The organism is Mesorhizobium sp. CA16 (assembly GCF_020165175.1).
Lineage (GTDB): Bacteria > Pseudomonadota > Alphaproteobacteria > Rhizobiales > Rhizobiaceae > Mesorhizobium.
Genome location: NZ_JAIUHP010000011.1, coordinates 1 through 55583, shown reverse-complemented (window position 1 = coordinate 55583; position 55583 = coordinate 1). Strand labels below are relative to the sequence as shown.

Annotated in this window: 56 protein-coding genes and 1 tRNA gene (1 of these 57 running past the window's edge); 21 read left to right on the top strand and 36 right to left on the bottom strand. The window is 63.6% G+C overall.

Annotated elements, in window-relative coordinates:
• The 5 genes from cobA to LB525_RS16760 form a co-directional block, all read left to right on the top strand.
• A protein-coding gene (gene cobA, locus LB525_RS16780) for a uroporphyrinogen-III C-methyltransferase (protein ID WP_140839908.1) crosses the window boundary here: on the top strand, window positions 1-246 show its final stretch. Its footprint begins 552 nt before the window's first position; 246 of the gene's 798 nt are visible here — the last part of the coding sequence; the start codon falls outside the window, past its left edge; the stop codon is at window positions 244-246.
• Complete coding sequence (locus LB525_RS16775; protein WP_224545448.1) at window positions 243-1559, top strand: cobyrinate a,c-diamide synthase; 1317 nt, start codon at window positions 243-245, stop codon at window positions 1557-1559. The genes cobA and LB525_RS16775 overlap by 4 nt, the downstream gene beginning before the upstream one ends.
• Window positions 1556-2323: an adenosylcobinamide-GDP ribazoletransferase gene (locus LB525_RS16770; protein ID WP_224545447.1), complete on the top strand. Its 768-nt coding sequence runs from the start codon at window positions 1556-1558 to the stop codon at window positions 2321-2323. The genes LB525_RS16775 and LB525_RS16770 overlap by 4 nt, the downstream gene beginning before the upstream one ends.
• Window positions 2324-2347: 24 nt before the next feature.
• Window positions 2348-3358 (top strand): nicotinate-nucleotide--dimethylbenzimidazole phosphoribosyltransferase, encoded by a 1011-nt coding sequence (cobT, locus tag LB525_RS16765; RefSeq protein ID WP_140839902.1) that lies wholly within the window; start codon window positions 2348-2350, stop codon window positions 3356-3358.
• A 229-nt stretch (window positions 3359-3587) separates the two neighbouring features.
• Window positions 3588-3920 carry a hypothetical protein gene (locus tag LB525_RS16760; RefSeq protein ID WP_224545446.1) on the top strand — a complete coding sequence of 111 codons (333 nt, stop codon included), beginning with the start codon at window positions 3588-3590 and terminating at the stop codon, window positions 3918-3920.
• Between the two features lie 176 nt (window positions 3921-4096).
• Here LB525_RS16760 and LB525_RS16755 read toward each other — a convergent pair.
• A tRNA-Lys gene (locus LB525_RS16755) sits at window positions 4097-4172 on the bottom strand.
• Between the two features lie 162 nt (window positions 4173-4334).
• A complete protein-coding gene (locus tag LB525_RS16750; protein WP_224545445.1) occupies window positions 4335-5237 on the bottom strand; it encodes a PhzF family phenazine biosynthesis protein in 903 nt (300 codons plus the stop codon).
• A gap of 132 nt (window positions 5238-5369) precedes the next feature.
• Between LB525_RS16750 and LB525_RS16745 the strand changes: the two genes are divergently transcribed.
• Genes LB525_RS16745 through LB525_RS16735 form a run of 3 tightly spaced genes read left to right on the top strand, consistent with a single transcriptional unit; the run spans window position 5370 to window position 8579 of the window.
• On the top strand, window positions 5370-6656 hold the full coding sequence (locus LB525_RS16745; protein WP_224545444.1) for an efflux RND transporter periplasmic adaptor subunit: 1287 nt from the start codon (window positions 5370-5372) through the stop codon (window positions 6654-6656).
• Between the two features lie 4 nt (window positions 6657-6660).
• The gene (locus LB525_RS16740; protein ID WP_224545443.1) at window positions 6661-7365 is read left to right on the top strand and encodes an ABC transporter ATP-binding protein; all 705 of its coding nucleotides are present in this window, start codon (window positions 6661-6663) and stop codon (window positions 7363-7365) included.
• Complete coding sequence (locus LB525_RS16735; protein ID WP_224545442.1) at window positions 7362-8579, top strand: ABC transporter permease; 1218 nt, start codon at window positions 7362-7364, stop codon at window positions 8577-8579. Before LB525_RS16740 ends, LB525_RS16735 begins: the two co-directional genes overlap by 4 nt.
• Before the next feature lie 73 nt (window positions 8580-8652).
• Here LB525_RS16735 and LB525_RS16730 read toward each other — a convergent pair whose 3' ends face one another.
• Together LB525_RS16730 and LB525_RS16725 are read right to left on the bottom strand one after the other, a co-directional pair.
• Window positions 8653-9369 carry a hypothetical protein gene (locus LB525_RS16730; RefSeq protein ID WP_224545534.1) on the bottom strand — a complete coding sequence of 239 codons (717 nt, stop codon included), beginning with the start codon at window positions 9367-9369 and terminating at the stop codon, window positions 8653-8655.
• A 5-nt stretch (window positions 9370-9374) separates the two neighbouring features.
• Complete coding sequence (locus LB525_RS16725; protein ID WP_224545441.1) at window positions 9375-10487, bottom strand: endonuclease/exonuclease/phosphatase family protein; 1113 nt, start codon at window positions 10485-10487, stop codon at window positions 9375-9377.
• A gap of 167 nt (window positions 10488-10654) precedes the next feature.
• On the opposite strand from LB525_RS16725, the gene LB525_RS16720 reads away from it, so the two are divergent.
• Both LB525_RS16720 and LB525_RS16715 read left to right on the top strand, forming a co-directional pair.
• Entirely contained in the window at window positions 10655-11242 is a 588-nt protein-coding gene (locus LB525_RS16720) for a BA14K family protein (RefSeq protein ID WP_224545440.1), read from the top strand.
• Window positions 11243-11412: 170 nt separating this feature from the next.
• Window positions 11413-11697: a PilZ domain-containing protein gene (locus tag LB525_RS16715; RefSeq protein ID WP_095764807.1), complete on the top strand. Its 285-nt coding sequence runs from the start codon at window positions 11413-11415 to the stop codon at window positions 11695-11697.
• Between the two features lie 280 nt (window positions 11698-11977).
• Here the strand turns inward: LB525_RS16715 and ilvC are convergent, their stop codons facing one another.
• The 3 genes from ilvC to LB525_RS16700 form a co-directional block, all read right to left on the bottom strand.
• On the bottom strand, window positions 11978-12997 hold the full coding sequence (ilvC, locus tag LB525_RS16710) for a ketol-acid reductoisomerase (protein WP_224522787.1): 1020 nt from the start codon (window positions 12995-12997) through the stop codon (window positions 11978-11980).
• A gap of 25 nt (window positions 12998-13022) precedes the next feature.
• On the bottom strand, window positions 13023-13673 hold the full coding sequence (locus tag LB525_RS16705) for a TetR/AcrR family transcriptional regulator (RefSeq protein WP_263490336.1): 651 nt from the start codon (window positions 13671-13673) through the stop codon (window positions 13023-13025).
• A gap of 132 nt (window positions 13674-13805) precedes the next feature.
• A complete protein-coding gene (locus LB525_RS16700) occupies window positions 13806-14261 on the bottom strand; it encodes a MarR family winged helix-turn-helix transcriptional regulator (protein ID WP_224545439.1) in 456 nt (151 codons plus the stop codon).
• Between the two features lie 96 nt (window positions 14262-14357).
• On the opposite strand from LB525_RS16700, the gene LB525_RS16695 reads away from it, so the two are divergent.
• Window positions 14358-14663 (top strand): Rieske (2Fe-2S) protein, encoded by a 306-nt coding sequence (locus LB525_RS16695; RefSeq protein ID WP_224545438.1) that lies wholly within the window; start codon window positions 14358-14360, stop codon window positions 14661-14663.
• Between the two features lies 1 nt (window position 14664).
• The gene (locus LB525_RS16690) at window positions 14665-15384 is read left to right on the top strand and encodes a glutathione S-transferase family protein (RefSeq protein WP_224545437.1); all 720 of its coding nucleotides are present in this window, start codon (window positions 14665-14667) and stop codon (window positions 15382-15384) included.
• Here LB525_RS16690 and LB525_RS16685 read toward each other — a convergent pair.
• Both LB525_RS16685 and LB525_RS16680 read right to left on the bottom strand, forming a co-directional pair.
• A complete protein-coding gene (locus LB525_RS16685; RefSeq protein ID WP_224545436.1) occupies window positions 15338-16567 on the bottom strand; it encodes an FAD-dependent oxidoreductase in 1230 nt (409 codons plus the stop codon). The two genes, LB525_RS16690 and LB525_RS16685, sit on opposite strands and share 47 nt — an antisense overlap.
• Before the next feature lie 83 nt (window positions 16568-16650).
• Window positions 16651-17061 carry a winged helix-turn-helix transcriptional regulator gene (locus LB525_RS16680; RefSeq protein ID WP_224545435.1) on the bottom strand — a complete coding sequence of 137 codons (411 nt, stop codon included), beginning with the start codon at window positions 17059-17061 and terminating at the stop codon, window positions 16651-16653.
• A gap of 269 nt (window positions 17062-17330) precedes the next feature.
• On the opposite strand from LB525_RS16680, the gene LB525_RS16675 reads away from it, so the two are divergent.
• Entirely contained in the window at window positions 17331-18224 is an 894-nt protein-coding gene (locus LB525_RS16675) for an SDR family oxidoreductase (RefSeq protein ID WP_224545434.1), read from the top strand.
• A 145-nt stretch (window positions 18225-18369) separates the two neighbouring features.
• Here the strand turns inward: LB525_RS16675 and LB525_RS16670 are convergent, their stop codons facing one another.
• From LB525_RS16670 to LB525_RS16660, 3 genes are all read right to left on the bottom strand, one after another.
• Window positions 18370-20286 (bottom strand): potassium transporter Kup, encoded by a 1917-nt coding sequence (locus tag LB525_RS16670; RefSeq protein WP_224545433.1) that lies wholly within the window; start codon window positions 20284-20286, stop codon window positions 18370-18372.
• A 148-nt stretch (window positions 20287-20434) separates the two neighbouring features.
• Window positions 20435-22348 (bottom strand): potassium transporter Kup, encoded by a 1914-nt coding sequence (locus tag LB525_RS16665; protein ID WP_224522794.1) that lies wholly within the window; start codon window positions 22346-22348, stop codon window positions 20435-20437.
• 86 nt (window positions 22349-22434) lie between these two features.
• On the bottom strand, window positions 22435-23175 hold the full coding sequence (locus LB525_RS16660; RefSeq protein ID WP_224545432.1) for a pyridoxine 5'-phosphate synthase: 741 nt from the start codon (window positions 23173-23175) through the stop codon (window positions 22435-22437).
• Window positions 23176-23284: 109 nt separating this feature from the next.
• Here LB525_RS16660 and LB525_RS16655 point away from each other — a divergent pair, with 109 nt between their 5' ends.
• A complete protein-coding gene (locus tag LB525_RS16655) occupies window positions 23285-23683 on the top strand; it encodes an STAS/SEC14 domain-containing protein (RefSeq protein ID WP_140626916.1) in 399 nt (132 codons plus the stop codon).
• A 230-nt stretch (window positions 23684-23913) separates the two neighbouring features.
• Here the strand turns inward: LB525_RS16655 and LB525_RS16650 are convergent, their stop codons facing one another.
• The 11 genes from LB525_RS16650 to LB525_RS16600 all read right to left on the bottom strand — a co-directional run bounded on the left by LB525_RS16650 (window position 23914) and on the right by LB525_RS16600 (window position 36809).
• On the bottom strand, window positions 23914-25041 hold the full coding sequence (locus LB525_RS16650) for an ATP-dependent RecD-like DNA helicase (RefSeq protein WP_140839868.1): 1128 nt from the start codon (window positions 25039-25041) through the stop codon (window positions 23914-23916).
• A 132-nt stretch (window positions 25042-25173) separates the two neighbouring features.
• Window positions 25174-25524: a nitrile hydratase accessory protein gene (locus LB525_RS16645; RefSeq protein ID WP_224545431.1), complete on the bottom strand. Its 351-nt coding sequence runs from the start codon at window positions 25522-25524 to the stop codon at window positions 25174-25176.
• The gene (gene nthB / locus LB525_RS16640; RefSeq protein ID WP_224545430.1) at window positions 25511-26170 is read right to left on the bottom strand and encodes a nitrile hydratase subunit beta; all 660 of its coding nucleotides are present in this window, start codon (window positions 26168-26170) and stop codon (window positions 25511-25513) included. The genes LB525_RS16645 and nthB overlap by 14 nt, the downstream gene beginning before the upstream one ends.
• Complete coding sequence (gene nthA / locus LB525_RS16635) at window positions 26167-26784, bottom strand: nitrile hydratase subunit alpha (RefSeq protein WP_224545429.1); 618 nt, start codon at window positions 26782-26784, stop codon at window positions 26167-26169. Before nthA ends, nthB begins: the two co-directional genes overlap by 4 nt.
• A 64-nt stretch (window positions 26785-26848) precedes the next feature.
• Window positions 26849-30001 (bottom strand): efflux RND transporter permease subunit, encoded by a 3153-nt coding sequence (locus LB525_RS16630; RefSeq protein WP_224545428.1) that lies wholly within the window; start codon window positions 29999-30001, stop codon window positions 26849-26851.
• A complete protein-coding gene (locus tag LB525_RS16625; protein ID WP_224545427.1) occupies window positions 29998-31302 on the bottom strand; it encodes an efflux RND transporter periplasmic adaptor subunit in 1305 nt (434 codons plus the stop codon). The genes LB525_RS16630 and LB525_RS16625 overlap by 4 nt, the downstream gene beginning before the upstream one ends.
• Before the next feature lie 357 nt (window positions 31303-31659).
• The gene (locus tag LB525_RS16620) at window positions 31660-32256 is read right to left on the bottom strand and encodes a LysE family translocator (protein ID WP_224545426.1); all 597 of its coding nucleotides are present in this window, start codon (window positions 32254-32256) and stop codon (window positions 31660-31662) included.
• Window positions 32257-32409: 153 nt separating this feature from the next.
• Entirely contained in the window at window positions 32410-33291 is an 882-nt protein-coding gene (gene tcmP / locus LB525_RS16615; RefSeq protein WP_224545425.1) for a three-Cys-motif partner protein TcmP, read from the bottom strand.
• 38 nt (window positions 33292-33329) lie between these two features.
• Window positions 33330-34160, bottom strand: coding sequence for a phage Gp37/Gp68 family protein (locus LB525_RS16610; protein ID WP_224545424.1), 831 nt, complete (start codon window positions 34158-34160; stop codon window positions 33330-33332).
• A gap of 149 nt (window positions 34161-34309) precedes the next feature.
• Window positions 34310-34885, bottom strand: a complete 576-nt coding sequence (gene ilvN / locus LB525_RS16605) for an acetolactate synthase small subunit (protein ID WP_027169049.1) — start codon at window positions 34883-34885, stop codon at window positions 34310-34312.
• A 142-nt stretch (window positions 34886-35027) separates the two neighbouring features.
• On the bottom strand, window positions 35028-36809 hold the full coding sequence (locus LB525_RS16600; RefSeq protein WP_140839856.1) for an acetolactate synthase 3 large subunit: 1782 nt from the start codon (window positions 36807-36809) through the stop codon (window positions 35028-35030).
• Window positions 36810-37154: 345 nt separating this feature from the next.
• On the opposite strand from LB525_RS16600, the gene LB525_RS16595 reads away from it, so the two are divergent.
• Both LB525_RS16595 and LB525_RS16590 read left to right on the top strand, forming a co-directional pair.
• Window positions 37155-37310, top strand: coding sequence for a hypothetical protein (locus LB525_RS16595; protein WP_224545423.1), 156 nt, complete (start codon window positions 37155-37157; stop codon window positions 37308-37310).
• Between the two features lie 83 nt (window positions 37311-37393).
• On the top strand, window positions 37394-39202 hold the full coding sequence (locus LB525_RS16590; protein WP_224545422.1) for an NAD(P)/FAD-dependent oxidoreductase: 1809 nt from the start codon (window positions 37394-37396) through the stop codon (window positions 39200-39202).
• Window positions 39203-39254: 52 nt separating this feature from the next.
• Here the strand turns inward: LB525_RS16590 and LB525_RS16585 are convergent, their stop codons facing one another.
• Complete coding sequence (locus LB525_RS16585; RefSeq protein ID WP_224545421.1) at window positions 39255-39845, bottom strand: HD domain-containing protein; 591 nt, start codon at window positions 39843-39845, stop codon at window positions 39255-39257.
• Complete coding sequence (locus LB525_RS16580) at window positions 39842-40993, bottom strand: gamma-butyrobetaine dioxygenase (protein ID WP_224545420.1); 1152 nt, start codon at window positions 40991-40993, stop codon at window positions 39842-39844. Before LB525_RS16580 ends, LB525_RS16585 begins: the two co-directional genes overlap by 4 nt.
• Before the next feature lie 110 nt (window positions 40994-41103).
• On the opposite strand from LB525_RS16580, the gene LB525_RS16575 reads away from it, so the two are divergent.
• On the top strand, window positions 41104-41988 hold the full coding sequence (locus LB525_RS16575) for a LysR family transcriptional regulator (protein ID WP_224545419.1): 885 nt from the start codon (window positions 41104-41106) through the stop codon (window positions 41986-41988).
• On the opposite strand, the gene LB525_RS16570 is transcribed toward LB525_RS16575, so the two are convergent.
• From LB525_RS16570 to LB525_RS16560, 3 genes are read right to left on the bottom strand one after another with little or no spacing between them, the layout of a single operon-like run.
• Window positions 41980-42519, bottom strand: coding sequence for a GNAT family N-acetyltransferase (locus tag LB525_RS16570; protein ID WP_224545418.1), 540 nt, complete (start codon window positions 42517-42519; stop codon window positions 41980-41982). The genes LB525_RS16575 and LB525_RS16570 overlap by 9 nt on opposite strands.
• Before the next feature lie 38 nt (window positions 42520-42557).
• Entirely contained in the window at window positions 42558-42866 is a 309-nt protein-coding gene (locus LB525_RS16565) for a hypothetical protein (RefSeq protein WP_224545417.1), read from the bottom strand.
• Window positions 42867-42871: 5 nt separating this feature from the next.
• On the bottom strand, window positions 42872-43438 hold the full coding sequence (locus LB525_RS16560) for a helix-turn-helix domain-containing protein (protein WP_224545416.1): 567 nt from the start codon (window positions 43436-43438) through the stop codon (window positions 42872-42874).
• Between the two features lie 153 nt (window positions 43439-43591).
• On the opposite strand from LB525_RS16560, the gene LB525_RS16555 reads away from it, so the two are divergent.
• The gene (locus LB525_RS16555; RefSeq protein WP_224545415.1) at window positions 43592-45424 is read left to right on the top strand and encodes an ATP-binding protein; all 1833 of its coding nucleotides are present in this window, start codon (window positions 43592-43594) and stop codon (window positions 45422-45424) included.
• A 166-nt stretch (window positions 45425-45590) separates the two neighbouring features.
• On the opposite strand, the gene LB525_RS16550 is transcribed toward LB525_RS16555, so the two are convergent.
• Window positions 45591-46382 (bottom strand): GGDEF domain-containing protein, encoded by a 792-nt coding sequence (locus LB525_RS16550; RefSeq protein WP_140839836.1) that lies wholly within the window; start codon window positions 46380-46382, stop codon window positions 45591-45593.
• Window positions 46383-46507: 125 nt separating this feature from the next.
• The gene (miaA, locus tag LB525_RS16545; RefSeq protein ID WP_224545533.1) at window positions 46508-47452 is read right to left on the bottom strand and encodes a tRNA (adenosine(37)-N6)-dimethylallyltransferase MiaA; all 945 of its coding nucleotides are present in this window, start codon (window positions 47450-47452) and stop codon (window positions 46508-46510) included.
• Here miaA and serB point away from each other — a divergent pair.
• The gene (gene serB, locus LB525_RS16540; protein ID WP_224545414.1) at window positions 47442-48329 is read left to right on the top strand and encodes a phosphoserine phosphatase SerB; all 888 of its coding nucleotides are present in this window, start codon (window positions 47442-47444) and stop codon (window positions 48327-48329) included. The genes miaA and serB overlap by 11 nt on opposite strands.
• Window positions 48326-48898, top strand: coding sequence for a GNAT family N-acetyltransferase (locus tag LB525_RS16535; protein WP_224545413.1), 573 nt, complete (start codon window positions 48326-48328; stop codon window positions 48896-48898). Before serB ends, LB525_RS16535 begins: the two co-directional genes overlap by 4 nt.
• Before the next feature lie 46 nt (window positions 48899-48944).
• On the opposite strand, the gene LB525_RS16530 is transcribed toward LB525_RS16535, so the two are convergent.
• From LB525_RS16530 to LB525_RS16505, 6 genes are all read right to left on the bottom strand, one after another.
• Entirely contained in the window at window positions 48945-50462 is a 1518-nt protein-coding gene (locus LB525_RS16530) for a DegQ family serine endoprotease (protein ID WP_224545412.1), read from the bottom strand.
• Window positions 50463-50609: 147 nt separating this feature from the next.
• Window positions 50610-50795: a DUF2065 domain-containing protein gene (locus tag LB525_RS16525; protein WP_095764777.1), complete on the bottom strand. Its 186-nt coding sequence runs from the start codon at window positions 50793-50795 to the stop codon at window positions 50610-50612.
• A 5-nt stretch (window positions 50796-50800) separates the two neighbouring features.
• The gene (gene hflC, locus LB525_RS16520) at window positions 50801-51751 is read right to left on the bottom strand and encodes a protease modulator HflC (RefSeq protein WP_224545411.1); all 951 of its coding nucleotides are present in this window, start codon (window positions 51749-51751) and stop codon (window positions 50801-50803) included.
• Window positions 51751-52866: an FtsH protease activity modulator HflK gene (gene hflK, locus LB525_RS16515; protein WP_224545410.1), complete on the bottom strand. Its 1116-nt coding sequence runs from the start codon at window positions 52864-52866 to the stop codon at window positions 51751-51753. The genes hflC and hflK overlap by 1 nt, the downstream gene beginning before the upstream one ends.
• A 247-nt stretch (window positions 52867-53113) precedes the next feature.
• Window positions 53114-53632, bottom strand: coding sequence for a dihydrofolate reductase (locus LB525_RS16510; protein WP_224545409.1), 519 nt, complete (start codon window positions 53630-53632; stop codon window positions 53114-53116).
• Window positions 53632-54645 carry a DUF4424 domain-containing protein gene (locus tag LB525_RS16505; protein ID WP_224545408.1) on the bottom strand — a complete coding sequence of 338 codons (1014 nt, stop codon included), beginning with the start codon at window positions 54643-54645 and terminating at the stop codon, window positions 53632-53634. Before LB525_RS16505 ends, LB525_RS16510 begins: the two co-directional genes overlap by 1 nt.
• Window positions 54646-54788: 143 nt before the next feature.
• Here LB525_RS16505 and cobF point away from each other — a divergent pair, with 143 nt between their 5' ends.
• Window positions 54789-55553, top strand: a complete 765-nt coding sequence (cobF, locus tag LB525_RS16500; RefSeq protein WP_095764772.1) for a precorrin-6A synthase (deacetylating) — start codon at window positions 54789-54791, stop codon at window positions 55551-55553.
• Window positions 55554-55583 lie beyond the last annotated feature (30 nt).

Here is a 55583-nt window from a genome sequence, read left to right as displayed (position 1 = left end):
CCGGTCGTCGTCTATATGGGCATGGCCAATTTGCCGGTGATCGCGGCAAAGCTGCTCGAGGGCGGCCTCGCGCCATCGACCCCGGCCGCCGTGATCGTGGCGGCAACCACGCCGCAGGAGCGCATCGTCGTCGCCACGCTCGCCAACATCGCTGACGAGGCCGCGGCCGCCGGGCTCGCTTCGCCGGCGCTGATCGTTGTCGGCGGCATCGTCGCCATGCGCGCGGCACTGACGGGCGGCGCATGACGGCGCGCGCAATCATCGTCGGCGCGCCGCGCTCCGGCTCGGGCAAGACCAGCGTCACCATCGGCCTGTTGCGTGCGCTTGCGCGGCGCGGGCTGAAAGTGCGCGGCGCGAAGTCCGGACCAGACTATATCGACCCGGGCTTCCACGCCGCCGCGACCGGCCTGTCAGGCGTCAACCTCGACAGCTGGGCGATGTCGCCTTCTCTGCTCAATGCGCTAGCGGCCGAAGCCGCGGACGACGCCGAATACATTATCCTTGAAAGCGCGATGGGCCTGTTCGACGGCATCCCCGCGCCGCAAGGCCGCTCCGGCTCGGCTGCCGATCTCGCCCGCCTCTACGGCCTGCCTGTACTTCTGGTGCTCGACGTTTCCGGGCAGTCGACCACGGCGGCGGCAGTGGCCAAGGGGTTTGCCACCTACGATCCGGACGTGCGCATGGCCGGTGTCATTCTCAACCGGCTCGGCAGCGAACGCCATCGCCGCCTGTCCGGCGACGCCATCGAGGCGATCGGCCTGCCCGTGGTCGGTGCCATCCTGCGCGATCCGACGCTCAACCTGCCGGAGCGGCATCTCGGCCTCGTCCAGGCCGGCGAATACGAGAACCTGATGGCGCATCTCGACCGGCTGGCCGACATGGTCGAGAAGTCGCTCGACATCGACGCCATCCTGGCGCTGGCCACCCCGCTGGAACCGGCGACCGGCGATTTTGGCGATGCCTTGCGGCCGCCCGGGCAGCGTATCGCGCTGGCGGAAGACGCGGCCTTCACCTTCCTCTATCCACATGTCGCCACGCATTGGCGCAAGGCAGGCGCCGAGATCGTGCCTTTCTCGCCGCTTGCCGACGAGGCGCCCTCGCCCGACTGCGATGTCTGCTGGCTGCCTGGCGGCTATCCCGAACTGCATGCCGGCAAGCTCGCGGCCGCGACCAACTTCGAGGCAGGAATGGCGCGCTTTGCGGCGACCAAGTCGATTCACGGCGAGTGCGGCGGCTTCATGGTGCTGGGCGAAGTGCTGGAAGACGCGGAGGGCGAGAGCCACAAGATGCTTGGCCTGCTTGGCCATTCGACCAGCTTCGCCAAACGCAAGATGAATCTCGGCTATCGCGAGGCGCGGCTGCGCGCCGCCTGTCCGTTGGGGCCGGAGGGCACGCTGATCCGCGGTCACGAATTCCACTACGCGCAGATGACGGGCACCGGCAATGACGAGCCCTTGGCCGATCTCGCCGACGGCCAGGGCAATCCGCTCGGCGCCTCCGGCTACCGGCGCGGCCATGTCAGCGGCACCTTCTTCCATGCCATTGCGAGGGGCGCATGAGCGGCCCTTCCGCGCCCCGGCAAGTGCTTGACGATATCGGCCTCAGCCTCGTCTTCTTCACCAGATTGAGATTGCCGTCGGGTGATTTCGGCGGCCGCAGCCTGGCGGATGCGATCTGGGCGGCGCCCTTCGCCGGCCTCGCGGTGGCGATCATCGGCGCGCTCATCTACGCCATCGCCTATAGTTTGGGTCTTGCCAGCGGCCCGGCCGCGGCGCTCACCCTCGCCGCGACGATGCTCGTCACCGGCTGCCTGCACGAGGACGGGCTTTCCGATATCGCCGACGGCTTTTGGGGCGGCAGGACGCGCGACAGGAAACTGGAAATCATGCGCGACAGCCGCATCGGCGCCTATGGTGCTGCAGCGCTTGGGCTGTCGCTGCTCATCCGCTGGAGCGCGCTTTCCGAACTCGCCGGTCCAGGCCACGTCTTCCTGGCGCTGCTCGCCGCGCATGCCGGCTCGCGTGGCCTGTTCGGCGCCTTCATGCATCTTCTGCCGCCGGCCCGCAGCGACGGCCTGTCTGCCAACGCCGGGACCGTAACAGCCGAGACCGCCATCATCGGCGCCGCGCTCGGCGCGGTGGCGCTGCTGGCGCTCGGCCTTGGCGGCGCGATAGCGGCGCTCATTCTGCTCGGCCTGGTCTTCATGGCGTTCCGCGCGCTTTGCCTAAGCCAGATCGGCGGCCAGACCGGCGACACGATCGGCGCGCTGCAGCAGCTCGGCGAGATCGCCGTGCTGCTCGTCGCTTCCATCCGCCTTTCCTGATTCACTTTCGGAGACCTTGCCCCCATGAGCTTCAAATCCCTCGAAGACCTTCGCGCCGCCTGCCTCGACCTCCCGTCCGGCAGCGATGCGGCCGCCAGCGCCGTCGCGAGGCGCCAGGACACGCTGACCAAACCGCAGGGCAGTCTCGGCCGGCTGGAAGCGATCGCCGCCTGGCTCGGCCGCTGGCAGGCGCGCGACATGCCGAAGCTCGACCATGTGAAGGTTGTCGTCTTCGCCGGCAATCACGGCGTCACCGCGCAGGGCGTGTCGGCCTATCCTTCGGAAGTCACGGTACAGATGGTGGCGAATTTCGCCGGCGGCGGCGCGGCCATCAACCAGCTTGCCCGCGTCGCCGGCGCCAAGCTGGACGTCATTCCGCTCGACCTCGACCATCCGACTGGCGATTTCACGATAGCGCCGGCGATGGACGAAAAGGCGTTCCTCGCCGCCGTCTCGGCCGGCTACGACACGGTAACCAAGGATCTCGACCTCGTCTGCTTCGGCGAGATGGGCATCGGCAACACGACGCCTGCGGCGGCGATCTCGACGGCGCTTTTCGGCGGCGGCGCGGAAAAATGGACCGGCCGCGGCACCGGCGTCGACGATGCCGGGCTGCTGCGCAAGGTCGTCGCCATCGAGGCCGGCCTCAAGCGCCATGCCGATGCGCTCTCCGACCCGCTGAAGATCGCTGCCGCCCTTGGCGGGCGCGAGCTGGCTGCAATCCTCGGCGCCACACTCGCCGCGCGCAAGAACAACGTGCCGGTGCTGCTTGACGGCTTCGTCTGCACCGCAGCCGCAGCACCTCTGGCGAGGCTGCATCCGACCGGGCTGGCCCACACCATCGCCGCCCATGTCTCGGCCGAAGCCGGCCACCGCCGCCTGCTCGAGGCGCTCGGCCTGCCGCCGCTGCTCGATCTCGGCATGCGGCTCGGCGAAGGCTCCGGCGCCTGCCTTGCCGTCAACATCGTGCGTTCGGCACTGGAATGCCACGCGAAGATGGCGAGCTTTGCCGAGGCCGGCGTTTCTGAAAAGTGACGGGATTGGTCCGGCTTACGCAATTTCTGTTTCTGCAAATCGGCTTAATATTATCTAAATTTAGCGGATTTGACGGCTGCACTGATCTGACCACGGATCACTTAAAGATCCTCTTACCAACAATTACAAATGATTTGTGATCATCCTCACAGATAAAACTCTGACGCCATGCCAAATCATACCTCGTTATTACCCCATAATTGAGGTTTCTTCAGAAAAGGAGGAAGGTATGGCTCGTTCAATTAGAGTACTCTACCGGGGAATGAAAGGTACAATTCGTCAGAACTTCAATTGGGACCCGATCAACCTAGACTCGGTGGTGATCATAACAGCAGCGGAATTTATACCTGCCTTCGGTGGCTTTGGTGGCGGACCGAAGACGCTTGGGCGCCCAAATCTTGGCTCCGCTAATGTTTATGTGACCAATGTTGGCCCCCACGGCGTGGCCGGCGGGGAAGCAGGAGGCGTTGAATTCTTTCTTCATGTCGACTGGGACAACCCATTGGACATCGTTGCGACCATCACCGTTCTGGATGACATCGAGGAATTCTTCCAGGCGTAGCAGACATCTTCCGTGGCCTAGTGCGGCATTGGCACTTGCGGCTTGATCCTGCGATCGCCGGTTGGGCATCAATCGTCATGAGAGCTGTCTGACGGGCGATCGTTGCAGGTCTTGAGCTTTAACAGCTCAATCCGCCGCGAAGGCGGGCTAAAAAGGAGAAATACCATCGGAAAAAATGGTGGGTGTGCACAGGATCGAACTGTGGACCCGCTGATTAAGAGTCAGCTGCTCTACCAACTGAGCTACACACCCACACCGCCGGGAAAACCAGCGTCGGCGGCGCATATAGCCGCCGCTTTCGGTCATGTCCAGCCCTGCCGGATCATTTCCCGACAAATCGACACGGCATGATCGCGAAAAGTGGATTCCGGTTTTTCGGAAAAAGATCATGCCTGCCAAAAAAGCCCGCAGGTGTCACACAAATAGCTTGCCTTCAACCACCTTGACCGCGTGGCCGCCAATGCGCGCAGAGGCCAGTTTCCCGCCATCGACATTGAGCTCGAGCCGGATGCGCGACGGCCGGCCCATTTCCAGCCCCTGCTCGATCCAGAGCTGCGAGATGCCGTCGGTCGGGGCGTCGAAATGCATGATGGCGCCGGCAAAGGCGGCCGCGGCCGAACCGGTCGCCGGGTCCTCATAGGAAGGCGTGCCGGGCACGATCATGCGGGCATGGAAGGCGCTGTCGTGATGCACCGTCTCGCGGCAATAGACATAGGGGCTGGCGAAGGCCCATTCGCTCTTGCGCGGCGCCAATTCCGACCACGCCTGGTTGTCGAGCCGGATCTTGGCCGCCTCCTCCAGGCCGGCAACGGGAATCGTCACATAAGGCACGCCGGCCGACCAGAAGGCGACGCGGTGATTCTCGAAGCCGATCTCGTGCGGGGCAAGGCCGAGCGCGGCGCCGATCGCGTCCGGGTCAGCCTTGAGCTCCAGCGGTTCCGGCAGTTTCGCCAGGTCGAACTCAGCGAATGTCGAGCCGTCATGCTTGCTCACCGCGCAACGCACCGGCCCGATATTCTCCTCCAGCACGAAAATGCCGGCGGCCTCGCCGGCGAGTTCGGCCAGCGCGATCGCCGAGCCGACCGTCGGATGCCCCGCGAAAGGCATCTCATAGTCGGGCGTGAAGATGCGTATGCGGTTGCGATGCTTCGGATTGTCGGGAGGCAGCACGAACACTGTCTCAGACAGATTGAATTCACGTGCGATCGCCTGCATGCCGGCAGTGTCGAGCCCGTCGCTGTCCAGCACCACCGCAAGCGGATTTCCAGCCAGCCTTTCGGTGGTAAACACATCGTAAAGCAAGTAATTGCGCGCCATGGAGAAAACCTTTCGCCTCGCCCCGAATTTCTGCCTCAATCCAAACATGAGGGAAATTTAATTTGAAATTCGAACCTTAAGGCCTGATTTGTGGACGGATAGGGACATCCATTTTCAGCATAGGGGTCCGGCGTGGACCAGCTTGTCAATCCGCCAAACGCGGAATCCGGTACTTCCATAGAGGCAGCGCTCGGGCTCGACCGCAAGGGCGTGAGCCGCAAGCGTCGCCGCTTCTGGTTCTACGCGCTGCTGACGATAGCGATCATCACGGCCGGCATTGCCCTCTATCGGTCGTATGCCGCAGCACCTCCCAGGATCGAATACACCGCCGTGCCCGCGGCGGTCGCCGACCTCACTGTCGCGGTATCGGCCACCGGCACGCTGCAGCCGCTGACCCAGGTCGACATCTCCAGCGAGCTTTCCGGCATCGTCCGCTCGGTCGCGGCCAATGAAAACCAGCAGGTCAAGAAGGGCGACGTGCTGGCGACGCTCGACACCGCCAAGCTGGAGGTCCAGATCGAGCGCGCCACCGCCTCCGCCAAGGCGGCGGCGGCCGCCGTCGAGGACGCCAAGGTGACCTTGCAGGAAAACCAGAACGCGGTTGTGCGCGCCAACGCGCTGACCAAGCGCGGCATGGCGACGGACCAGTCGCTCGAAGCGGCGACGGCGACGCGCGACCGCTCGAAGGCGGCGCTCGACAGCGCCGAAGCCAATCTCGCCATCGCTCAGGCAGATCTCAAGGCGCAGCAGACCGATCTCGCCAAGAGCACCATCTATGCGCCGATCGACGGCATCGTGCTGACGCGCTCGGTCGACCCTGGCCAGACCGTCGCGTCCTCGCTGCAGGCGCCGGTGCTCTTCGTCATCGCCGCCGACCTTCGTAACATGGAATTGCAGGCTGCGGTCGACGAGGCCGATATCGGCGAGGTCAAGCCCGGCCAGCACGCCCGCTTCACCGTCGACGCTTTCCCGGACCGACCCTTCGACGCCGAGATCCGCGACATCTCCTACGCCTCGGTCACCACCGACGGCGTTGTCACCTACAATGCCCGCCTCGAAGTCGACAATGGCGAGCTTCTCTTGCGGCCCGGTATGACGGCCACGGTCTCGGTGGTGACTCGGCAGGCCAAAAGCGTGCTTACCGTCCCGTCGACCGCTTTCCGCTATCGCCCGATGCAACAGCAGGCACGCGGCTGGAGCCTTAGCGACCTCTTCACCGGCCGCATGGGCCGCCCCAGCCGGCAGCGCGAGGCGACGAAGGCGCCGACCGACGGCTCGCGAACGCTCTATGTGCTGGAGAACGGCCGGCCACGTCCGGTCAACGTCAGGATCGGCTCGACCGACGGCGAGCTGACCGAGATCACCTCCGGCCTCGATGAAGGCGCGCAAGTCATCACCGGCGCGCAGCAGCGGAGCTGACGAAATGTCGGCTCCCCTGCTCATCACTTTCGACCAGGTCTGGAAAACCTATGGTGAGGGCGAGGCTCGCGTGCACGCGCTGGCCGGCGTCGATCTCGCCATCCGGCGCGGCGAATTCGTCGCCATCATGGGTCCCTCGGGCTCGGGCAAATCGACGGCGATGAACATCATCGGCTGCCTCGATACGCCGACGGCCGGAACCTACTGTTTCATGGGCATCGATGCGGGCCGCCTCGACCGCAACCGCCGCGCGCTTTTGCGTAACCTCTATATCGGCTTCGTCTTCCAGGGCTACAATCTGCTGCCGCGCACCACCGCCGCGGAAAATGTCGAGCTGCCGCTGATCTATCGCGGCGTTGCCGCGCGCGAGCGCCGCGATCTGGCCATGCAGGCGCTGGCCGAGGTCGGGCTGGTCGGGCGCGAGCACCACACGCCGGCCGAGCTTTCCGGCGGCCAGCAGCAGCGTGTGGCGATCGCCCGCGCCATCGTCACCAGACCGACGCTACTGGTCGCCGACGAGCCCACCGGCAATCTCGACACGGCGCGTACACACGAGATCATGGAACTGCTGACAAGGCTCAACGCCGAGCTCGGGCTCTCCATCGTCATGGTCACGCATGAGGCCGATGTGGCGGACTATGCCGGCCGCACCGTCCGTTTCCTCGACGGCCATGTCGCCTCCGACACCTTAGCGGAGCAAGCGGCATGATCTGGGAGACCGTGCGCCTCTCGCTGCGCTCGATCCGCCGCAACGTATTGCGCTCGTTCCTGACGCTGCTTGGCATCGTCATCGGCGTCGCCGCCGTCATCGCCATGCTCACCATCGGTTCCGGCACGACGGAGAAGGTCAAGGCCGATATTTCCAAGCTCGGCAGCAACCTGCTCGTCGTCCGCGCCGGCCGGCCGGCAGGCCCCGGCGGACCGGGAGGGCTCGACCAGGCGGTGCGGCCGCTGGCCGAAAAGGATGTCGCCGCGCTCGTCGCGCATCTGAGCGGCGCCCGCGCGATTTCGCCGGCCTCGCAAAAGCAGGTCCGCGTCATCTTCGGCACCGAAAGCCTGACCTCGGGCGTGACCGGCACCGACAGCGCCTATCTCGACGCCCGCGACTGGAAACTGGTGTCAGGCCGCCCGTTCAGCGATTCCGAAACGCGCGCCGGCGCGGGTGTGTGCCTGATCGGCGAAACCGTGCGCCAGCAATTCTTCGGCGCCGGCGATCCGGAGGGTGAGGTCATCCGCGTCAACCGCACCTCCTGCAAGATCATCGGCCTGCTCGAGCCCAAGGGCTATACCGGCTTCGGCCAGGACCAGGACAATGTCGTGCTGATGCCGCTGCACGCCTATCAACGGCGCATCGCCGGCAACCGCGACATCGACAACATTTATATCGCCGCCGACGACCGCACCCCGACCACCGAGCTGCAGTCGCGCGTCGAGGACATTTTGCGCGACACACGCCGTATCACGCCCGACCGAGATCCCGATTTCGCCATCCGCGACATGACCCAGATCGCGGATGCGATGACCAGCGCCACCACGACCATGACCGGCATGCTCGGCGCCGTCGCCGGCGTCAGCCTGCTGGTCGGCGGCATTGGCATCATGAATATCATGCTGGTCTCGGTCACCGAACGCACGCGCGAGATCGGCATCAGGCTGGCCATCGGCGCGCATGAAAAACACATCCTCATCCAGTTCCTGGTCGAGGCGACGGTGCTGTCGCTCTTTGGCGGCATCATCGGCATCCTGACCGGGCTTTCGCTGGCTGGCCTCGCCTCGATGACGCTGACGATACCCTTCGCGCCAAGTCCCGCCGTCGTCCTGCTCGCCGTCGGCTTCTCTGCGCTGATCGGCATGGTGTTCGGCTTCTTCCCGGCGCTGCGCGGCGCAAGGCTCGACCCGATCGACGCGCTCAGGCACGAATAGTCAGAAAACAACGTTCCGCGCCTGTGCCCCCTGATCTTGCGGTGAGGCAGCGCTGAAAGAGCGGGGGGTGCTGCTAACGATCGCCGCCGAAATGCCATTCGACCAGCGGCTTCATGTGCGGCATCAGGCCGGCGGGCAGATCGCCGGCGTGGCGGATGATGACCGGCCCTTCGATCTCCGGGTCGGTCTCGGCGGCGACGAAGGCGGTGATACGCCGCGCCAACTCGTCGGCGGATTCCGCGACCCGGTAGCGGCGGAAGATGACCGTACCGCTTGCCGTCGATAGCGCGTGATAGCGCTGTCCGCGTTCAGCCGTCGAAAGGTCGAGGCCGGTCTCCTCCCTCACCTCGCGGATCATGTTGAAGTCGACATCGACCAGTCCGTCGCGGAAATCGATCGGCTCGAAGGAGCCGGCGGCGAAATACACGCGGCCGGCATTGACAGTGTGCGGCCCCATGCGGATCGCGACCAGCGCATTGTCGCCGGCGACCAGCACGGCATGCGCGTAGGCATGCTCGGCGCCGGAATTCTCGCGCCGCTTGCGCCACAGCATGAAGGTCGAATAGTTGACCGCATGGCAGCGGCCGACGAGGCGGCCGTCGCGGTAGGCAAGCTCGGCAAGCAGCACCACGGCGCCGTCGAACAATGCCGGATTGGCGGCGATCTCGCGCCGCCAGTTCTCGGCGATGGCTGCAGCATTGCTCAGCGCGAAGGGATGCGGGCCAGGATCGAGGCGGACATCGACCGCATCGACCGGAAGGATGACGTTGCGTGGCAGGTCGAAACTCAACAGCGTCACGCCATGTCCACTGTGATCGCCACCGGGCAATGGTCCGACGCTTTCGGCCTGTCCCAGCCCGCGCGCGGGAAACGTTCGACCTCCTGTCCGAGCGGAAAGATGGTGCGCCAGGGCTGGCCATTGCGGATGATGTCGGGAACGGCGGTGGCGTTCTTCGCGGCCAGCCCCTTCGACAGCAGGATATAGTCGAGCTGGCAAAGGTGCCGCTCCTCCGGGCCGCGCGTATGGTAGAAGCTCCAGCGGTCCATCTCCGGACGCCGCTCGACAACATTCTCGCAAAAGCCCCCTGCGGTGAGCACATCGATCGAGGACAGGGTTTCGTCGACAACCTCGAAACGGTAGCCGTCGATGGCGTCGCCATCGATCTTCACGCGTTGCCGGTAATCGTTCATGTCGCCGCAGATCGCCCAGCGTTTGTCGGCGGCATGGTCCTTGCCGAAACGCTCCTCGACGATGCGGCGCACCGCTTGCGCTTCCGCGATGCGCAGCGGCATCGACGCCTGGCGGCCATCCAGCCCGTTGCGCGGCGGCCCCATCGATTTGAAATGCACCAGATAGAGCGTCAACGGCACGCCGCCGACCCTCAGGTCGATCTCCAGGCAGTCGCGGCGAAAGACACGCTCATTGGCGAGATAGCCGAGCGCGGCGAGCTCCGGCGTGAACAGGCCGAACTGTTCGAAGGTGACATAGGCATGGCTGGTCATGCGCACGAAGTCGATCGGCTGCCCTTGCGCTGTTTCGTTGCGCATCATCACCGCGACATCGATGCCGCGCGTATCGTTGCCGGCGGTGGTGTATTTCTGCCGGTAGCCCTGGCCGATCATCTTGAACAGATAGCCATATTCGAAAGCCTTCAGCGCCTCGATGTTGTCGACCTCCTGCATGCAGATGATGTCGGCGCGGGTGGCTGCTATGGCGAGCGCCGTCAGCTGGCGCGTGTCGTCGGACTGGGCGATGGCACGAGCCTGCTCGAGAAACCGGTATTCGGCCTCGCTCTGGATATCGAACAGCGCCAGCGTGCGGTCTTCATTGAGCTGGTTGCGATAGCCCGAGAAATCGAACCTGCTCATCAGGTTCTCGACGTTGAAGGTGGCAAGCCGAAGCGACATGGCCGTGACCTTTGCCCGCAAGCGGGGACGAAAACAAGAGCCAGGCGCGATACTCGTTATGGTTGATGGAACCTTTCCGTTCATCTTCCGTTCAGACGGAAAGTTCCAACAATGGGCCTCTTCCCGGGGTGTGCTGGGCGTGGGGCCTTTGCTCCTTGGAGAGTGAAATGAAACCGCTTTTCTCTTCCCTTCGATCCGGGCTCCTGGCCCTCGGTTTCGTTGCCGGCGTGACGGCGCCGTCGGTGGCCGGCCCAATCCTGCAACCCGATCTGTCGACCGCAACCAGCACGGCGGCAACCATCATACCCATCCGCGACAGTTGGGCCGGCGGCAACGACCGGCAGGGGATGTATGACTGGCGCTGGCGGCGCGGTGGCGACTGGCGGGGCCGAGATTTCAGATGGCGCGGCGACGACTTCCGCTCTCGTCATTTCTCCCGCAACTGGGATGGAGATGGCGACTGGCGCTGGCGGCATCATCGCCATCACCGGCGTTTCGACAATGGTGACGCCGCCCTTCTGGGGCTTGGGCTAGGCCTGGGCCTGGGTAGCCTCGCCTACAACAACTACTACGATCCATATTATTACGACCCCTACCCGCGCTACGTTCAGCCGCGGCGCATCTACCGGACCGAGCGGCTTTCCAGGGCCCATGTCCAATGGTGCTACGACCGCTACCGGTCCTATCGGGCCTGGGACAACACGTTCCAGCCCAACTACGGCCCGCGCCGGCAGTGCATCTCGCCCTATATCTGAGCCCTTCGGCAGGAAGGATGAGACGGCGCCCTTCGCGGCGCCGTTTTATTTTGCCGAACCTGTGTCCGCCATCGGCCGATAACCCTAAATTCATCGGCGGCGGCTATTCATCCATGCCGTTGTCCCTCAATATGACGATTCGCGCGAACGGGGTGCGAGACGTGCACGCCATGGCCGAAAACGAACACAGAAACCAACACAGGCAACGCGTGCTCAAAGGCGCGGCGATCCTGACCGGCATCAACAATTCCGAGGTCAGATGCACGGTGCGCAACATGCATGCTAACGGCGCAGAGTTGAAAGTGCCGATCGATGCGCGCGTGCCGGACGAATTCCTTCTCTATGTGCCGATCGACGGCATCGGCTACAGGGCGGTGGTGCGTTGGCGCCGCGAGGACCGCATCGGCGTCGAGTTCACCGGCACCGAGCCCAAGCCGCACTGGCACTACGGCTAGATCCCGGACCCGACCAGCTTGCTTGGCAAAGAAAGGCCGGCGGATCGCTCCGCCGGCCTATGGAATGCAACGGTGAAATCGAAGATCAGTTCTTCGGCTTGTCGACCAGCTTGTTCTCGGCGATCACCCGCGCGACCGCAGGGCGAAGCCCGAGGACGCGCAGGCAAAAAGACGTGGATCGCCTTAGTTCTTCGCCTTGTCGACCAGCTTGTTCTTGGCGATCCCCCGCACGACCGCAGGGCGAAGCCCGAGGACGCGCAGGCAAAAAGACGTGGATCGCCTAGTTCTTCGCCTTGTCGACCAGCTTGTTCTTGGCGATCCACGGCATCATCGCGCGGAGCTTAGAGCCCACCTCTTCGATCTGGTGGCTGTCGTTGCCACGGCGGATGCCCTTGAAGCGCGACAGGCCGGCCCGATATTCCTGCATCCATTCTGAGGTGAACTTGCCGGTCTGGATGTCCTTCAGGATGCGCTTCATCTCGGCCTTAGTTTCCGCGGTGATGATGCGCGGACCCGAGACATATTCGCCCCATTCGGCGGTGTTCGAGATCGAGTAGTTCATGTTGGCGATGCCGCCTTCATAGATCAGGTCGACGATCAGCTTCACCTCGTGCAGGCACTCGAAATAGGCCATTTCCGGCGCGTAGCCGGCTTCCACCAGCGTCTCGAAACCAGCGCGGATCAACTCGACCAGACCGCCGCACAGCACCACCTGCTCGCCGAACAGGTCGGTCTCGCATTCCTCGCGGAAATTGGTTTCGATGATGCCCGAGCGGCCGCCGCCGACGCCGCAGGCGTAGGAGAGCGCGAGGTCGAGCGCGTTGCCCGAAGCGTCCTGGTTGACGGCCACCAGGCACGGCACGCCGCCGCCCTTCTGGTATTCGCCGCGCACCGTGTGGCCCGGGCCCTTCGGTGCGATCATAACGACGTCGACCGACGCCTTCGGCTCGATCAGGCCGAAATGCACGTTGAGGCCGTGCGCGAAGGCGATCGCGGCGCCGTCGCGGATGTTCGGCGCGATCTCGTTTTTGTAGATGTCGGCCTGCAATTCGTCGGGCGTCGCCATCATCATCAGGTCGGCCCATTTGGCAGCGTCGGCCACGCTCATCACCTTGAGCCCGTCGGCCTCGACCTTCTTGGCGGTCGCCGAGCCGGCCTTCAGGCCGATGGCGATCTCCTTGACGCCGGAATCCTTGAGGTTGAGCGCGTGCGCCCGGCCCTGGCTGCCATAGCCGATGATGGCGACCTTCTTGCCCTTGATCAGATTGAGATCGGCGTCACGATCGTAATAGACACGCATTGTGGTCTTCCTTCCCGTTTGAAGATCAGAGGGCCTGCGGCCCGGTTTTTGCTCCGAAAAGAGCGAGAAACTGCTGCGTCGCGCGGCGGGCATCGCCGCCGATCGTCGCCCCAGTCAATTCCACCCGATCGCCGAGCAGCAGACGTATCTGCACGTCCCGGCCGACCAGGCCGAAAAAGGTCCGGAACGCCGTCTCGGCGTCCTCGAAATCGAGCAGTCCTGCCTGGCGTCCGGCTTCGAGCACAGGCTTCAGGCGCTTCGCCAAGGCAAAGCGGCCGTTCTGCAGCACGACGGCGCCGAGATCGTCCTTGCCCGAGCCGGCATGGCTGACCGCGACACGGTTGAGCGCGATCGAGGTGTCGCTGGAAATCACCTTGAGCCAGTCTGATGCGAAGCGTTCGAGGCTCGCGGTGAGCGAAGCAAGGTCGAGCCCTTCGCGATCGACCGGCGCCACGCGCACTTTGGACGCCTGCCACTGCACTGTAGCGGTCAGCAGCCCGTCACGGTCTCCGAACCACTTGTATAGCGTCTCCTTGGAGCAGCTTGCCCGCCGCGCCACCGCAGTCATGGTCAGGTTGTCGCCCTCCTCGACCAGCAGACGAAGCGCCGCATCCAGAACGGCCTGCTGGCGCTCGGTGAGCGTCTCGCTGTTGTCGATGTCGGCGCCAGCCTGCAGCACGTTCTTTTCCGGTTCTTCGGTCGCCAGAGGCGTACCGTACGTTACGGTTCGGCTTATTGCGCATTCCGGTTTCCGATGCAAGGGGCTGCTGCGAAAAATGACCCGGCGAACCGGCGAAAGGCTTGTCAGCTAATCGCCTATCGGCGGACTGCGCAGCCGTCCGAGCAGGCGGGCCAATGTCTTCAGGTCCTGGGCTGAAAGCCTGTCGCCCATTTGGTCGGCGATCGAAGCGCCATAGACAGCCCAGATGCGGCGGCGCATGTCCCGACCGCTTGGCGTGATGCGCACGGTCTGGCCCCGGCCGTCATCCGAGACCGGCAGCTTTTCGACCAGGCCGTCCGCCTCCAGCCGGGCCAGCAGCCGGGAGACGCTATACTGCGCCAGCAAAACGCGATCGATCAGCTCGAACGGCCGCAGCCCTCCCTCGCCCGCTTCCGCCAGCTCGTGCAGCACATCATACCAGCCTAGCGGCGGCAGCCCGCTGGCCTTCAGCGCGTCCTCGGTCTTTTCGACCAGTTGGTGCGAGACACGCATGAGGCGCGCCCAGGCGGTGACGGCTTCGGGCGATGGGGATTTCTTCGTCATCGGCGCAGCCTAGCGGTTAGATGCAAATGCATCAAGCTTGACGATCGATGCAAATGCATTTATATAGATGCAAACGCATCGATATGGAGTTCTTCGATGAAACATGAAATCTGCAAGATCGCCGATATCCCGCAAACCGGCAGCCTGGTCGCGCCGTTCTTCGGCCGCGAGATACATGTCTGGCGCAGCGGCGAGCGCATCCGCGCCGCGGCCAATGTCTGCCTGCATTTCGGCGGGCCGCTGGAATGCAAGGACGGCTCACTTGTCTGCCAATGGCATGGCGCGAAATTCGACATGGCAAGCGGCGAGCGCCTGGAAGGCCCGGCGCCGAAGGGCTCCCGCCTGATGTTCCTGTCGACCCGCGTCGAAGACGGCGCGCTGAACTATGTCTGGGGGGAATGAGATGACCGCCAGGCTCACCCTCGTCAGCCATCACCTCTGCCCCTACGTCCAGCGCGCCGCGATCTCGCTTGCCGAGAAAGGCGTGCCGTTCGAACGGGTCGATGTCGACCTTGCCAACAAGCCCGACTGGTTCAAGGCGGTCTCGCCGCTCGGCAAGGTGCCGCTGCTGCGCGTCCGGCATGGCGACGCGCAGGAAGTCATTTTCGAATCCGCCGTCATCCTCGAATTTCTCGAGGAGACGGAGGCCAATCCCTTGCACCCTGCCGATCCGCTGCTGCGGGCCAGGCATCGCGCCTGGATCGAATTCGGCTCGGCGATCCTCAATGCCATCGGCCGTTTCTATTCCGCTGCCGATGAAGCCGCTTTTCTCCATGAAAGCGGAGGCTTGTCCGGGATGTTCGCGCGTGTGGAGGCAGAACTTGCGGCAAGGCAAAGCGGTCCGTGGTTCGCCGGAGATCGTTTCTCGCTGGTCGACGCCGTCTACGGACCGGTCTTCCGCTATTTCGACACGTTCGACCGCATCGGCGACTTCGGCATTCTGGACGGCAAGCCGCTCGTCCAAGCCTGGCGCGAGGCGTTGAGCGAACGGAAATCGGTGAAGGAAGCCGTCAGCCCGGACTATCCGTGGCGGCTGCACGCCTTCCTGCGGGCAAAGGGGTCTTACCTGTCCGAGATCATCCGGCTGCAGGCCATTGCAACTCCGCAAGCCCGATCCGCCTGAACGGGTCGACTACCGTACCAGCGACCATGGCCGCAAGGAGTTGCGGCCCTGGCGGAAGTCTCGCCAGCGCCGCCACCACACGGTCGCGGACAAAGGGCAAGGCCGCGGAGTCCGATTGGTAGAACGGCGTCAGCGACAGCGACAGCGCCTGGAAGACGCGCACATGCCAACGGCGCGCTCTTACATAGGTCGCCAGCGCTTCATCTATGCCGTTCGCGTGCGCCAGCGCATGGCTGAGGGCCGCGGCGTCAAGCAGCGCCATGTTCGCGCCTTGCCCGAGCTGCGGGCTGGTCGAATGCGCGGCATCGCCGATGACGGCAAGCCGCCGGCCGGCCGGCAATGTCATCGTATGGTGGCCATAGCGGGCGAGCGAGAGCTGCTCGAAACTGTCGATCTGGCTAGTGAAAGCCTCGCACTCTGGCCACACAGAGACCACCCTCGCTTTCCAGGCATCGAGTCCCTTCGCCTTTATCTGTTCGGCATCGGCCGGCTTGAGGCTCCAGAAGAAGGCCGCCATCTCTTGCGCGCCGGGCTCCGGCCGGCCGATCGGCAGCACGCCGACCATGACGCTCGCCTTGTCATAGCGCTGCAGCAGCGCCCGCTTGTCAAAGCCGTCCCGCCAGCCGAGCGACGCCCAGAATGCCCCATAGGCGAGCGGCCGCGGCATGGAGGAATCCCCAAGGTATTGCCGCAGTTTCGAGCGCGCGCCGCTGGCATCGACAATGAGGTCGAACGGCCCGAGCCGCCTGCCGTTGCTGCAGACCAGCGTCGCCCGTTCGCCGACTTCCAGCGTTTCGACCTCGACATTGGTTTCGATGGCAATCGCTTCGCGCAAAGCGGCACGGTAGAGCACGCCGAACAGCGCCGCCCGATGCACGGCGAGGCCGAAGCGGCGGCCGCGCCGCGCGTCATAGCGGACTTCGAGCACCGTGCGCCCGCTGCCGGCGTCAGTGCCGTGCAGCCGCTCGATGCGGCTGCCAAGTGAAAGGATCTCGTCGAGCAGGCTGAGATCGGCGAGCACGGTCAGCCCGGTCGGCTGCAGGATGAGGCCGGAACCGACCGGCTTCGGCGCGGCGAAACGCTCGAAAATGGTGACCTTGTGTCCGGCCCGCTTGAGATAGAGCGCCGCGCCCAGTCCGGCCGGGCCGGCACCGGCAATCGCGATCTCGTAAGACTTGCCCATCGTCCCCCAACCCGACCCTGCGGGGACAATCCCGCTTGGAACGCGCCGGATCAATCGGGCGCTTTGACGCTTGTGTCGAGAGATCAGCCCTGGGCGGTGTCGAAGGCGGCGCGCGCATCGCGCACCGCGTCATGATTGAGTTCGGCCCATTGAACGAGCTGTTGCAGAGGCAGGAACATCGAACGTCCAAGATCGGTCAGGCTGTATTCGACGCTCGGCGGCTTGGTCGGGAACACCTCGCGGTGCACGTAGCCGTCCCGCTGCAGATCATGGAGCGTCTGCGTGAGCATGCGCTGCGAGATGTCGGGAACCAGCCGGCGCAGCTCGCCAAAGCGATAGGGCTTCTCGGCCAGTGCCATCACCAGCAGCGAGCTCCATTTGCCGCTGATGCCCTGGATCACGTCGCGGACCGGACAATCGGCGAAACTGGCGCCGTTCGTCATGGCCTTGTAGACCTCGAGCTTGGCTTTCAGATTGAAGATCTTGCTGTCCATCACGACATCCGCTGATCGAAACTAAAGCATGTCTCCCGAAAGCGGGAACCGGTTTCGGAATAAAGACATGCGTAAAATCAAACCTAAAGCGCATGGAGCGAATCTGAAAGATCGCGACGCGCTTTAGGCCGGCCGGGGTGGTTCCCTGGCAGTGCCTACCTCCCGAAAAACTGCCTTCTTTACGGCCTGCGGTCAATTCCTATTTTAGCGCTGGTCTCTTTTTGAGACCACCAATCAGACCCGCCATTGGCATTTTCAAGGGATACCCGATGACCGAAACCCTTCTCGTAACCGGTGCTTCCGGCCATCTTGGCCGCGCCGTCATCAATCATCTGCTTGGCGAACGGAAAGTCGCGCCAGCCAATATCATCGCCACCACACGCAACCCGGAAAATCTCGCCGACCTGGCTGCGCGGGGCGTCGCTGTGAGATCCGCCGACTTCGATGATAAGGCTTCGCTGGAAGCAGCGTTCACGGGCGCCGACCGGGTACTTGTCATCTCGACCGGCGAGCTCGACCTGAAAAGCGACCGGCGCCTGAAGCAGCACCAGGCAGCGGTGGCCGCCGCCAAGGCGGCCAAGGTCTCGCACCTGCTCTATACCTCAATGCCCAATCCGGAGCCCGGCTCGCCGGTGCTGTTTGCCGGCGACCATTACGGCACCGAAGAGGCGATCAAGGCGAGCGGCATCCCCTACACCATCTTCCGCAACGGCTGGTACCAGGAGAACCTGTTCATGTCGCTGCCGCATGCCATTTCGTCGGGCAAGTGGTACAGCTCGGCCGCCGACGGCCGCATCGCTCACGGTGCGCGCGACGACATGGCGGCGGCCATTGCTGCCGGCCTCGCATCCGACTCCAAGGAAAGCCACATCTACACGCTGACCGGCCCGCAGGCCTATACCACGAATGAAATTGCGGCGCTCGTAAGCGAGGTGACCGGCAAGCCGCTGGAGGTCATCCAACTGCCGGACGAGGCGCTGACCGAAGGGGTGAAAGCGGCGGGCGTTCCCGAGGATTTCGCCCGCATCATCGTCTCCTTCGATGCCAACACCCGCGCCGGCCGCATAGGCGAGGTGACCGATGCCGTCGAGAAGCTCTCAGGCCGCAAGCCGCGGACGCTGAAGCAGTTCCTCGAAGCGAACAAGGCCGCATTGCTCGGCTGAAGTCTGGCGCGCCTGGGAGGTCGTCCTCCCGGCGTGCTTCACTTCGATTTCTTGGGCATCCGAGCCGGATCGGGCTTTCACCGGTGGCGACAAGCGCGCCTCTCTAAGATGCGGCGTCCAGCCGCGGCCGGCGCGGCCCAGCCTCTCAGATCGCGACCTGCGTGCCGATCTCGACCACGCGTCCGGTGGGAATTTGGAAATACTCCGTCGCGTCCGACGCCGTCTTCGCCAGGCCGATGAACAGCCGGTCCTGCCAGATCGGCATGCCGGAATTGGGCGAGGCTTTCAGCGAACGGCGCGACAGGAAGAAGGACGTCGTCATGATGTCGAACTTCCAGCCCTGCTTGCGGCAGATGGCCAAGGCACGCGGAATGTTGGGCTGCTCCATGTAGCCGAAGGTCAGCGTCACCCGCATGAACAGCTCGTTGACCGTCTCCAGCTTGACGCGCTCGCTGTCGGGCACCACAGGCTGCGGCGCCGTCACCACCGACAGGATGACGTTCTTTTCGTGCAGCACCTTGTAATGCTTCAGGCTGTGCATCAGCGCCGTCGGCGCGCTCAGCGGATCGCTGGTCAGGAACACGGCGGTGCCCGAGACCAGCTGCGGCTTCTTCTTCAACAGGCTTCCCGCCAGGAAATCGAGCGGGATCTCGTTACGGCGCGTCTTGTCGAACAAATAGCGGCTGCCGCGCACCCAAGTCCACATGCCGAGGATAATGGCGAAGGCGACCGCGAGAGAGGCCCAGCCCCCCTCGAACACCTTGACGATGTTGGAGGCGAAGAAGCCTATGTCGATCAGGGCGAACACCGCCGTCAGGCCGATCGCCGGCCAGATATTCCACTTCCAGATGCGTGTCATGACGATGAACAGCAGCGTCGTCGTCACCAGCATGTTGCCTGTGACGGAAATGCCATAGGCTGAGGCGAGCCTGCTGGATTCGCCGAAGCCAACCACCAATAGCATCACCACCAGCGCCAGGAGCATGTTGACGCGCGGCATATAAACCTGGCCGGACTGCTTCTCCGACGTATGCAGGATTTCGAGTCGCGGCAGCATGTTGAGCTGCACCGCCTGTCTGGTCAGCGAATAGGCTCCGGAGATGACGGCCTGGCTGGCGATCACGGTCGCTGCGGTCGCAAGGACCACCATGGGGATGAGCGCCCAGCCCTCATTCATCTCGAAAAACGGGTGGCCGACCGTGCCCCCCTTGGCAAGCACATAGGCGCCCTGCCCGGCGTAGTTCAAAAGCAGGCAGGGAAACACGATCGCAAGCCAGGCCAGCACGATCGGCTTGCGGCCGAAATGGCCGAGGTCGGCATAGAGCGCCTCGGCGCCGGTGACGGCCAGGAAGACTGCGCCGACCGTGACGAAGGACACGTCGGGCGAATTGATGAAGAAGGCCACGATGTAGTGCGGGCTTATGGCCCATAGGATTTCCGGGTCCGAGATGATGTGCTTCAGCCCGGAAACGCCGATGGCAAGGAACCATATGGCGGTGACCGGCCCGAACACCAGGCCCACACCGCCCGTGCCGAAACGCTGCACCGCAAACACGGCTGCGAGAATGAGCAATGTCAGCGGCACCACATAGGGCTGGAAGGTGGGGGTGACGACGTTCATGCCCTCGACCGCCGACAGCACCGAGATGGCGGGCGTGATGACGGCATCGCCGAAGAACAGCGACGCGCCGACGATGCCGATGCCGAGCACGATCGCCGAGCGTGTCGGAAAAGTACCGCGCGCCAGCGCCATCAGCGACAGCACGCCGCCCTCGCCGCGGTTGTCGGCGCGCAGCACGAACATGATGTATTTCACCGTCACCGTGATGGTGAGCGACCAGATAATCAGCGACAGCACGCCGAGAATGTCGGCGCGGTTGGCCACGTCGCCGCCCGACGAGGCGCGCAGCGCCTCGCGGAAGGCGTAGATCGGGCTCGTGCCGATATCGCCATAGACGACGCCGAGCGCTCCCAGCATCAACACCTTGGTGCTGTGCTGTTCGATCTCTAGATGGCTCGATTGGTCGACGGGTTCTGCCTCAGCACCATTGGCAAGGGCCATGGACCACACTCCGATAAAACGCGCGGTGCTCTACGCTTGCTGCAGTGCAATATCAAGTGCCCCAGCGTGAGGGCTCCCATGCCGCCGACGCACGGCTTCACTGCGTACGGAGCGCGTTGGCATCGTCATCCGATAGAAAACGGCCTCGTCAGATAGCGACCTGCGTGCCGATCTCGACCACGCGTCCGGTGGGAATCTGGAAATACTCCGTTGCATCCGCAGCCGTCCGCGCAAGGCCGATGAACAGGCGATCCTGCCAGACCGGCATGCCGGAATTGGGCGAGGCCTTAAGCGAGCGTCGCGACAGGAAGAAGGACGTCGTCATGATATCGAACTTCCAGCCCTGCTTGCGGCAGATGGCCAAGGCGCGCGGAATGTTCGGCTGCTCCATGTAGCCGAAGGTCAGCGTCACGCGCATGAACAGCTCGTTGACCGTCTCCAACTTGACGCGTTCGCTGTCGGGCACGACTGGCTGCGGCGCCGTCACCACCGACAGGATGACGTTCTTTTCATGCAGCACCTTGTAGTGCTTCAGGCTGTGCATCAGCGCCGTGGGGGCGCTCAGCGGATCGCTGGTCAGGAACACGGCGGTGCCCGAAACGAGCTGCGGCTTCTTCTTCAGGAGATTTGCCGCCAGGAAGTCGAGCGGGATCTCGTTGCGACGCGTCTTGTCGAAGAGGTAGCGGGTTCCGCGGATCCAGGTCCACATGATCAGGCCCATGAGGCAGGCGACGGTGATCGACACCCAGCCCCCTTCGACGATCTTGACGACATTGGCCGAGAAGAAGCCGAGATCGATGACGCCGAACAGCAATGCCAGCGCCAGCGCGGCCGCAACCTGCCATCTCCAGAGCCAGCGCATGACGACGAACAAAAGGATCGTTGTCATCAGCATCTCGCCGGTCACCGAAATGCCATAGGCCGAGGCGAGCGCGCTCGAGCTGCCGAAACCGACGACCAGAAGCATGACGCCGAGTGCCACCAGGAGATTGACCCTCGGCATATAGATCTGGCCGCTCTGCATCTCGGAAGTATGCTGCACCTCGATTCGAGGCAGAAGGTTGAGCTGCACCGCCTGCCTTGTCAGCGAGAAGGCGCCGGAAATGACGGCCTGGCTGGCGATGACGGTGGCCGCGGTCGCCAGGCCCACCATCGGCATCAGCGCCCATTCGGGCAGCATCTGGAAGAACGGGTTGGTGGGCTTGCCGCCATGCGAGAGCACGAAGGCGCCCTGCCCGAAATAATTCAGGAGCAGGCAAGGGAAAACGATTGCGAACCAGGCCATCACGATCGGCTTGCGGCCGAAATGGCCGAGGTCGACATAGAGCGCCTCGGCGCCGGTGACGGCCAGGAACACGGCGCCCACGGTGACGAAGGCGCCCGTCGGCGTGGTGGCGAGATAATAGATCGCGTAATATGGATTGATCGCCAGGAAGACGGACGGGTCGTCGACGATATGATAGACCCCAGCCGCTCCGATGGCCACGAACCATGTCGCCGTCACCGGTCCGAACACCGCCGCCACCTTGCCCGTGCCGAAGCGTTGCACGGCGAAAAGCACGGCCAGGATGACCAGCGTGATCGGGACCACATAGGCATCGAGCGCCGGGGTGACGACTTTCAGGCCCTCAACCGCCGAAAGCACCGAGATCGCCGGCGTGATGATTGAATCGCCGAAGAACAATGCCGCGCCGCAAAGGCCGATAACCAGGATGAAACGCGAGCCCGGGGGATAGGCGCTGCGCGCCAGCGACATCAGCGACAGCGTGCCGCCTTCGCCCTTGTTGTCGGCCCTGAGCACGAAGGCGACATATTTGATCGTGACGATGATGGTGAGCGCCCAGACGATCAGCGACAGCACGCCGAGCACGTCATGGCGGGCGACCGAGCTTGACGAGGCATGCAGCGCCTCGCGGAAGGCGTAGATCGGGCTCGTGCCGATATCGCCGTAGACGACGCCCAGCGCGCCAAGCATGAGAACCTTGGTGCTGTGCTGCCGCTCGGTTTCGGCATGGCCCGAGCGTTCGAGGGATTCCGTCTCGCTGGCGTTGGCTAGCACCATGAACCCCATTTCATCAGATTCGCCACGCTTCGAGGTCGCCGCAACGCGCGGGACACACCGAAACTGCCGGAGTTACGCAAGGCGCCCTACCATCCGCAGGCCTTCAAGAACCGCCCGACAGTGCCGGCCATGCCATACTCCAGCGCATCCGCTGTCAACCCATGTCCGATCGATACTTCGGCTAATGCCGGAATGCGTTTGGCCAGCGGCGGCAGGTTCTTCACGGTCAGATCGTGGCCGGCATTGACACCGAGCCCGGCCGCGAACGCCGCATCAGCGGTTTTTCCCAACCTTTCCAGTTCTTTCGCCGCCTTTGCGAAATCAGAATGGTAACCTCCATATGGCCCGGTATAGAGCTCGATGCGGTCGGCGCCGGTGTCGCGAGCCGCACTGACCGCGTCCGGATCCGCGTCGGAAAACAAAGACACGCGAAACCCGCCCTTCTTCAACCGCTTGACGATCGGAGTGAGGAACGCCGCCTGGGCGACGAAGTTCCAGCCATGGTCAGAAGTCGCCTGCGCAGGGTCGTCCGGCACCAGCGTCACTTGCTCGGGCTGGTTCTTTTCGACAAGCGCCAGAAAATCCTCGGTCGGATAGCCCTCGATGTTGAACTCCGCGCCCGGAAACTCATCATCGATCAGCGCCCTGATCTCCGGCAGGTCGGAATACCTGGTGTGCCGCTCGTCAGGGCGCGGATGCACCGTCAGCCCGTGCGCGCCGGCGGCAAGCGCTATGCGGCCAAGTCCAGTCACGCTCGGCCATGGCAGGTCGCGACGGTTGCGCAGCATGGCGACGGCGTTGAGATTGACCGAAAGCTTGGCGGGCATGAGCTGGGGTCCAGTGGATCGGCGCGCATCTATAGCGCCTTTGACGGGAACAGATAGAGGGTTTCGCGTGTTCCAGGGGATAGATGGAGGCTAAGATAAGGATTTGCCAGTGAATTTCCTCGAAGCCGTGCCGGCGATCCGCCGCATCGAGACCAATCGCGATGCGCTTTTCGCCATCGACGTCGTCGGCGATGTCTCGCCGGCCGACGCGGAAAACCTGTTCGGCCTGCTGGAGGCCGCCTACGCGCTGCATCCCAGGATCGACGTGCTGGTCAGGTTGACCGACGAGGAAAGCGTCGACTGGGCCAATATCAAGCAAGACACGCTCAAGCAGGGCGTGGCCGACGCGATGCAACATGTCGTGCGCTGCGCGGCCATCGGCGAGCCGAGTTGGGCCCCCCTCGTCGCCGGCCTTTTCCCCAAGACGCTGCCTTTCGAATTCAGGCGCTTTGGCGTCGACGACGAGGAAGCCGCCTGGCAATGGCTTGGCGCAAGACCAACGGACTAGGGTTGTTGAGATTCAGGTCAGGCCGAGCCGGAGTCGAAGACGGGCGCGAAGCGACCAAACTGGATGGTTTCCGGGAACCGGCCTACGCCGGCCGTAGCCTTCATAGAGCGGAGACGCTTATGAGAGCTTCGGCCGGCGAAGGCCGGAGCGGAGCGTGCTTGACGTATGTGAGCACCGGAAGCGCAGGAAGCCGCCATTTGCAGGCCGGCCTCACCTGAATCCCAACAACCCTAGCGCACGACCGTCAGCCGCTCGGCGGCGCGGGTGATGGCGGTGTAGAGCCAGCGCTGCCTGGTTTCCTTGAACGCCCAGCTCTCGTCGAACAGCACCACGTCGTTCCACTGCGAGCCCTGCGCCTTGTGCACGGTCAGCGCATAGCCGTAATCGAAGTCGTCGAAGCGCTTCTTCTGCTGCCAGGGGATTTCGGCATCCGGATCCTCGAATGCCGCCTTGAGCAGCTTGATCTTGGCGACGCCGCGGTCGGGGTCGTCCTCTTCCGGCGAGACCAAAAGGTTGATGCCGGGCTTCACCGTCTCGCGCGACGAGGTCATCACCTTCCACAGCGAACCGTTGAGCAGCCCCTTGGCCGGGTCGTTGCGCAGGCAGACCAGCTTGTCGCCGGCTTGCGGGAAGTCGGCGTTGAACCCCTTCAGCTCGCGCAGCCTTTGATTGTAGCGCCGGCGCGTGCGGTTGGTGCCGACCAGCACCTGATCGGCCTTGAGAACCAGCTCCTGGTTGACTGCTTCCCTGCCGATCACCTGCGCCGTGCCGTAGTCGCCATGCATGAATTCGCGGCCCTCGCGCACGTCGAGCGCCAGCCGGATGATCGGATTGTCGCGCGCCTGGCGATGGATCTCGGTCAACAGAACGTCCGGCTCATGCTCGGTGAAGAAGCCGCCGCCCGAGATCGGCGGCAGCTGCGCCGGGTCGCCGAGCACCAGGATCGGCGTGCCGAAACTTTGCAGGTCGCGACCGAGCTGCTCGTCGACCATCGAGCATTCGTCGATGACGACAAGCTTGGCGCGCGAAATCGGGCTTTGCCGGTTGAGCGAGAAGGTCGGCGACATCGAGGTCTTGCCGGTCACCTCGTCCTCAACCGATTCCTCGCCCTTCGGCCTATAGATCAGCGAATGGATGGTGCGGGCGTTGGTCGCCCCCTTCGAGCGCAGCACCTGCGCCGCCTTGCCGGTGAAGGCGGCGAACTGCACCTGGCCGTCGACATGCTCGGCGAAATAGCGCGCCAGCGTCGTCTTGCCGGTGCCGGCATAGCCGAACAGCCGGAAGATCTGCGGCCGGCCCTCCTTGAGCCAACGCCCGACCGCTTTCAAAGCCTCATCCTGCTGGGGAGAAAATTCCATCAGTGCGACAGACCGGATTCGCTGACGAAAGACAAGATTGGCCGCTGTATCGACCGTTGTCGGCTGCGGGCGCAAACGCCTCCGACAACTCAGGCTACCAGCCGCCAATCGGAACGTAAAGAGAACAACGACCTATCGGCCTGCGCCCGGATCGTTCTCCAGCAGGATCGGCTTGCCGTGTGGCGTCGCATGCGCGGCGCGTTCCCAGGCGGCGGCGAGCTCGTCCACCTCGCCCTTGCTGGCGACATCCTTCCTGGACAAAAGCTTCTCCAGCGCCACCAGCCAATGCTCGTAGTAATAGTGCCCGTCGCTTGCGGCGCCCGGCTTCTTCACCTCGGCGGATAAGGCCTCCGCCCATTCGCTCCACGAAAACAGGCCGTTGCCGTGCAGCGCAACGGTCAGTGCGAAGGCTTCGGCCTGCCACGGCTCGGCAAAGACCGGCTCGTCGAAACCAGCCGGCAACGCACCTTCATGCCGGCTCAAGATAGCTCTCCCAGGCGTCGATCGAGACGCTGAGCGTCGGATCGGCGCCCTCGCCCCAGATCTCGCTCCCGTCGAACACCACAGTGTAGACCCATTGCGGGTTTTCACCCCTGCCGTGCGCATTGCTGTCGGGGAAGACGAAGCCGTCGCGCACCGCCTCGATCCTGCCGTTCTTGCCGCGCGCATAGCGCGGCAGGCGCGTATGGCCGGTCGGGTTGAAATTCTTCGTCCGCACGCGATCGCCCGCGCGGAAACGCGCCGGCGTAGCGACCGGCCGGTTGCAAGGCCCGCCCTTAGCGAGCACTGCGGGTACATCCGCCGCCTTCAGCATTCTCTTCGGCGTCGCAGCGTTATCGACTGCCTTGCCGGCGGCAAGGTCGCGCTCGGTGACGAAGCCGTGGCGTTTCAGGAGCGTTTCCAGCGCCTTGATCCAGATCTGGTAGTAGCTCGAGGAGTAATAGTCGGCGGGATGCAGCGATTCCCGCGCATGCCGGCTCTCGTCGATATTCCAGGCGCCCATGCCGCCGGCGGTGAGCGTCACGCCCAGCGCCCGCCGCTCCCACGCCGCGTGGAAATAGGGCTCGTCCTTCTCGGGCGCGACCGGCCCGAAGCCCATCTGCCCGCCGAGATCCTGCGGTCCGTTCATGCCGGTTCCCCTTCCGGCTCTTTAGCAAGCGCGGTGCCGATCATCGCGTCGCGGCTGACCAGTCCCGCGAGCTGCTCTTCGCTCCAGCCCTCGGTCCCCTTGGGACGCATCGGCACCACCAGGTAGCGAAGCTCTGCCGTCGAATCCCAGACGCGGATTTTCTTCTGCGCCGGCAGCGTCAGCCCGAACTCCTCCAGCACGCCGCGCGGATCGATGACCGCCCGCGAGCGGTAAGGCGGCGCCTTGTACCAGACCGGCGGCAGGCCGAGCACCGACCACGGATAGCAGGAGCAGAGCGTGCAAACGACGAGGTTGTGCGTCTCCTCGGTGTTGAACACGGCCTGCATGTGCTCGCCCTGCCGGCCGGTGTAGCCCAGCGACGCGATCGCCGCGGTCGCGTCGCGCTTGAGCCATTCGGCATAGGCTGGATCGTTCCAGGCCTTCGCCACCACCCGCGCGCCGTTGCGCGGGCCGATCTTCGTCTCATAGGTGTCGACGATGACGTCGATGGCCGCAGGGTCGATCAGGCCCTTTTGGGTCAGGATCGTCTCCAGCGCGCGCACGCGCGCCGCGAACGGATCGAGCTCGTTGTCGTGGTCATGATCATGGGACATGGTCACAGACTAGGATCGGCTGCGGCCGGCTGCAAGCGCCACGGCTTGGGCCAGTCGGAGCGATCTACTCGGCTGCCGTCTTCTGCGGCTCGGGTTCGCCGTCGAACAGCGAGGCTTGCTCGCCGCTTTCCACCACATGCAGCGCCGGCCGGCTCTTCTTCGACGAGAAGCTGAGCAGCCAGCCCGAGAAATTCTCGAAATAGACGTAGATCACCGGCGTGACGAACAGCGTCAGCGCCTGCGAGGCGAGCAGGCCGCCGACCACGGCAACGCCGAGCGGCTGGCGCAATTCGGCGCTGGCGCCGGTGCCGAGCGCGATCGGGAACGTGCCCATCAACGCCGCAAGCGTCGTCATCATGATCGGCCGGAAGCGCATCAGGCAGGCTTTGTGGATGGAATCCCTCGCCGACATGCCCTGCCGCCTGAGCTCCAGCGCGACGTCGACCATCATGATGCCGTTCTTCTTGACGATGCCGATCAGCATCAGGATGCCGATCACCGCGATCACCGACATATCCATGCCGGCGAAGCGCAGCGCCACCACGGCGCCCAGCACCGCCGACGGCAGGCCGGTGAGGATGGTGAGCGGGTGGATGAAGCTCTCATAGAGCATGCCGAGCACGATATAGATCGTCAGGATCGCGCCGCCGATCAGCAGCCCCTGGTTGGCCAGCGAATCCTGGAAGGTCTTGGCCGTGCCGGCAAAGCTCGTCGAGATCTCCTTCGGCATGCCGATCTGGTCTTTGAGCTGGTCGATGCGGGTCACCGTGTCGCCGAGCGACACGCCCTGCGGCAGGTTGTAGGAGATCGTCACCGCTGGAAGCTGGCCGAGCTGATTGATCGTCAGCGCGCCGGCCGTGCGGTCGACATGGGCGAAGGCGCCGAGAGGCACCAGGCTGCCGCTCGCCGTCCGCATCTGGATGGCGAGCATCCGCTCGGGCGACCATTCGATCTTGGGATCGAGCTCGGTGATGACCTCATAGCTGTCGGCCGAACCGAAGATCGTCGAAACCTGGTCGGTGCCGAAGCCGCCATAGAGGGCGGAACGCAGCGTGTCGGTGTCGATGCCGAGCTGGGCGGCCTTGTCGCGGTCGATCACCAGCGAGGCCTGCAATGCGTTGTTTTGCAGGTCGCTAGTGACGTCGGTGAATTTCGTATGGTCCGCGGCCATCGCGTCGTTCAGCTTCTGCGCCCAGATGTCGGTCTGGCCGGTGTCGAGCCCCTGCACCACGAGCTGATAGGCGCTGGCCGACGACCGCGAGCCGAGCCGCAGGTTCTGCACGGGCTGCATATAGGTCTCGATGCCCGCCACGCCGGCCAGCTGGCGTCTCAGATCCGAAAGCACCTTCTCGATGTTGGGCCGCTGATCCTTGCCCTTGAGCTGGACGAAGAGCTGGCCTTGGTTGAGCGCGTTGTTGCCGCTGCCCGCCGACCAGGCCACATGGTCGACATAGGGCGACTTCGAAAACACGCTGGCCACCTGCCCTTGCAGCTTCGCCATGGCGTCGAACGAGATGTCCTGGCGCGCGATCGTGGTCACCGATATCTGGCCGATATCCTCCTGCGGAAAGAAGCCCTTCGGGGAGACCTGGATCACCCACACCGACGCCGCGGCGGTCGCGATGAAGACGAGGAACACCAGGAAAGTGTTTCGCAGGCAGAAGCCCAGGATCCGGTCATAGCCGCGCGTGATGAGGTCCGGCTTATGACCGGGGGCGTGCTTTTCGCGATCGGCCTTGGTCACCGACAACAGACGCGAGCAGAGCATTGGCGTCAGCGTCAGCGACACGAACATCGAGGCCAGAATGGCGACGGTCACCACGACGGCGAATTCGTTGAAGATGCGGCCGATGACGCCGCCCATCAGAAGCACCGGAATGAACACCGCCACAAGCGAGATCGAGATCGAGATGATGGTGAAGCCGATTTCGCGCGCTCCCTTCAACGAAGCGTCGAAGGCGGACAGCCCGTCCTCTTCCATATGGCGGAAGATGTTTTCCAGCATGACGATGGCGTCGTCGACGACAAGACCGACGGCCAAAGTCAATCCCATCAGCGAGATATTGTCGATCGAGAAGCCGAACAGGAACATCGCGCCAAGCGTGGCGATCAGCGAGATCGGCACCGCCACCGCCGGGATGATCGTCGCCGTCACCCGGCGCAGGAATACGAAGATCACCAGCACCACAAGCGCGATGGTCAAGAGCAGCGTGAACTGGACGTCGTCGACGGCCTGGCGGATCGATGTCGAGCGGTCGTTGAGCAGCTTGATCTGGGCGGCGCCCGGCATCTGGTCCTGGAAGGACGGCAGCATCGCCTTGACCTTGTCGACGACGTCGACGGTATTGGCGTCGGGCTGGCGCTGCACGGCCATGATGATCGCGCGCGTGCCGTCATACCAGCTCGCCGTCGTCGTGGTCTGCACGGAATCGACGGCGCGCGTCACGTCGCCCAGCCGCACCGGGCGGCCGTTCTTGGTGGCGATGATGAGGTTGGAGAAACCTGCGGCGTCGGTAAGCTGCGTGTTGGCGGTAATCGTCAGCTGCTGCTTGTTGTTCTGCAGCACGCCGAGCGGAGTGTTGCTGTTGGCCGAGGTGATGGCGGCCTGCAGCTGATCGATCGAGATGCCGCGCGCGGCGAGCGCGGTCGGATCGATCTGGATGCGCACGGCGTATTTCTGCTGGCCGAAGATCGAGACCTGGGCCACGCCGTCGATGGTCGACAGCGACGGTGACATGACGTTTTCCGCGAAGGCGTCGAGGTCGGTCAGCGGGACCGTGTCGCTGACCAGCGACATCAGGAGGATCGGCGCGTCGGCCGGATTGACCTTGCGATAGCTTGGCGGCGAGGTCATTTCCGGCGGCAGCGATCTTTGCGTGCGCGCGATCGCCGCCTGGACGTCCGCCGCCGCGGCATCGATGTCGCGGTTGAGCACGAACTGGATGGCGATCGAGGTCTGGCCGAGCGAATTGGTGGTCGAGATCGAATCGATTCCGGCGATCGTCGCGAATTGCTTGATCAGCGGCGTCGCCACCGATGTCGCCATCGTCTCCGGCGACGCGCCGGGAAGGCTGGCCGAAACGTTGACCACCGGGAATTCGGCGCTGGGCAGCGCCGCCACCGGCAGGAACTTGTAGGCAAAAATACCGCCCAGAATGAGGGCGAACGACATCAGAAGGGTGGCGACAGGCTTGCGGATGCAGAATTCGGAGATCATTGGCTCGCCCCGCCGGCCTTGTCGGCCTCCGCGACCTTGGGCGATGCCTGTTCACCGGATCCCGCGGCGGCTTTGCCTTCATGCACCGCCGCGCCGTTTTTCAACCGTGTCTGGCCTTCGACGACGACCTTCTCGCCGCTCTTGAGCCCATCGCTGATGGCGCTGTTTTGGCCTTCCGTCAGCGCCACCTGCACCGGCCGCATCTCGACGGTGTTGTCCGGCTTGACGACATAGACGAACGGCCCCTTCTGGCTGGGCTGCACCGCGACCGTCGGAACCGAGGTCATCTGCGGCATCATGCCGGCCTCGAGCACCACGTTCACATACTGCCCAGGCCACAGCGAAAGATCCGGATTCGGTATGCTCGCCCGCGTAGCGATGGTGCCGGAGGCCGTATCGACGCTGGAATCGACGAAATCGAGTGTGCCCTTGCCGATCGGCGTGGGATCGCCGGTCTTGGTCAGCGTCACGTCGCCTTGCTGTGGATCGGAGAGCGCCTTGTGCAACAGGGCAAGGTTGCTCTCGGGCAGCGTGAAGTTCACCTGCAGCGGATCCATCTGCGTGATGGTGACCAGCGGCGTCGAGCTGCTCGAGTTGCCGTTGCTGGTGGTGACGAGATCGCCGACCGACACGTTGACCGCGCCGAGCCGGCCCGAGATCGGCGCCGTAATCGTTGCATAGCTCAATTGCACGGTGTCGGCATCAATGGTCGCCTTGTCGGCGTCGATGGTGGCGGCCGCGGCCTTCTGGGCCGCCAGCGCCTGATCGTAGGTCTGCTGCGTGCCGGCCTGCTTGGCGACGAGGTCCTTCGCACGCTGCAGATCGGCCTGGGCGCTCACCAGCATCGCCTGGTCCTTGGCGAGCTGCGCCTGATCCTTGGCGAGCTGCGCCTTCAGCGCGCGGTCATCGAGCGAAAGGAGCAGATCGCCGGCCTTGACCATCTGCCCGTCCTTGACCGCGATCGACACGATCTGGCTGGACACACGGGCATTGATATTGACCACCTCCGGTGACGAGACGAAGCCGATGGCATAGCGGCGGATCGGAAAATCGGCTGTCGTCGCGGTGGCGGAGACGATCGAGGCCGAACGCGGACCACCGCCTTTCGCATTGTCGCCTTTCGCATTGTCCGGGGCACCGGCCGCCTTATCGCCGCTCGCCGTCTTGTCCGTGGCGGCCACGCTGGCCTGCTTGCCCGAAATCAGCTGCTGGACCTTGGCCGACGTCGTGGGCGAAAGATAGAGCCCGGCGCCCGCCAGACCGGCGACCGCAACAACTGCAAAGGCGATTTTTCCGCGCATCGACAAATAAGCCTTCTACCCGACACGCCGATCCCGGTGGTCCATTCTAGCTCGCTTCACGACCTCGTGCCGCGATTTTCGTGGAGTAGATAGGACAAGGCTTTGGCCGAAAAGGGCCAAAACGGGGCATTACGAAGATTTAATGTGCACTGCACAATAGCTAAGCAGCCGGCAAACGAACCCAACGAACGCCTCTGCGACCAGTCCGAAAGCTGTCAGATGTGTTGAGATTCAGGTCAGGCCGAGTCGAAAACGATGGTTTTCGAGAACCGGAGCGGAGCGTACTTTTCCTACGTGAGCACCGGAAGCGCAGAAAGCCAGCGTTTGCAGGCCGGCCTCACCTGAATATCGGCACATCTAACGGAGCATCGGCCACAGCGTCGCCGCCAAGAGCACGCCCATGGCGATGTTGAACCATTTCAGCCGCACCGGATCCGACAGGAAGCCGCGCAGCGCCGTGCCGAAGCCGGCCCATACCGAAACGCTGGGCAGGTTGACGATGGTGAAGGCGATCGAGATCAGCGCAACCGAGACGAACGGGTGATCGGCATTGGTGTAGACGGCCATCGCGGTGATCGCCATCACCCATGCCTTGGGATTGACCCACTGGAATGCGGCGGCGTCGATGAAGCGCATCGGCCGGCCCTGCGCCCCTTTTCCGTCGCTTATCGAGCGCGACATGGCGATCTTCCAGGCGAGGTAGAGCAGGTAGGCGGCGCCGGCGATCTTCAGCGCCGTATGCAGCGCCGGCACCGCCGTCAGCACCGCGCCGAGCCCGAAGCCGACGGCCAGCAACAGGACCAGGAAGCCGATGCTGATGCCCAGCATATGCGGAACCGTCCTGGCGATGCCGAAATTGACGCCGGAAGCGAGCAGCATGAGATTGTTCGGCCCCGGCGTGATCGAAGTCACGAAGGCATAGACCAACAGGGCAAGGAATGCGTCGAGCGACATGTTATCCTCCCGGATATGTCAGCCTTACTGTCCTTTTAGCAAATGCGCAAAAGCCAGAAACGGGCAACGGACTGGCACAGTTCCCCTGAAGAACTAGCCAGGGTTGCCGCCAGATCAACTAGGCGACTTGCATTCGCACATAGGATGGCAAACTCAAGTAGTTTGCAGTTTCGCAAGTAGATCGAGCAGACTGGCTTGCGTCGCCTCAAGCGGCTCGTTTGCTTTTGTCGCGTTTCGATAGGCTCGATGCATGATCAGCGGTGCTTCGTCATGATCGCTGGCATGGATCATGTGAAACATCACTTTTCCTGAGGATCCGCGTTCGTAGATAGGCCAGGGATGTGCGTGCTTGTAGCCGAACTCCTCTTTGAAGCGATCACAGAAGAGCAGAGCACGGCTCCATCCGTTCATTCCAACCAGAGATCGCCAGTCCGCGCGGCCCCACCACCTCTCAGGAACGTCAAGGTTCGCGGTAAAGCCGGCCAGGCCACGATCGAGCCATCCACTACCGAGGAAGTAGAATAGTTCAATTTTGTTACCAAGCGACTTGTGACCGGCAAGCGCCGCAAGCGTCGCCCAGTGACATTCAAAGGAATATTGATCGATCAGACAGAACGTTGCCTTTTTCGGCGTAATCCTTCCCGACGCAAGAACGTCAGCGACAGCGATGTTGAAGTCCTTGACCAAAACCTGAGTGTGCCGCTTTGGCTTTGTGACTGGTTGGTTAGCGACAAGCTCATAAAGGTATTTGGCCCTTTCCGGCTCAATTTCGCAGAAGAAGAAGTCTCGAAGGAATCGGGGCTCGGACTCAAGTACCAGCTTCGCTGCCCAGGACCCTTCAATTTCAGGTTGCTTTGGTGCAGCAAAGCCATCGATGTAGGCTCCGTGCTTGGTGATCAGCACAAAGTAGAAAAGGTACTTGGCAATTAACTTGGCTTTGTTCTCAGTCCAGACGGGTGTTTTAAGCGCCGGCAATTTCATCCCTGGCGCTGAAACATCAGGCAGATCCGAGAACAGATTGATCTGCTCCCCCATCCCGACATCGAACGGTGAAGCAGACGCCAAGTCAAGTGCTACGCTGCAATAACAGACTCATATCGAGGCGAGGGAAAATTCCTGACAATGCGGCCATCCAGTAGACCGCCTCCCTTGCCGTGTGGATCGCAAGCCTTGACGGCATCCATCGCTACACCGTCCTCATACACCATTGGGTGGTTTGAATAGGACCCCCACTGTTTGAAGAACGGCGCCACCCCTTTCGATTCGCAGTCGGCGATTATGTCTCTAGCCCATTGAGGATCCATTGGACGCGCACCGTGGCCGCTCTCGCCACCGGCTATGAGCCAGTCTGGCTGAATCGCGCTATCGCACAGCCGCAAAGGCCCTATTGCGGGCTCGTATGAGACGAATCTCACGACGCATTGTACTGCTTGGAGATGCTTCCACCGTTGATCGTATCGGGCCTGGTCTTCCGCAGTGAATCCCAGCCAGACATTGGAATAGCCTCTGCCCCAGTCCGCCGGCAACATCTTCCGTACGTTTTGTGGCCGCTTTGTCAGCAGAAGCCAGTCCAAAGATGGTGTGGCTTTGATAAGCGAGAATAGATCAAAGCGCCATTGCGGCTCCGCCTGATTATCGAATACATCAGCGAGAGACGCGCAAAACACACGCTGGCGACGGCCATTTCGAGCGGAGAACTCTGCCGCCTTCGCCTGCCAGATGGCTGGAGCCTTCCAATATTGATCAGTCGTTCTCTTGCGTGGGTTGTTGCCCCATTTCACGTGCCCTGATCGCTTAGACCATGCCTCGGCGTAGCAGTGATCACAGCCAGGACTGACATTGGTGCAGCCTGTCCATGGATTGAACGTATGGTCTGTCCACTCGATCTTCGAAAATTCAGCCATGCTCAGATTCTCCTAGCATAATTTGGAATCTTAAGCTTGTGCGTAGGTGGAAAAATGAACGCAGCACCGTCGCCAGTGGTCGTGGGGAAGGTCAAGCTGACATGACGTTGGCAGCTGATCGACCCGCCACCGAGCGATGTCTGCCGCGCTCACATTCCCTGCGGACCGCGGTTCATCGCGGCGACGCCGGTGCGGCAGATCTCGACCAGGCCGAGTGGCTTCATGATGGCGATGAACTGGTCGAGCTTGGAGCCCTTGCCGGTGATCTCGAAGATGAAATGCTCGGTGTTGGCGTCGATGACCGAGGCGCGGAAAGCATCCGCGAGCCTCAGCGCCTCGACCCGGGCGTCGCCGGTGCCGGCGACCTTCACCAACGCGAGCTCGCGTTCCAGCGGCCGCTCCTGCCCAAGCTCATGCGAGCGCACGGTCAGGTCGACCACCCGGTGCACCGGCACGATGCGCTCGAGCTGATGCTTGATCTGCTCCATCACATGCGGCGTGCCGCGCGTCACGATGGTGATGCGCGACAGATGCTTCTCATGCTCAGTCTCTGAAACGGTAAGGCTTTCGATGTTGTAGCCCCGACCGGAAAACAGGCCGATGACGCGGGCAAGCACGCCCGGCTCGTTGTCGACCAGCACGGAAAGCGTGTGCGTTTCCGGCTTTTCGGTTTCCTTGGCGATGAAATAGGCGGAGCCGGTCGGTTGAAGGTGCTGTGCGTTCATGACGTGAATCTCGATTTCAGACTTTTGAGCTAATTCTCTGTTTGCGCACGGCTTTCTTGCGACAGCCCCGCCTTGATGGCTGGTGTTATGGATGGAGCATGATGTTGCCCGAAAACCGCTTCTCACTTTTCGGCATCATGCTCTAAACCAATTCCCTGCCCTTGGCGTCGATGGCGTTGGCCACCGCCTCGTCGGTCGCCTCGTCGGGCAGCAGCATCTCGTTATGCGCCTTGCCCGACGGGATCATCGGGAAGCAGTTGGCCAAGGTCGCCACGCGGCAGTCGAACAGCACCGGCTTCTTCACCGTGATCATCTCGCGGATCGCGTCGTCGAGCTCGTCCGGCTTGTCGCAGCGAATGCCGTGGCCGCCATAGGCTTCCGCCAGCTTGACGAAATCCGGCATCGCCTCGGTGTAGGAATGCGACAGCCGGTTGCCGTGCAGCAGTTGCTGCCATTGGCGCACCATGCCCATATACTGGTTGTTGAGGATGAATATCTTGATCGGCGCCTCGTATTGCACCGCCGAGCTCATCTCCTGCATGGTCATCTGCACCGAAGCATCGCCGGCAATGTCGATGACCAGCGCGTCGGGATGCGCGATCTGCACGCCGAGCGCGGCCGGCAGGCCATAGCCCATGGTGCCGAGGCCGCCCGACGTCATCCAGCGATTCGGCTTGTCGAAATGATAGTGCTGCGCCGCCCACATCTGGTGCTGGCCGACCTCGGTGGTGATGTAGGTGTCCTTATCTTTGGTTAGTTCGTAGAGCCGCTGGATCGCGTATTGCGGCATGATGACGTCGTTGTTCATCTTGTAGGCGAGCGAATCCCGCGCCCGCCATTTCGCGATCTGCTCCCACCACGGATAAAGCGCCTTCTTGTCGACCTTGGCGGTCGCTCGCCATAGCCGCACCAGATCCTCCAGCACGCGGCCGACATCGCCGAGGATCCCGACATCGGCATGGACGTTCTTGTTGATCGAGGATGGATCGATGTCGATGTGGATCTTCTTCGAGTTCGGCGAGAACGCACTCAGCCGGCCGGTGATGCGGTCGTCGAAGCGCGCGCCGATGCAGACCATCACGTCGCAATCATGCATGGCCATATTGGCTTCGTAGGTACCGTGCATGCCGAGCATGCCGACCCAGTTCTTGCCGGAGGCCGGATAGGCGCCCAGCCCCATCAGCGTCGAGGTGATCGGGAAACCGGTGAGGTCGACCAGCTCGCGCAGCAGATGGCTGGCTTCGGGGCCAGAATTGATGACGCCGCCGCCCGAATAGATGATCGGTCTCTTCGCGCCCGCCATCAGCTCGACCGCGGCCTTCACCTTCTCCAGATCGCCCTGGACCTTCGGCTGGTAGCTGGTGCGCGGCGCCGTCTGCGGCGGCACGTAGATGCCCTTGGCGAACTGCACGTCCTTCGGAATATCGACCACGACCGGGCCGGGACGCCCCGTCGTCGCGACATGGAAGGCCTCATGGATAGTGGCGGCGAGCTGGTTGACGTCCTTCACCAGCCAGTTGTGCTTGGTGCAGGGCCGCGTGATGCCCACCGTGTCGCATTCCTGGAAGGCGTCGGAGCCGATCAGCGACGTCGGCACCTGGCCGGTCAGGCAGACCAGCGGGATCGAATCCATCAGCGCGTCCTGCAGCGGCGTCACCGCATTGGTGGCGCCGGGGCCGGACGTCACCAAAAGCACGCCGGCCTTGCCGGTCGAGCGGGCATAGCCTTCGGCCGCGTGGCCGGCGCCCTGCTCGTGCCGCACCAGGATGTGCTCGACCTCGTCCTGCTGGAAAATCTCGTCATAGATCGGAAGCACGGCGCCGCCCGGATAGCCGAACACATGCTTGACGCCGTTGTCCTTCAGCGCCTGCACCACCATTTCGGCGCCCGTCATTTCGCGCCGCTCGTTCTGTCCGTTGCTCATCGGTCTGGTCCCGTAATGTTCGCCGCCTGGCGATTTGCTGGTCGTTTAGTCGTGTTCAAGGCAATAAAAAAGGCCCCCGAGGGAGCCTGTGTGATGCGCATGGGAGGTTTTCGCCCGGCGGTTACACCGCCTTGCCCACGCGCCAGCCTACGAGAATGAGTGCCGTTTTCATGGGCGCGGACAATAAGGGCCAAAACGCGGGCTCGTCAATGGGGTCCAGCGCGAATTCACTCGCCTGTGAGAGACGGCGCCTGCGCGCAACCACCCCACAGCTACCTTAGTACAGTTGAGCGTCGCTCTCCGACGCACCACTATACGCTGGCAAAAGACGTGCGAGGAGGACGCATGGCTGGCGAGCACATACGCGAGATCGAGCAGGTCCTGTCCGGCGTGCGATCGTCTCGCGACGATGTCATAGTTCAATCCTGGCTGCGCTGCATCGATACCCATCGACTCGACCCGGCACGGCCGATCGAAGCCCATATCGTCCTAACAGATTGATTTCATTGCAATCGCCCATGAGCATCGCGGTTGGCAGGCTGCTTACTGCTCATGCCGGACTCTAGCAAAGTGGAGGAGAACAAATGCTTGAGAGAACACCCACCACCAAGGCGCAAGCGCTGCTCGACAAGTTCGGCAAGGCGCTGGAAGCCGGCGACATCGACAGCGCCGTCAACTGCTTCCAGGCCGATTGCTACTGGCGCGACCTCGTCACCTTCACTTGGAACCTGAAGACGATGGAGGGCCAGGACCAGATCCGCGACATGCTGCAAGCGACGCTGGCCAGCACTAGGCCGACGGCCTGGGCGGTGGCCAAGGGCGAGGAAGCGAGCGAAGACGGCGGCGTCACCACTGCCTGGATCACCTTCGAGACGAGCGTGGCGCGCGGCTTTGGGCTCGTGCGGTTCAAGGGCGACCTGATCTGGACCCTGCTCACCACCATGGCGGAGCTGAAAGGCCATGAGGAGAAGGCCGGCTTCACGCGTCCTCTCGGCGCCAAGCACGGCCACGGCAAGGGCCGCAAGACGTGGCGTGAGGAGCGCGACGACGAGATCGCCGAGCTCGGCCACACCAAGCAACCCTATGTCGTCATCATCGGTGGCGGCCAGGGCGGTATCGCGCTCGGCGCCCGGCTGAAACAGCTCGGCGTGCCGGCCATCATCGTCGAGAAGAACGAGCGTCCGGGCGACTCCTGGCGCAAGCGCTACAAGTCGCTCTGCCTGCACGACCCGGTCTGGTACGATCACCTGCCCTATATCGACTTCCCGAAGAACTGGCCGGTCTTCGCGCCCAAGGACAAGATCGGCGACTGGCTGGAAATGTACACCAAGGTGATGGAGCTGAACTATTGGTCTTCCACCACCGCCAAATCCGCCAAATACGACGAGAAGGCCAAGGAATGGACGATCGTCGTCGAGCGCGGCGGCAAGGAGATCGTGCTCAAGCCGAAGCAACTGGTGCTGGCGACCGGCATGTCGGGCAAGGCGAACTGGCCGAAATACAAAGGCCAGGACATCTTCAAGGGCGAGCAACAGCACTCCTCGACCCATCCCGGACCGGACAAATACCGCGGCAAGAAGGTGGTGGTCATCGGCTCCAACAACTCGGCCCACGACATCTGCGCGGCGCTGTGGGAAGGCGGCGCCGACGTGACCATGGTGCAGCGCTCGTCGACCCACATCGTCAAGTCGGACACGCTGATGGATATCGGGCTTGGCGCGCTCTACTCCGAGCAGGCGGTGGAGAACGGCATGACGACGGGCAAGGCCGACATGATCTTCGCTTCGTTGCCCTACCGCATCCTGCACGAGTTCCAGATCCCGCTTTACCGGCAGATGAAGGAACGCGACGCGAAATTCTACGACGACCTGGAAAGGGCCGGCTTCATGCTCGACTGGGGCGACGACGGCTCGGGCCTGTTCATGAAATATCTGCGCCGCGGCTCCGGCTACTATATCGATGTCGGCGCCTGCGACCTCGTCATCGACGGCTCGATCAAACTGAAGAGCGGACCGGGCGCCGCTGTGCAGGAACTCACCGAAACCGGTGTCAAGTTCGTCGACGGCACCGAATTGCCGGCTGACTTGGTGATCTATGCCACCGGGTACGGCTCTATGAACGGCTGGGCCGCCGACCTCATCTCGCAAGAGGTGGCGGACAAGGTCGGCAAGGTCTGGGGCCTCGGCTCCGCCACCACCAAGGATCCGGGTCCCTGGGAGGGCGAGCAGCGCAACATGTGGAAGCCGACGCAGCAGGAAGCGTTGTGGTTCCACGGCGGCAACCTGCACCAGTCGCGCCATTATTCGCAGTATCTGTCGCTGCAGCTCAAAGCCAGGCAGGTCGGCTTGCCGACGCCCGTCTACGGGCTGCAGGAGGTCCATCACAAGAGCTGACGCACGGCGCTCTCGCGGATGGTAGAAGCCCGACCGGCCGGGCTTCTGCCATCTATGCTGCCTTTTCAGCCGCGAACTTCTTCACCACTCGCTCCAGCAAGGGCACGTAGTCGCGAAAGGCCCGCGTCTTCATGTCGGCGATTTTGCCGCCTTCGTCCCAGATGCGCACGCGCACCGCTTCGTCGTGGAAGGGATTGCTGCGGAACTCAGCCACCTCCTCCGCGCTCATCGGCCCGCCCTGGAGCGACAGCGTATGCACCGAAGCCGGCGACAGCTTGCCGAAATAGGTCGGATCGGTGGCGCAGAGATAGCGCTTGGCCGAGACATGCAGCCTGACGCATTCGACGATGAGCGGCGGGAAGAACGGCGCCAGCACCTCACCGCCCGCCTCGTCATGGTGCTTGTCCTCGACGTCGTCGGGCGAATAGGTGCCGAACTCGCTGGTGTAGTGGCCGATGTCGTGCAGCAGCGCCGCCGCTACAAGCTCCTCCGGCGCGCCGTCCTGCTCGGCCAGCCACGCGCCCTGCAGCATATGCTCCGACATGGTGACCGGCTCGCCGAGATAGGATTCGGCGCCGCGGCGCTCGAAAATATCGGCGATGAACTCGACGATATTTCCGGCGTTCAATTCGTTCGGATTCATTCCGCCGCCTCCCTTAAACCATGCTCGATCGCCGCAAGCGTCGACAGCAGGCCGTCCTTGTCGGCGTAGCAGCCCTGCAGCCAGCGCTTGCCGCTGCCGGAAAACGCCTTGCGCGCATGCATGACGCGGGTGTTGTCGACGATGAAGGATTGCCCCGCCTCGAGCTTGAACGTCACCTCGAAGGCAGGATCCTCGATCAGCTCGGCAAACCGGCGGTAGGCCGCATAGTATTTGTCCATCGCGGCGAAGGGCACGTCGACCGCCGGCGCCAGCGAGCGGTTGTTGAAGCGGATGCAGATGAGCTCCCCATCGGGCCCGAGCTCGATCATCGGCCGCTTGGACTGCAGCCGCACGCCCGACGAGCCGGCATATTCGAAACGCGCTGGATAGGAAGAGAGCAGCCGGAAGCCATCCGGATTTTCCGACTGAAGTGCGGCAGCCACCGCGAACCCGTCGATGACGCTGGACTCGCCGCCTTCGACCGTGTTCTCGATGCAGGCGAGGATCTGCAGCGTCGGCACCGGATCGCGATAGGGATTGTCGGTATGCGCCTGCAGGCCGAGATTGGTGTAGGCCAGATTGTTCGGATTGACCTCGGCGCGCACCTCGAACCAGCGCCCGTAATTGGTCTCCCTGATGTAGCCGAACAGGTCGGCCACCTTGCACAGCGCGCCGGATTCGGCAGGCAGGCCGTCCATCACGGCAAAGCCGAAGCTGCGGACCGCGGCCAGCCAATGCCGCAGCACATCGCTGTCGCGGCTGGCCTCCGTATAGGTCGCGCGCGGCACGGAATTCTGCATTGTGGCTTTCGTCCAGCGCTCTATGTCGCCTCCCGTCCAGCCGGGTTCGCGCGCCTGCTGGCGATCATAGGCATGAGAGCGGAGCCAGCTTGAGGGAAAGCTGACGGCCTTGCCTTCAGGAGCGAATGTGACCTCCAGCGCTCCGCCCTTGATCTCAGCCGCGCCGATCCGCGTCTCGGCCGGAATGTCGAGGATGGTGATCAGCCGCTGTCCGTTGCCGGCGCTGCGCGTCTTGTCGTCCAGCGCGTTGTCGCGCAGCCATATGGCATGGAAGCGGCTGCGCGCTCCGTCCTTCCAGCCAAGCTCGATGGTTCGTCCCTCGTCGCCCAGCGTCACTGTCGTCAACATGCCCAAAAGCTCCCATCCTAGATCCGCGGCTGCGGGTACGGATTGCATGGTGGCTTCATCAAAGGCATAATTCAAATTATCGTTTTTCGGGTGATGGCGCTAAATTTCTGATGGCTGGAAGAACTTTCGATGCGATACCTCCGCTCGACTGGCTGCGCAGTTTCGAGGCGGCCGCCCGCCTGTCGAACTTCACTGCCGCGGCCGCCGAGCTCGGACTCACGCAAGCCGCCGTCAGCCAGCACATCCGTTTTCTGGAGGAGCGGCTCAAAACGCGATTGTTCGCGCGTCTGGCGCGCGGCGTGGCTCTGTCGCCGGAAGGTGCGGCCTATCTCCCGCACATCCAGTCGGCATTCGCGACCATCGGCAACAGCACGAACGAGCTGTTCGAGCCGCGTGCCGTGCAGATCGTCAGCATCCGCGTCCCCATCTCTTTCGCGATGCTGGTGCTGGTCCCGACTCTTCCGGACCTGGCAAAGGTGCTGCCGCAGATCCGGCTCGATCTGGTGACCATCCATCGGCCGACCGACTACGACCAGCCGGGCTCGGCGCTGGACATACGTTTCGGCAACGGATCCTTTCCCGGGCGCGAGGCCGACCGGCTGACCGTCGAGCGGCTTGTCCCGGTCGCGGCTCCGCCGCTCGCCCAAGGTGGCGAGTGGACGTTGTTGCCGCTTCTCCTGGTGGCGGGCGCGCGCGAGATGTGGGCGGAATGGTTCGCAGCCGCGGGAGTTTCCGGCCATCCCGGGCGCTCGCACCGCTTCGACAGTTTCGTCGCCGCCATGGAAGCCGCGAAGGTCGGCGCCGGGGCGCTGCTCGGCTCGCGGCCACTGATCGACGCGGCCCTCAAGGACAAGGTTCTCGTCAGGCTTTCGGATTTCGAGCTTTCGAGCCCGTCGGGCCATTTCCTGACGAGACCCTCATCGTCGCGGCTCTCCGGCGCCGAGCAGGATTTTCGCCGCTGGCTTCTGTCGCACATTGCCGGAAGTTCAGGATAGCGTGTCGGCCGCTGCCCCGATCCGTTTCCAATAGATGAGGGTGCCGGTGAGCCCGCCGTGTGGCTTGAGCGCGAAATCGGGGATCTCACCGGCCAAGGTGAAACCAAGTTTCTCATAAAGCCCGGCCGCGCCCTCTTCGCTGGCCGTGTCCAGCACCAGCAGCGTACGGCCTTTCTCGACGGCCAGTTTCTCCGCTGCCCGCATCAGGGCGGTCGCGATGCCTTTGCCGCGATGGTCGCGGCCGGTCATCAGCTTGGCGATCTCGGCGCGGTGCGGTTGGTTGGGCGGGAAGTCGAGCAACAACGTGACGGTGCCGGCAAGCACCTCGCCCTGCCATAGGCCCAGCACCGCCCTTTCTCCGCGCGCCGCCGCGGCAAGCGACTTGCGCCAGAATTCCCGCGCGGCCTCCGCCGACAAGGGATGCATGAAGCTCACCGATCCGCCGGCGGCGACCGTCGCGATCAGCAGATCGGTGAGCATCGCGATGGTCGCCGCGTCGTCGCTCAGCGCCCGGATTTCAAGGGAGTTCATGCTGGTGCTCTCCAGGTGATGATATGTCGTTGACGAGGTCATTCGAAATGGCTGATGCGTTTCCGCCGTCGCGCCCGCCTGATTTCGGCGATACGGTCGGCGTCGTCCGCGCCGAGATGGCGGCCACGCTCCAGGATCTCGAGCGTATATTCCTCGTAGGTCAGACCGAGCCGTTCGGCTCTCTCCAGCCGCATCAGCATGACGGTGTGGCTTGGCGCCTTCCAAGCCTTGTCGTGGGCGGCGCGCCAGGCGAGGAAAATGTAGGCATCGCCCTTGCCCCAGGGCGGGCCGTCATAGTCGTCGAGCGGCGGCCCGCCATTGTGCGAGCGTTTTGGCCGGCGAGACATCGGAGTCAGTCCCTGACCAGCGCCACGAGATACTCCGCCGCACCCGGTCCGGGAGCATGAAAGACGCAATCCGAGGGCGCGCCCAGCGCCAAGCAGTCGCCAGGCTCGAGCCGGTGCACCACATCGCCCTCGGTGAAATCCAGCCTTCCGTCGATCAGCCATATCTGCTGTTTGATGAAGGCGTAGGACGCCGCCGGCAAACTGACCCTGGCACCTGCCGGAAGGCTGACCCTGACCAGTTCCAACGGCATCTGCGATGCCGGCGATAGATGACGCCTGATGTACCCGGTTGCCGGATCCTGCCAGATCGGCTGCTCGTCCCGGCGCGAAATGCCGCCGCCTTGCATCTCGGCCCGCGCGATCAGCGTCGACAGCGTCATGCCGAAGGCCGCCGCGATGCGCACCAGAAGCGCCGCGGTCGGACTGGTCGTACCGCGTTCGATGGCGCTCAGCATCGCCTTCGAAACGTCCGAGCGCTCGGCCAATTCGGCAAGCGACCAGCCCCTCAGCGTTCTTTCGGAGCGTATCCGCCTGCCGATCGTGGCGGTAATACCATTCGATATATCATCCATTCGTCCAATATATCGGATTTTCTCGGCCTGGAAAGAGGCCAGTCGATCGAATTGTCACGGTGGGCTTAACGCTGCCTACACCATCCGACCTCACCTGACTTTAACCCCGATTGGGTAGGGTCGAGGCTCCAGGGGAATGGGATCAGGTCAGCCATGTTTGTCGAACGCGAAGCCTCCGTTGGCGAACCGACTTCGCAGGAGCGCCGCAACATCCAGCAGAACGACAAGCGGATTCTGGGCAATGTCGTGCAATGCGACGGCGCGCGCGCCACCATCAGTGCCCATGCCGACGACACCGAAGGCGCGATCAGCGGCCTTTGGACGGTCGGTAAGATGATCTCCATCAATCTCGGTTCGACACGAACGGTCGGCCTTGTCTATGCCATCGGCAAATCGGATCGCGCCTGGAACCACGAAGGGCAGAATCCGATCGAAGTCAGCGTCGAACTGGTCGGCGAGGTTCGCGACGGCGTCGAGCCCGGCGCCAAGCCGGTGTTCGACCGTGGCATCACCACCTACCCGCATATCGGCGCCATTGCTCACCGTATCCGAACCCGCGACCTGCAGGCGGTCTACGATCTGGCCGGGCGCCATTCGGTGACCATCGGTAACCTGTCGCAGGATGAATCGATCGATGCCAACATCGCCATCGACGACACGCTGGCGCGTCATTTCGCCATCGTCGGCACCACCGGTGTCGGCAAGTCGACAGCTGTCTCGCTGCTGTTGCGCAAGACGATCGAAGCGCGTCCGGATCTGCGCGTGCTCATCCTCGACCCGCATAACGAGTTCGCCGCCTCGCTGCCGGAATATTGCGTGAAGGTCGATTCCAAGACGCTCGACCTGCCGTTCTGGATGTTCAGGCTGGAGGAGTTCGCCGAAGTGCTGTTTCGCGGCCGCGAGACGGTGCCCGAGGAAGTGGATGTCCTGCGCGACCTGATCCCCGCCGCCAAGAACCTTTACCGCAACCCGAATTCCGGCACCTATGTCAGGCGCGGCAGCGACGCGCTGACGGCGGACACGCCGGTGCCCTACCGCGTCGCTGATCTCATCAAGCAGATCGACGAGCGCATGGGCATGCTCGAAAGCAAGAACGACCGCCCGACCTTGAAGTCGCTGAAAACGCGCATCGAATCGGCGGCAGCCGATCCGCGCTACCGCTTCATGTTCAATTCGCGGCTGATCGAGGACACCATCCACGAAACGATCGGCAATATTTTCCGCGTCCCCAACCATGGTCGACCGGTCACCTGCTTCGAGATGGCGGGCATGCCTTCGGAAGTCGTCAATTCGGTCTGCTCGGTGCTGGCACGCCTGGCCTTCGACCTGGCGCTGTGGAGCGAGGGCCGGCTGAAGCTGCTGCTGCTTTGCGAGGAAGCCCATCGCTACATGCCGGCCGATCCGCGTCTCGGCTTCGCGCCGACAAGGCACGCGCTGTCGCGCATCGCCAAGGAAGGCCGCAAATATGGCTGCTATCTCGGCGTCGTCACCCAGCGCCCGGGCGAGCTCGACCCGACCATCCTGTCGCAATGCTCGACCTTCTTCGCCATGCGGCTTGCCAACGAGCAGGACCAGGCCATCATCCGCTCGGCAATCGCCGATTCCTCGGCCTCGACCCTGGCGTTCCTCTCCTCGATGGGGCAGCGCGAAGCCATCGCCTTCGGCGAAGGCGTGGCGACCACCATGCGGCTGAAGTTCGAGAAGCTGCCGCAGGAGTTCATCCCGGGCACCGCTAAGGGCGAGAAGATCGAGTCTTCCGTGGATGGCAACGACGTCGATCTCGCCATGATCGTCGAGCGGCTGCGCAACGTGCCGAAGCCGCAGCAGGCCATGGCCTTCGCTGAGGCTGTGGATTCCTCCCGCCAGGCCGGCGACCCGGACTACAAGAAGCCGGCCACCGCCGCGCGCGTGCAGCCGGACGACGACTTCGACACGCGCTACGGCCTGAAGCCCTCGACCTTCGGCATGCGCCAGCTCAACGATTGAACGACCAACTTCGCAAGCACAGCCAGATTCCGAACAGGAATTCATCAGGCCGGATCGAATGACGTGGCCTTCGAGAAGCCGGAGCGGAGCGGACATGTAGTCCGTGAGCACCGGAAGTCGAGAAAGGCGCGTCAGTTGACCGGCCTCATGAATTCATGTCGGAATTTTAGGCGCAGACGCGGTTGCGGCCCTGCTTCTTCGCCTCATAGAGCTGGCGGTCGGCGCGGCGGTAGAAATCCTCCGCGCTCTCCTTGTGGTCCCAGACGGCGAGGCCGACGCTGGTGGTGACCTTCAGCCGCACATTGCCCGACATGATCGACATGTTGGCGACCGCCTTGCGGATGCGCTCGGCGAACCTGGCGAGCAATTCGACATCCATGTTGGGGGTGACGACGGCAAACTCCTCACCGCCCAGCCGCGCCACCACATCGTGATAGCGCGTCATGCCCCGCAGGCAGGTGGCGACGGCCCTCAGCACCTCGTCGCCGACGTCATGGCCATGCGTATCGTTGACCTGCTTGAAATGGTCGAGATCGAGGATCATCAGCCCGACCGGCCTGTCGATGCGGCGAAACTCGTGGAGATATTCGCGCAGCGCATCATCGAAATAGCGGCGGTTCTGCATTCCGGTCAGACTGTCGGTGAGCGCCGCCTGCTCGAGCGTCTGCGAGCGGGCACTTAGCGAAACCGTCATGGCCCTGAGCTTGCCCTCTTCCCGCACCTGGCCGCGGATCAGCGGGTAGATGAAGAAGGTGCCGAAGAACAGCGCGGTTGCCAGCAGCGCCCCGGTGACGAACAGAAGTTTGTTGAGATAGACGATTCTGTCGACGCGCGATGCGGCATCGAGGTCGGCGGCGATGTCCTGCAACTGGCCATAGGCATGGAAGGTCACCAGGCCCGCGGCCAGGATCACAAAAATAAAGACGAAAAATGCGGATTCCGCCTTGTGGAAACGCATCAACTCCCCGCGGCACTGTAGCCCCAAAGGTTATGGCATGGCCGACCTTACGGACCGTTAATCCGAACAACCTTGGCGAGAATTGGAGCCGGCGATTTTAAGGCGCTGATTGAAAAAGCTTTTAGTCAGTCCTGAACAGCCGGTTCGTCGCCCGGCCGCAGCCTGCGCCACTCCCCGCCCAGCTGATGCCTGAACCATGTCGACTGGCGCTTGGCATATTGCCGGGTCGCGATCTTGGCGCGCTCAATGGCTTCGGGAAAATCCGATTGTCCGGCCATCGCCGCCTGCAGCTCCCGCACGCCGATCGCTTTCATAGCCGGCAGGTCCGGGTCGAGGCCGAGCGCGGTGAGTCGACGCACTTCGTCGAGAGCGCCCTTGTCGAGCATCTGGTCGAAGCGCGCGTCGATGCGCCGAACCAGTTGCTCGCGGTCCGGCTCGATGACCAGGAAGCGCGCGCTGTCGCGATCGATCAGCGGCCGGCCGCGCACCGCCTGCCATTCGAGGATCGAGCGCCCGGAAGCGTCGAGCACTTCGAGCGCCCGCACGATACGCTGGCCGTCGGTCGGCCTGAGTTGCATGGCCATAGCCGAATCCTCGTGCATCAGCAGGCGATGCAGCCTTTCGGCGCCTTGTTCCTTGAGTTCGTAGCGCCAGCGCTCGCGGACTGACGCCGGAATGTCCGGCATATCCGAGATACCTTCGGCCAGCGCGCGGAAATAAAGCCCGGTGCCGCCGACGAAAACGACCGGACGGCCAGACAGCACGCCGTCGTCGATCAGCTTTGTCACGTCGCGCAGCCAGGCGCCGGTGGAATAGGCGGTGGCGGGATGGACATGGCCGTAAAGGAAATGCGGAACGCGTGCCATTTCGGCGGCGCTCGGCCGCGCCGTCAGGACGTCGAGCACCGAATAGCCCTGCATGGAATCGGTGTTGACGATGACCCCGCCATTGCGTTCGGCGAGATCGAGCGCCAGCGCCGACTTGCCGCTGGCTGTCGGCCCGGCTATCAGGATCGCGTTCTTGATGCGGCCTTCGCCCGCCTGCCTGCCGGAATCTTCGATGCCGCTGATCGCCACTTTAGTGTCCCGTCCAGAAGCCCGCGCCGTGCCGGCCTCGCTTGCGAATATGGCCTTGCGGGCCGCCGGCGCAAGCGCCGTTCATTGGCTGGCCGAGGACGTCGCCTGCGATCTCGTTTTGCCGCAGACGCCGGATATCGGCGAAATGACCGCCAATCTGCGCGCGGCGCTGGCTTCCGAGCCGGTCGACGTCATCGTCCAACCGGCCGAAGGCAGGCGCAAGAAGATCCTGCTCGCCGATATGGATTCGACCATGATCGACCAGGAATGCATCGACGAGCTTGCCGACGAGATCGGCGTCAAGGAGCATGTGGCGGCGATCACCGCGCGCTCGATGAATGGCGAGATCGCCTTCGAGCCCGCCTTGCGCGAGCGCGTCGCCTTGCTGAAAGGCCTCGACACAGCCGTGGTCGACCGCATCATCGCCAACCGGCTGACGCTCGCCTCCGGCGGCCGCGCCTTGGTGCAAACGATGCGCGCCCATGGCGCCTGGACGGCGCTGGTCTCCGGCGGCTTCGACGTCTTCACCAGCCGCATCGCCGATATGCTGGGCTTCCAGGAAAACCGCGCCAACCGCCTGATCGAGAAAGACGGCACGTTCACCGGCATGGTGGCCGAGCCGATCCTCGGCCGCGCCGCCAAGGCCGAAGCGCTGCTCGACATCGCGAAGAGGCTCGGACTGACCACCGAGGACGCGATTGCGGTTGGGGACGGCGCCAACGACCTCGATATGATCCGTCTTGCCGGCACTGGCATCGCGCTTCACGCCAAGCCGACGGTGGCCGAGCAGGCCCGCATCCGCATCGATCACGGCGATCTGACCGCGCTGCTCTATCTCCAGGGCTATCGCCGGGATGAGTTTTCAGAATGAAGCCGATCCGCACCGAGCGCCTGATCCTGCGCAACTGGGAAGAGCGCGACCGCGCGCTTTTCCACCGCATCAACTCCGACGAGCGCGTGATGGAATTCTTCCCGTTCCGCCGCGACCGTGCGACCGCCGACGCCATGATGGACGAATTCCGCGGCTGGATCGAGGAGGATGGCTACGGCTTCGCCGCCGCCGAGATCGCGGCCACCGGCGAATGCATCGGCTTTGTCGGTCTCCTGGATACGGATGATGTGCCATCGTTACCGGACGGCACGATCGAGATCGGCTGGCGGCTGGCGCCGGAATTCTGGGGCAAGGGCTATGTCACCGAAGCGGCTGAAGCCTGGCTCGCCTATGGCTTCGAAACGCTGAGGCTGGAGGCGATCGTCTCCTTCGCCGTCGCCAAAAACTATCGCTCCATCGCGGTGATGAAGCGCCTCGGCATGCGAGCCGATCCTGGTGCCGATTTCGACCACCCCGCCGTGCCGGACACCCACCCACATCTCAAGCGGCATGTCCTCTACAGGCTGTCGCGCCAGGATTGGCAGGCACGAAAAAGGGCGGCTCGCTAGCCGCCCCATTCATTGAAACATCAATCGGTTACCGGACGTTCCGGACTCAATCCATCCGGATCGTTACGAAGCGCAGCTCGCCGGTCTTCGACGCCAGCATCAAGAGCGCGTTCTTGCGGCCCTGCTCCTTCAATGCGCCGATCCGGTCCATGACGTCTTTCGGCGTGCCGACCGATTCCTGCGCGATCTCGGTGATCACCTCGCCGGGCTGGATGCCGCGCTCGGCCGCCGCCGAATTCTTGGCGACGTCGGTGATGACCACGCCGGACACATCGGCCGCGATGCCGAACTTCTGCCGTGTCTGGTCGTTGAGCTCGCCGACCGTCATGCCGAGCACCGAGGCCGTCGACACCGGAGGCGTCGCCTTGTCGCCCTTGTCCTGGTCGGTGTTGCCGTTCTCGCCGCTGGCCAGCTTCTCGCCGTCCTCCAGCCGTCCGAGCGTCACCTTGACGGTCTGCTCGACGCCCTTGCGCACGATGACGACGTCGACCGCCTTGCCGACCGGGCTTTCGGCGACGACACGCGGCAGGTCGCGCATTTCATGGATATCCTTGCCGTCGAACTTGATGATGACGTCGCCGGCCTGCACCGAACCGTTGTCGACCGGCCCGCCCTTGATGACGCCGGCCACCAGCGCGCCCTTGGCGGTCGCCATGCCAAGGCTTTCGGCGATGTCCGCCGTCACCGGCTGGATGCGCACGCCAAGCCAGCCGCGCCGCGTCTCGCCATACTGGCGAAGCTGGTCGACGACGCCGGCGGCAAGCTGCGAAGGGATGGAAAAACCGATGCCGATAGAGCCGCCCGACGGCGAGATGATTGCCGTGTTGATGCCGATGACCTCGCCCTCAGCGTTGAACAGCGGGCCGCCGGAATTGCCGCGGTTGATGGCGGCGTCGGTCTGGATGAAATCGTCATAGGGGCCGGAATTGATGTCGCGGTTGCGCGCCGAGACGATGCCGACCGTCACCGTGCCGCCCAGGCCGAACGGATTGCCGATCGCCATCACCCAGTCGCCGACGCGCATCTTGGTGGAATCGCCGAACTTCACCGCCGTCAGCTTGTGACCCTTGGGGTCGACCTTCAGCACCGCGACATCGGTCTTGGTGTCGGTGCCGACGAGCGTCGCCTTCAGCGTGATGCCGTCGGAGAAATTGACTTCGATATCGTCGGCATCGGCGATGACGTGGTTGTTGGTCACCACGATACCCTGCTCGGCGTCGACGACGAAGCCGGAGCCGAGCGACTGCACCTTCTGCGCGCCACCCCCCTTGTCGCCGCCGCGGTTCTTGAAGAAATCGTCGAAGAAGTCCTGGAACGGCGAGCCCTCGGGCAGCTGCGGCATCGGCACCGCGCCCGGCCCTTCCGTGCCTTTCACCGTCTGCGAGGTCGAGATGTTGACCACCGCGCCAAGCAGGCGCTCGGCGAGATCGGCGACCGAGGGCGGCCCGTCGGAGGCGATCGTCGGTGTGACGAAGGACGGGACGGCAACAATGCCGACCGCGAATGCGGTGGCGCCGGCGAAGACCATGCGCCGCGCCGCGCGCAACAGGGTGTCGGATATCATCGTGGCCTCCCGGTGTGTCTGAAAAGGACAGGCGTTTTCCGCAAAGACGCCCTGTCCGGTTCATGTTGGCAAGAAATACGGCACGTTTGCGGCTATGCCAGTCTTCTCAGGATAAATCGTCCGTCGCCGCGGCACCAATGAATTTCATCAGCCGCGAACCAGCCACACAATGGCTACGCCAACCGCGATTGCCGCCAATCCTCCGAACCGCAGCGCGTTCTCGGGCATCGACTGCATTTCGCTCGCCAGTTTCCGGGCAAGGCCCGGAAACCCGCCATAGACCAAGCCCTCTATCACCAGGACCAGCCCGATCGCCGCGACAAAGTCCTGCACCGCCGCTACTGGGCGGTGCTGGGTTGCGCGGCCGGTGCGGCAGGCGTCGCGGGCGCGGCCGGCTGCCCGGGCTGAGGCTTGCTGCCCGGATCGCGGAAGTAGCGGAAGAACTCGGATTCGGGCGAGAGCACCATCGTCGTTCCGGTGTTGTCCAACGCCGTGCCGTAGGCATTCATCGAGCGATAGAAATCGAAGAAGGCCGGGTCGCGCTTATAGGCGTCCGCGAAGGTCGCGCTGCGTTGCGCCTCGCCCTCGCCGCGCAGGATCTCCGATTCCTTCTGCGCCTCGGCGACGATCTCGACGACCTCGCGGTCGGCCCTTGCCCTGATGCGCTGTGCGGCCTCGTTGCCGCGCGCCCTCAGACGCTCGGCTTCCGCCAGGCGCTCGGCCTTCATGCGGTCATAGGTCTGCTGCGAGACCTCCGCCGTCAGGTCGGTCCGGCGGATGCGCACATCCTCGATGTCGAGGCCGAGCGAGGTCGCATCGGGGCGAAGCTGATCGCGCACCTCGCGCATCATCACGCCGCGTTCCTCCGAAAGCGCGGCCTCGAAGTCGCGCAGGCCGTAGACACGGCGAAGCGCCGCATCGAGACGTGTCCGCAGCCGTGCCTCGGCCAATTCAACCTGACCGGACACCGCCGCGCGGAACGTGCGCGGATCCGAGATGCGATAGGCGATGAAGGCGTCGACCTCGTAGAACTTGCCGCCCGAGACCTGGACGCGGATGTTGTCGAGATCGAAGCGCATCACCCGCTTCTCGACCATCTGCACGCTGTCTGCATCGAAGAAGGCGAACGGCGCCTTGAAGTAGATGCCGGGCTCGTTCTTGACGTCGATGATCTCGCCGAACCTGAGCACGATCGCCTGCTGGCCGGCATTGACCACGAACACCGCGGAGTAGAGCAGGAACAGAAGGACAGCCGCGATGACGGCGATGATGGGAAGACGGTTGGCCATCACTGGTTGCCTCCCGTCGTGACGCCGCTCAGCGGGGCCGGCGCCGGCTGCGCTTTCGGCTGCAAAGCCGGCAGCGGCAGGTAAGGCAGCACGCCCTGACCGTTCCCCTGCTCGACGACGACCTTGTTGGAGTCCTTCAGGATCTTCTCCATGGTTTCGAGGTAGAGGCGCTTGCGCGTGACGTCGGGCGCCTTGGCATATTCGTTGTAGACGGAGATGAAGCGCTGCGCCTCGCCTTCCGCCTCTTGCACCACGCGGTTCTTGTAGGCGGCGGCGTCCTCGCGGACCTGAGCCGCCTGGCCGCGCGCCTGGCCGAGCTTCTGGTTGGAATACTGGTTGGCCTGCTCGACGAACTTGTCCTCGTCCTGCTCGGCGCGCTGCACCTCGTCGAACGCGTCGGCCACCTCGCGCGGGGGCGCTGCGTCCTCGATCGAGACCGCGTTGACCTGGAGACCGGTCTCGTAGCCGTCGAGCGTGCCCTGGATGATCTCGCGCACCCCGGTTGCGATACCCTGGCGGTCGTCGCGGAAGATGTCCTGCGCCGGCCGCCGGCCGACGACTTCGCGCATGGCGCTCTCGGCGACCTGGGTCAGCATGCCGTCAGGATCTGAAACATCGAACAGATAGGCTTTGGGATCGGAGACCTGGTAGGCGACCGAGAACTGCACGTTGACGATGTTCTGGTCGCCGGAGAGCATCAGCCCGGAGCCGCTGCTCGACCCGCCGCCGATGCTGACGAGCTGCTCGGAGATCTTGGCGGTCTCGACCGTTTCGATCGGCCACCAGTGGAAATGCAGGCCCGGCTGCGAAAGCTCGGACTTCGGCTGGCCGAAGCGCAGTTCGACCGCAACCTCGTCGGGCTGCACGGTGTAGATCGCCTTGAAGGCCCACAGCACGATGAGCGCCACCGCGATCAGCCCGAGCACGGCCGGGCTCGCGCCGCCGCCGCCCGGAAGCGCGCGTCGCAGCCTGTCCTGGCCGCGGCGGATGATGTCCTCAAGATCGGGGGGCGAACCCTGCGGGCCGCTTGGCCCTTTCGGTCCCTGCCCCCAGGGCCCCTGATTGCCGCCGCCGCCCCATGGGCCGCCGCCACCGCTCTTGTCGTTCCAGGGCATGAATGTCCTTTCGCTTCGGTTCCCTCAGGCCTTGCGGCGCAATCCTAGCGCATGACCACGAAAACCCATATCGGTTTTCGAAAAGGAATCATGCCCCAAAATCAAAGTATTACGGCGGCCTGTTGCGCGTCCGGTTGGACGCGCGCCGCTGCAACACCGTTCTTCTATAGGGACGCCTTGACCCGCTTTCAACGCGATGTGCCATCGTCCCCGTGCGATTTGGACGGGTAGCGACCCTTTGTCGTCGTCAACGATCGTCGCGCCGGCGCTCGTAAACGGTGTAACGCGTGGCGTGGCTGTCTTTCTCGCCGGCAGGAAAATCCTCGGCGCTGACGACCTGCCAGATGCTTGGATCGATCGGCGGGAAATGCGCATCGCCATCGACGCTAGCCAGCACATGGGTCACATGCAGCCGGTCGGCAAGCGGTAAGGCCTGGGCATAGATCTCGCCGCCACCGACCACGCAGATCTCCTCCGCTCCCGCCATGCAGCGGCCGCGCACCTTGGCGAGCGCGATCGCGTCATCCAGCGAATGGGCCACCTCGATGCCCTCGGCGCGCCAGGCCTTGTCGCGCGTCACGACGATATTGAGCCGGCCGGGCAGCGGCCGGCCGATGCCTTCATAGGTCTTGCGGCCCATGATGATCGGCTTGCCCATCGTGTCGGCCTTGAAGCGCTTGAGATCGGTGGAAAGCCGCCACGGCAGGCCGCCTTCGCGGCCGATCACGCCGTTTTCGGCGATGGCGACATAGATCGCGATATCCATCAGCCGCCGTTCCCGCCATTGTCCGACGGCTCAAGCAGAAGGATGTCGATATCGTGCTCGGGATAAAAATCCTTCGCGGTGACCTCGAACGTCGTCGGCCCGACCTTTTTGACATTGTCGCCGCAAAAGGAGACGAGGTTTTTTGGGCTGCCCTTGTCGATAGTGAGCTTGAAATTGCCAATCGTCCCGGCCGCCCAGTTGCCGCCGGTGGTCAGGATATAGGCGATGCGGCTCTCGTAATATTTCGGATAACCGTCCGGATTTGCCTTGGCCGCCTTGCGCACCGCGTTCTCGAACGTCTGATCCATGCAATAGCGGGTCTTGTAGGCCGCATACTGGCCCTGGAACTGCCCATCATAGAAAAAGCTGACCGAGGAGGTGCCCCCGACGCTGGGCTTGTAGCGGTGCGAGACATGAACCTCCTTGTTGGCTGGGAAGGTCGAGCGCCACCAGTAGGTCGAGCGCAGCTGCCAGAACGGCGCAAAGGTGGTTTGCATGCCCGAGCCGTCATCGGCGGTATCTTCGATGATGATGCCGCGATCTTCCCAGTCCTTGGCGACATCCTTGGGCAGCTTCGCCAGCGCCGCCTTGGCGGCGCCGCCGAATGGATAGAGCGGCACGTTCTGCGCCTTGAGGTCAGCGGTGATGTCGATGCCGAGCGCCAGCGCCTTTTGCTCCAGCTGCGGCTTCGCATCGACGCCGTCGATCGTCACCTCGAAGCCGAGGAAATTATCGCTCTGAGCCTCCGGGATTGCCGGCATCTCGTTCGGATCGCCCTCGATGTCGGGCATCGGGAACGCGACTATGGAGCTGACATCCTTGTCGGTGTTGTTGCGGAAGACATAGTCGACCGTCACCTTCTCCGGCGAGATGAAAAGATTCTCGCTCTGCATGGCGACGGCGTCGCTGCGCGACAGGATCAGCCCGCCTGTGCCGAGCTCGGCGACGGAATCATTGGCGAAGGCCGGAGCGGCCGTTATTACCAGCGCTGCGGTCAGTACGGTGCGTAACATGGACCCCCTCCTCTGTGCCGCGATACCCGGATCAGCCGGATGCGCTCTTCCATCTACCCGTTTCAAGATAGCGTTTCAAAGCCCTTCGTCACCGGATACGGGTACTTCTGGACACCGCGTCGCCGATCGGGCAGGAGATCGCCATGCGCAAGCTTCTCGTCATCGGCATCGGCGCCGGCAATCCCGACCACATGACGGTCCAGGCCATCGACGGCCTGAACCGCGCCGACGCGCTGTTCATTCCCGACAAGGGAGCGAAGAAGAACGATCTTGCCGATCTGCGCCGGCAGATCTGCGACCGCTTCGTCACCAATCCGAAATCGCGCCGGGTCGAGTTCGATGTGCCGGTTCGGGCCGAACCGACATCGTCCTATCGTGTGACAGTCGACGACTGGCACGAAGCGATCGCCGAGATCTATGAGGCTCTGATCCGCGACGAGCTTGCCGAAGATGGCTGCGGCGCGTTCCTGATCTGGGGCGATCCGTCGCTCTATGACAGCGCGCTGCGCATCCTCGAGCGCGTGCGCCTGAGAGGCAATGTCGGTTTCGAGCTCGAGGTCATCCCCGGCATCACCGCGATCCAGGCGCTGGCCGCCGCCCACGCGACCGCGCTCAACCGCATCGGCGATTCGATCCTGGTGACGACCGGTCGCCGGTTAACCGAAGAAGGACTGCCAGCCAATGCCGGCTCCACCGTCGTCATGCTCGACGGCAAATGCGCCTTCAACACGCTTGCCGACAAGGACGTCCTTATCCAGTGGGGCGCCTATCTCGGCACGCCCGACGAGATCGTCATCTCCGGACGCCTGGGCGACGTCGGTGCCGAAATCGAAAGGGTTCGTGAAGACGCCAGACGAAAGAAGGGCTGGATCATGGACATTTATCTGCTGAGAAAATCAGGGGAGTAAGGGAGTAGGGGAGTAGGGGAGTAGGGGAGT

Coding starts and splice junctions, on each gene's coding strand:
- LB525_RS16775 (WP_224545448.1), top strand. CDS start 243: ATGACGGCGCGCGCAATCATCGTCGGCGCGCCGCGCTCCGGCTCGGGC.
- LB525_RS16770 (WP_224545447.1), top strand. CDS start 1,556: ATGAGCGGCCCTTCCGCGCCCCGGCAAGTGCTTGACGATATCGGCCTC.
- cobT (WP_140839902.1), top strand. CDS start 2,348: ATGAGCTTCAAATCCCTCGAAGACCTTCGCGCCGCCTGCCTCGACCTC.
- LB525_RS16760 (WP_224545446.1), top strand. CDS start 3,588: ATGGCTCGTTCAATTAGAGTACTCTACCGGGGAATGAAAGGTACAATT.
- LB525_RS16750 (WP_224545445.1), bottom strand. CDS start 5,237: ATGGCGCGCAATTACTTGCTTTACGATGTGTTTACCACCGAAAGGCTG.
- LB525_RS16740 (WP_224545443.1), top strand. CDS start 6,661: ATGTCGGCTCCCCTGCTCATCACTTTCGACCAGGTCTGGAAAACCTAT.
- LB525_RS16735 (WP_224545442.1), top strand. CDS start 7,362: ATGATCTGGGAGACCGTGCGCCTCTCGCTGCGCTCGATCCGCCGCAAC.
- LB525_RS16725 (WP_224545441.1), bottom strand. CDS start 10,487: ATGTCGCTTCGGCTTGCCACCTTCAACGTCGAGAACCTGATGAGCAGG.
- LB525_RS16720 (WP_224545440.1), top strand. CDS start 10,655: ATGAAACCGCTTTTCTCTTCCCTTCGATCCGGGCTCCTGGCCCTCGGT.
- LB525_RS16715 (WP_095764807.1), top strand. CDS start 11,413: ATGGCCGAAAACGAACACAGAAACCAACACAGGCAACGCGTGCTCAAA.
- ilvC (WP_224522787.1), bottom strand. CDS start 12,997: ATGCGTGTCTATTACGATCGTGACGCCGATCTCAATCTGATCAAGGGC.
- LB525_RS16700 (WP_224545439.1), bottom strand. CDS start 14,261: ATGACGAAGAAATCCCCATCGCCCGAAGCCGTCACCGCCTGGGCGCGC.
- LB525_RS16695 (WP_224545438.1), top strand. CDS start 14,358: ATGAAACATGAAATCTGCAAGATCGCCGATATCCCGCAAACCGGCAGC.
- LB525_RS16690 (WP_224545437.1), top strand. CDS start 14,665: ATGACCGCCAGGCTCACCCTCGTCAGCCATCACCTCTGCCCCTACGTC.
- LB525_RS16685 (WP_224545436.1), bottom strand. CDS start 16,567: ATGGGCAAGTCTTACGAGATCGCGATTGCCGGTGCCGGCCCGGCCGGA.
- LB525_RS16680 (WP_224545435.1), bottom strand. CDS start 17,061: ATGGACAGCAAGATCTTCAATCTGAAAGCCAAGCTCGAGGTCTACAAG.
- LB525_RS16675 (WP_224545434.1), top strand. CDS start 17,331: ATGACCGAAACCCTTCTCGTAACCGGTGCTTCCGGCCATCTTGGCCGC.
- LB525_RS16670 (WP_224545433.1), bottom strand. CDS start 20,286: ATGGCCCTTGCCAATGGTGCTGAGGCAGAACCCGTCGACCAATCGAGC.
- LB525_RS16665 (WP_224522794.1), bottom strand. CDS start 22,348: ATGGTGCTAGCCAACGCCAGCGAGACGGAATCCCTCGAACGCTCGGGC.
- LB525_RS16660 (WP_224545432.1), bottom strand. CDS start 23,175: ATGCCCGCCAAGCTTTCGGTCAATCTCAACGCCGTCGCCATGCTGCGC.
- LB525_RS16650 (WP_140839868.1), bottom strand. CDS start 25,041: ATGGAATTTTCTCCCCAGCAGGATGAGGCTTTGAAAGCGGTCGGGCGT.
- nthB (WP_224545430.1), bottom strand. CDS start 26,170: ATGAACGGACCGCAGGATCTCGGCGGGCAGATGGGCTTCGGGCCGGTC.
- nthA (WP_224545429.1), bottom strand. CDS start 26,784: ATGTCCCATGATCATGACCACGACAACGAGCTCGATCCGTTCGCGGCG.
- LB525_RS16630 (WP_224545428.1), bottom strand. CDS start 30,001: ATGATCTCCGAATTCTGCATCCGCAAGCCTGTCGCCACCCTTCTGATG.
- LB525_RS16625 (WP_224545427.1), bottom strand. CDS start 31,302: ATGCGCGGAAAAATCGCCTTTGCAGTTGTTGCGGTCGCCGGTCTGGCG.
- LB525_RS16620 (WP_224545426.1), bottom strand. CDS start 32,256: ATGTCGCTCGACGCATTCCTTGCCCTGTTGGTCTATGCCTTCGTGACT.
- tcmP (WP_224545425.1), bottom strand. CDS start 33,291: ATGGGGGAGCAGATCAATCTGTTCTCGGATCTGCCTGATGTTTCAGCG.
- LB525_RS16610 (WP_224545424.1), bottom strand. CDS start 34,160: ATGGCTGAATTTTCGAAGATCGAGTGGACAGACCATACGTTCAATCCA.
- ilvN (WP_027169049.1), bottom strand. CDS start 34,885: ATGAACGCACAGCACCTTCAACCGACCGGCTCCGCCTATTTCATCGCC.
- LB525_RS16600 (WP_140839856.1), bottom strand. CDS start 36,809: ATGAGCAACGGACAGAACGAGCGGCGCGAAATGACGGGCGCCGAAATG.
- LB525_RS16595 (WP_224545423.1), top strand. CDS start 37,155: ATGGCTGGCGAGCACATACGCGAGATCGAGCAGGTCCTGTCCGGCGTG.
- LB525_RS16590 (WP_224545422.1), top strand. CDS start 37,394: ATGCTTGAGAGAACACCCACCACCAAGGCGCAAGCGCTGCTCGACAAG.
- LB525_RS16585 (WP_224545421.1), bottom strand. CDS start 39,845: ATGAATCCGAACGAATTGAACGCCGGAAATATCGTCGAGTTCATCGCC.
- LB525_RS16580 (WP_224545420.1), bottom strand. CDS start 40,993: ATGTTGACGACAGTGACGCTGGGCGACGAGGGACGAACCATCGAGCTT.
- LB525_RS16575 (WP_224545419.1), top strand. CDS start 41,104: ATGGCTGGAAGAACTTTCGATGCGATACCTCCGCTCGACTGGCTGCGC.
- LB525_RS16570 (WP_224545418.1), bottom strand. CDS start 42,519: ATGAACTCCCTTGAAATCCGGGCGCTGAGCGACGACGCGGCGACCATC.
- LB525_RS16565 (WP_224545417.1), bottom strand. CDS start 42,866: ATGTCTCGCCGGCCAAAACGCTCGCACAATGGCGGGCCGCCGCTCGAC.
- LB525_RS16560 (WP_224545416.1), bottom strand. CDS start 43,438: ATGGATGATATATCGAATGGTATTACCGCCACGATCGGCAGGCGGATA.
- LB525_RS16555 (WP_224545415.1), top strand. CDS start 43,592: ATGTTTGTCGAACGCGAAGCCTCCGTTGGCGAACCGACTTCGCAGGAG.
- LB525_RS16550 (WP_140839836.1), bottom strand. CDS start 46,382: ATGCGTTTCCACAAGGCGGAATCCGCATTTTTCGTCTTTATTTTTGTG.
- serB (WP_224545414.1), top strand. CDS start 47,442: ATGCCGCTGATCGCCACTTTAGTGTCCCGTCCAGAAGCCCGCGCCGTG.
- LB525_RS16535 (WP_224545413.1), top strand. CDS start 48,326: ATGAAGCCGATCCGCACCGAGCGCCTGATCCTGCGCAACTGGGAAGAG.
- LB525_RS16530 (WP_224545412.1), bottom strand. CDS start 50,462: ATGATATCCGACACCCTGTTGCGCGCGGCGCGGCGCATGGTCTTCGCC.
- hflC (WP_224545411.1), bottom strand. CDS start 51,751: ATGGCCAACCGTCTTCCCATCATCGCCGTCATCGCGGCTGTCCTTCTG.
- hflK (WP_224545410.1), bottom strand. CDS start 52,866: ATGCCCTGGAACGACAAGAGCGGTGGCGGCGGCCCATGGGGCGGCGGC.
- LB525_RS16510 (WP_224545409.1), bottom strand. CDS start 53,632: ATGGATATCGCGATCTATGTCGCCATCGCCGAAAACGGCGTGATCGGC.
- LB525_RS16505 (WP_224545408.1), bottom strand. CDS start 54,645: ATGTTACGCACCGTACTGACCGCAGCGCTGGTAATAACGGCCGCTCCG.
- cobF (WP_095764772.1), top strand. CDS start 54,789: ATGCGCAAGCTTCTCGTCATCGGCATCGGCGCCGGCAATCCCGACCAC.